Below are 56,533 nucleotides of genomic sequence, written 5' to 3' on the forward strand. Positions count from 1 at the left end.
ACGCCTTCGCCGCGGAGGCCGAAGGGCTCACCGTGCTCCGCGAGGCGGGCGGCGTCGCCACGCCCGAGATCATCCTCGCGGACCGCGACCTGCTCGTGCTGTCCGTGCTGCAGCCCCGGCCGGGCACCGAGGCCTTCTGGGAGCAGCTCGCGCATGCGCTCGCCCACCTGCACACCACCACGCGATACCCCCGATTCGGGTGGCACCGGGACAACTGGCTGGGCCGTCGTCGGCAGGTCAATACCTGGGATGAGGACGGGTTCGAGTTCTTCGCCCAGCACCGTCTGCTGCGCTGGCTCGGCGAGCGTCGCGTCCAGGAGGCGCTCGACGCCGTGGACCGGGCGGCGCTGGAGCGGCTGTGCGAGCGGCTGCCCGAGCTGCTGCCGGTCAGGCCCGCGTGCCTGACGCACGGCGACCTGTGGGCGCTGAACGTCATGGCCACCCCCGACGGGCGGCCCGCGCTGATCGACCCGGCCGTGTCGTACACGTGGGCCGAGGTCGACCTGGCCCACCTGTGGACGACGGCGCCGCCCCCCGAGGCGCACGTGTTCTTCGAGGTGTACGCCGAGCTGACCGGGCTTGACCGCGACTGGCGCGAACGGATGCCGATCCTCCAGCTACGCCAGCACCTGGCCGTGATCGCCCAGTTCGAGCCCGACTGGGGCGCCGCCGACCTCGTGCGCGCCACGCTCGCCCCGTTCCGGCAGCGGCCCTGAGCTCAGCTCAGAGGATCACTGCCTTCGGACCGCTGTGGAGATGACCCGAACTGTGGCTCAAGGGTTGTCTGCTTCAGCCGCCCGGACATGGCTCAGCTGCGCTCTGGCCTCTGCGAGCGCCTCTGCCTCCCGAGTCCAGTCCCCGCCGTCGATGCTGAGCCCAACCATGTCGGCACCGGCCTCCGAGTAGGCGTGGAGGCGTTCCGCCACCTGCGCCGGGCTGCCGGTGACTGGCACGGCTTTCGCTTCCTCCGGCGCCATGCCGTGTACGTCCACCAGCACGCGGGTGAAGGATTCGATGGCAGCCGCATTGTCGACGAGGATCGCATGCCCTCCCACGGCGATCGACGGGACCGGTCGTCCGAGCTCATGGGCGATCTCGCGTAGTCGTATCACCTTCTCGCCCAGAGCCGCAGGGCTGATCAAGGAGGGTACCCAGCCGTCACCATGACGGACGGCGCGGCGCATCGCCGCCTCGGAGTTCCCGCCGATGAGGATGGGCGGGACCGGAGCGGCGGGGCCGAGGGTGACCTCCTCCTCGCCCAGCTTGGTTGCCTCACCACGAATAAGGCCAGGCAACGCTTGCAGCGCTTCATCGGCCCGGCGCCCCCGACCCTGAAGTGGCGCCCCGACCGCACGCCAGAACGGCGAGCCAGGGAAGCCTCCGATCCCGACGCCAAGGGTGACTCGGTTGCCTGACAGGTGCTGAAGTGTCTGTATCTGCGCAGCGATCCAAGCGGTTGGGCGCAGCGGGAGGCTGAGCACGCCGAACTCGAGTCCGATCCTGTCGGTCACGGTTGCGGCGGCTGCCAGAACAAGCATGGCGTCAAAGCTCGGCGTCCCATCTCCGACGATGAAATCGGCCATGCCGATCGAGTCATAGCCAAGGCCTTCAAGGCGTCGCGCCATCGCGATGTCAGGCACGCCGGCCTGTGTCATGGGCAAGGTGGTGCTGATCCGCATCATGATCCTCCTGGGCGTTCGGATCGGAATTGCAGACCACGCTAGGAGCTCAAGCAGGGTTGAGGTCAATGGCGCTGGTTGCCACATCCAGAGACCTGGAAGAACGCCAGAATCCTCGAATTGACCTCAGCCATAGTTGAGGTTCTACGGTCTTCATCAGCAAGCACCTCTCGAAAGGATCACTGTGATGACATCTGTTCCCGAGCGCTACCGGTACGCCGCTGTTCCGCACCTCATGGTGGACGGCGCCGCAGAGGCCATCCGGTTCTACGCTGAGGCATTCGGCGGCGAGGAGTTGTTCCGCATCGCCGACCCGGAAGGCCGGATCGCGCATGCCGAGGTCAGCATCAAAGGCTCGGTCATCATGGTTGGGGACGCGGATGGCCCTTTCAGCGCTCCCGATGCCGCGGGTGGCTCGGCAGTGGGTCTTCACGTCTATGTGGATGACGTGGACACGCTCAGCGCCCAGGCCGTACGCGCCGGCGCCGAGTTGCTCCAGCCTCCCACCGACATGTTTTACGGAGCGCGGTCGGCCATGCTGAGGGACCCATTCGGGCACCTGTGGGTCCTTCTAACCCACACCGAAGACCTCTCGCCGCAGGAGATCGCTCGCCGTGGAACCGAGCTGCTCAGGGGCGGCAGCCTGCTCCCCGGCTGAACTTCCTTGCTGGCAGGGAGCCGCCCATTCCGTTGGGCATGGGGTGACCCTGTCGCTCGAGTCCCATCGTCGGTTTGACGCCTTCCAGCCTGGGAAACGATCACAATTATCCTGGGAAGCGATCTTCCAACCCATCACTTCGTCCCAGGCCGGACACACTCGTGAGCACCCCTTCGTAAACCCTGGCCGGGAGGGACGCGGTCGAGGTCGGCAAGACCGAACTGCACGGATCTCTCGGCGAAGACCCGCTGGCGGCCGAACCCGCGGGCCCCTCGGAAGCGCCTGTCGGCTACGCCCGCGTCTCCACCCGCGGCCAACTCCTGGACCGCCAGATGACCGCCCTCACCGCGGCGGGCTGCATCCGCATCTTCGCCGACAAGGAGTCCGACAAGAACGCTGAGCGCGAGGAACTGTGGAAGGCGCTGGACTACCTCTGGCCCGGCGACACCCTCGTGGTGCCCTCGTTGGATCGACTGGGCCGCTCGCTGCAGGACCTTATCTCGATCGTAGCCGGCCTGCGCAAGCGCGGTGTCGGCTTCCGCTCACTACACGAGGCGGTGGACACCACCACCCCCGGCGGGCGGCTCGTCTTCCACGTCTTCGCCGCGTTGGCGGAGTTCACCCGCGAGCTCATCGTGGAGGGCACGCACGAGGGCCTGGCCGCCGCCCGCGCCCGCGGCCAGCGCCTGGGACGCCCGCCGGCGATGACGCCCGAGCAGATCCGTCACGCTCGCGACCTGCTTACCCGGGCCGGAAAACACCGTCTCCTCGATCGCCCGCCTGCTCGGCGTCAGCCGTTCCACGATCTACAAGTACGTTCCCGACCTCGCGACAGGCCGTCCTGCCGTCGAACCGCCAAGAGTGAGCGTCGAATTGCAACCAGGTAGCTGATATCCCAACTCAGGGCCTATTTGGCGGCTGGTGCCACGTTGGTTAGTTGCTCACCCAAGGTGAGAGGCGCATGGTCGCGAGTGCAAGTTTAATTCTGGACATGTATGATCCAGGATATGCGGATGAGTGAGGGTGTGGAATGGGCGCTGCACACGTGCCTGAACCTGGCATGGGTGGAGGAGGATCGCGCGGTGCCCACCTCGACGCTGGCCGCCTTCTACGAACTGCCGCCCGCCTACCTCAACAAGCAGTTGCAGGCGCTGGTGCGGGCGGGGATCCTCGCCTCCACGTCCGGGCCGCGGGGCGGCTTTCGGCTGGCGCGCGACCCCGGAAAGATCACGGTGCTGGATGTGGTGGCGGCGATCGAGGGCACGCGGGAGGCGTTCGAGTGCGCCGAGATCCTCCGGCGAGGCCCTGGGGGCGTACCCGGGATCGATTACCGGAAGACCTGCGTGATCTCCCAGACCATGCGCCAGGCGGAGCTGAACTGGCGGCGGGAGTTGGCCGGGCGGACCCTCGCCGATCTCAAATCGACGGTGGAGGAACGCTTCCCCGCCGTTCCCGGGCAGACCCGCCACGGGTTGACCAACACGCGCACCTGAAGACCGCCCTCTCCCCGGAGAGGGCTTTTCACAGGAGAAATTCTGGATGTTTCCTAGTCAGGTTAGGCATAAATCGCGGTCGCTCGACCGGACGTGGCCGGCGGTCCTGGCGGTGGCGCTCGGCATCTTCGCGCTGATGACGTCCGAACTGCTGCCCGTCGGCCTGCTCACACCGATCGGTTCGGACCTCTCAGTCTCCGACGGGGTGGCAGGGCTGATGCTGACCGTGCCCGGCCTGGTCGCCGCCGCGTCGGCCCCGGTCGTCACCGTTGTCGCCGCCAGGGTGGATCGGCGGGTCCTGCTGGCGGCACTGGTCGGCCTCATGGCGGCCGCCAACCTGGTCTGCGCCGCGGCACCGCACTTCGCGGTCCTGCTGGCGGCGCGCCTGGCCATCGGCGTGAGCGTCGGCGGCTTCTGGGCCATCGCGGGCGGTCTTGCGGTACGTCTGGTGCCCGCCCAGCACGTCCCCCGGGCCACAGCGATCGTGTTCGGCGGGGTCTCCACCGCCTCCGTCGCCGGTGTCCCGGCCGGAACGCTGATCGGCGACCTCGGCGGGTGGCGCACCGCGTTCGCCGTGGTCGGGATCCTCGGGCTCGTCGCGCTGGCCGCCCTGCTCCTCCTCGTGCCGCCGCTGCCGTCCCAGGGCGCGCTCTCCTTCCGGGAGCTGCCGGGGCTGCTGCGGCGCAACACCGGCGTGCGGATCGGCGTGCTCGTCACGTTCCTGCTGATCACCGGGCACTTCGCCGCGTACACCTTCGTCCGTCCGGTGCTGCGCGAGGCGGCCGGGGTGGACGACGCCCTCATCGGCGGCCTGCTGATGGCGTACGGCATCGCGGGCCTCGTGGGCAACTTCGCGGCCGGCTCGCGGGTGGCGGCGCACCTGCGCGGCACCCTCCTGGCGATCTGCGCCGGCCTCGCGGCCGTGACGGCGCTGTTCGCCCTGCTCGGCACCGATCCCGTGACCGCGTCCGCGCTGCTGGTGGCCTGGGGGCTGGTCTACGGCGGGGTGTCGGTGAGTCTGCAGACCTGGATGATGAAGGCGGCCCCTGGCGCGGGTGAGGCCGCCTCGTCCCTGTTCGTCGCCGCTTTCAACCTGTCCATCGCCTTGGGCGCCCTCGTCGGCGGCGCCACGGTCGACGGCCTCGCCGCCACCGGCGTCCTGTGGGTCGCCGGTTCCCTCGCGCTGGTCGCCGCCGCGACCGTCGCCACGTCCCGCAAGTCCCTCTGAGCACCCGAAAAGAGAGGTATCACCATGACGCACAGTATCGTCAACCCCTCCGAACTGCACGACCCGGTCGCCTTCGGCTACAGCCACGTCGTCCGCGCACCGGGAGGTCTGGTGTTCATCGCCGGCCAGTACGCCTCCGACGAGCAGGGGCACCTCACCTCTCCCGACTTCGGCGAGCAGGTCGAACGGTCCCTGACCAACCTGGGCACCGCCCTGGCCGCCATAGACCTCGGTTTCGCCGACGTCGTCCAGATCCGCACCCACATTGTCGATCACGACGCGGACAAACTGGCCGTGCTCCTGGAGCACATCGGCCGCATCTGGGGTTCCCACCCGCCCGCGCAGACCCTCACTGGCGTGGCCGCGCTCGCCCTCCCCGGGATGCTCTTCGAGATCGACGCCATCGCGGTCGCCCCGCCCCTCCAGCCCTGACACGATGAACCCGCCGCGCCGCCCCGGGGATCCCCGGGGCGGCGCGAGCACCCACGGCCTCACATCGGCACCGCGGTGCGTGCGGCAGCACGTCGCAATCGGCAGCACCGTCTGCGCGGAGCCGCCCTAGTTTCCACCCGGCCGAGGGGGTGCTGCTGTTCGAAGATCCCAGCGATCACCTCCAAGATTCCCGCGCTGGAGCGGCCAGCGTTCACCACGGTGGCCGCCGCCCGGCGACACCCTCACGGTGTTGGAGCTGTTCCGGCTCTGCCGCGACGTGGTCGACATCCACGCCGTCCGCGACTGGTTGTCAGGCCGCGGCGTGGTGCTGCGGGTCATGTCCGGTCCCCTGTCCAACTTCCACGACCTCGCAGCCAACGACGCGATGACCGCGCTGCTCATCAACGTCATCACCGCCGTCGGGCAGTTCCAGTGCGATCTGCAGAACGAGCTGACCGCCGAGGGGATCGCTGCGGCGGAAGCTGAAGGCCGCTACCGAGGCCGGCCTCCCGCGCTGACCGGTACCCGGCTCGCGGAGTTCCAGTTCTCCACGACCTGCAGGCCCTCGTGGATCTCCCGACGCAGCCCCTCGGAGGCGACGTATTGGCGTCCTGCTCGCCGGGTAGCCCCGGTGCAGCAATGCACCGGGGCTACCCGGCGAGCGGAGGGCCTAGAGGCTGACCCGGCCTCGCCGAGCCGTGCCATCACACCCCGTCCACAGCGCTGCCGCCGCCGCTGAGCACCAGCCGCTTGCCCACATCCAGCCGCACCTCCCCGTACGGCAGCACGTGCTGCCAGAACAACGGGGTCAACCCCCGTCGATCGGCCGGCGCGAGCAGATCCAACCACTCCTGATCAGCGAAAACGTCTTGCAGCATGAGGGTGTTGACGTAGACCAGGGCCGCTTGCAAGATCCGGAGACACAGCACGCTCATCTCCAGTTCCTCGCGCCGGTTGGTGGCGATGTCGCCGCCCTTGCCGTAGAAGATGACCGAATTTGCTCCGTTGGAGGCCTCCACCACGTTGAGCCCTTCCTGGATCTCGCGCTGGAGTTCCCGCAGGCGCAGGTAACGGGCGACGAAGATGGTCTTCTGCGCGCGGCCAACCTCCAGCATGGCCTGGTAGGTCGGGTGGGAGGCGGACTCGGTGAACCGGCGCAAGATCGCCTCGGTGGAGGCGGTGCCCTGCTTGATCGCGGTCGCATATTTGATCATCTGGTCGTAGTTCTGCTCGATCAGCTCCCACTTGATCGGCCGGGTCATCGCCGGCGTCAGCCGCGGGTACAGCTCGCTCTCGCCGCTCTCGACGCGGTACAGCTTGACCTTGTTGATCTGCTTGATGCGTGGCAGCAGGTCGAAGCCCAGCAGCCGGGTCACGCCGAACCCGATCTCCGTCTGGCCATGGGAGTCCACATAGTTGCCCTCGACCTTCATCGTGGTGCCATGCCGGACCGCGCCCTCGATCATCGCGTGCACCTCCGAGGCCGAGGCGCGCAAGGTCTGGGAGTGCACCACCATGGACCCGCGCTCGATGTGCCAGTAGATGAGGATGCCGCGGCCGCCGTAGCGCGAGTGCCACTCGGTGAAAATGTTCTGGTCGTAGGCGCGCACGTGCGTGGAGTCGGAGGCGACGGTGGTCGTCCCCTCGCCCCACAGCTCCACCTCCCGGGCGCTGAAGGTGGCGTCAGCGATGGCGATCGCGATATCGGTGGCGATCTGCGGGGTCAGATAGCGGCGCCGCACGTAGCGGATGTCGTCCTCGCTGTGAGCGTGGCCACCGGAGGCGACCGCCCGGATCCCGGTGTTGGTGCCGTACCCGAAGATCGCCAGCATCAGCCGTTCCGCCAGAACCTCAGGCTTGAGGCTGGAACCGCCCGCCACCGAGGTGACGGCCTTCAGGCAGCCGGTGCGCAGCACCGCCTCCTTGAGCATGTCGATCAGCGGAACCGACCCCCACCGCCGGCTCACCTCCTTCTTGATCTTGCGCAGGTTCCGCGGCTCCTCCGCCGGGCCGATCTTCGTCAGCTTGATCGCCCCGGACTTACGCTCGGAAATAGCCACCCAGTCCAGCTTCGGCAGCGCGGTGTCAAGCGCCTCCAGCTCGGCGCGCATCTCGGCCTTCAACTCGGCGATGAACTCCCGGGGGTCCAGCGGTTTGCGCAGCTCGGCGTAGTTCTCCACGCGGCGGGCGGCGAAATCCTTGGGCAGGTCCTCCTCCGGGTCGCGGAAGGAGTGGGCGCCGACCACCCAGATCTCTTTGCACCGCAGCGCGTCGCGCAGCGCCTGGAAGGTGACGATCTCATACACCATCCGCACCACCCACCGACGCCCGCGCTTGTCGTTCTTGAACACCAGGTCCTCCCACTCACCAGCGGTGCCGCGGTGCTCGGGCGCCACCTCGCCGCGCGGGTAGTAGGTGGTGTTACCGGCCTTGGCGTAGCGGCGGATCAACTTCATTGCCTCGATCACCGGCTGGAAGGCGGTGTTGTTGCTCTTGAACTCCAGGGTGTCCAGCAGCGCGATCAGGCCACGCCGGTAGTGGTTGGTGTAGGAGGCGCGCAACGTGGTCTGCACCGTGGTCTGGTAGGCCGGGCCCTTGGTCTTGAACTCATGCACCAGCTCCCGCAGCGTCTGCTCGCCGCCGCTGACGGCCGGGAAGATGACCGCGCGAACCGGATCGTCAGGCTGGCCGAGCGCGGCGTCGGCGACCTTGAACAGGATGTTCTCCTTCCCGGTCACCCGCTTGAACGCGTTGATCAGCTCCTTGGTCACCTTGCTGTCGGCCCGCGCCTTGATCCGATGCACGGTGGCGATCAGCAGTTCCACCAGCGTGTCGGTGATTTCCCGCTCCCGCTCGTGGATCAGCGCCGCCAGCAGCAAGACGGTCAGCTCGCGCCGGTGCGTGCGCATGTGCGAGGACGCCTCCACCGCCGCCCGGGCACGCCAGGACGCCATCACCTTCGGCGCCACATCGGCGAACAACCCGGGCGGCAGCACGATCGCGCGCACCGCCGCCAGTTTGCGGATCTCGGTCATCATCGACTCCAGGCTCACGTTGCCCGGCGCGGACTTGATGAACGCCAGCACATCGAAGTCGTCGTCCTCGGGCGTCTCGCCTGTGGGCTCCTGGTCAGCGCCGGCCGCTTCGGTCACCGCGCGGCTGACATCGTCCAGGCCGACCAGCGCGCCGATGCGCTGCGTGCTCTCGGGACTCAGCCGGGAGGTGATCCGCATCGACCAGGTCACTTCGGCGTTGTGCAGGGCCGAAGCCACGATCCGGGAGATCCGACCCGGCGTCGGCGGTTCGATCCGCTCCTCGCGTAGATGCTTGAGCAGTTCCTCCCGGACCCGCTCGGGCCGCCGCTCGGCGTGCGCAACGTGCTCGGCCAGCCACACCGCCAGCTTCGTCGCATCCGCCGTGGTGCAGGTACGAAAGCCCAGATGCGTACGAATCTGGCTGCGGTGGTACTCAATCGTGGAGCCGGACCACTCATAGAAGCCGAACTCCGACGCAGGCACCTGGACCTGCTTGGCCACGTGCTCGACCACGTCGTCCGGCAGCTCCGAGCGACCACGCGGGAACCGGCCATGCTGCGTATAGAACTTCAGCAAGATCGCGAAGCCAAGTCGAGTAGCGTCGCGCTTTCCGGCGATGAGGCTGCGCTCTTCGTCCAGGATCGTCCAGTACTCGACCAGCTCGTCGATGTGTATCGGGGGGTGTTCCATGGCCGCCAGCATTGACCAGGCACGTCACAACAAGATCAACGCCGTTTGGGGCTCACGACAAGCTTCTTACCGGCACCCCTCCTTCCGGCCTAGCGTACGAACGTACTAGTTCGTACATTTGATGGAACTGGAGGAGAGTGAGAGCGGATGAGCTCCTATCTGATCGGCCTGATCGGCGCCGGGATCGGCCCGTCGTTCAGCCCCGCGCTGCACGAGCGCGAAGCCGACGCGCACGGCGTGCGCTATGTCTACCGGCTGCTCGACATCGGCGAGCTGGGGCTGGGGGCCGACGCCGTGGGTGAGCTGGTCCGTACGGCGCGGCGGCTCGGGTACGACGGCCTCAACATCACCCACCCGTGCAAGCAGACCGTGATCCCTTTCCTGGACGAGCTGTCTCCGGACGCGGCGATGCTCGGCGCGGTCAACACCGTCGTGTTCGAGGGGCGGCGGGCCGTGGGGCACAACACCGACTGGGCCGGGTTCGCGGAGTCGTTCGCCCGGGGGCTGCCCGACGCGCCGACCCGGCGGGTGGTGCAGCTGGGCGCGGGCGGGGCGGGGGCCGCGGTGGCGCACGCCCTGCTGACACTCGGCGCCGATCAGGTCGTACTGGTCGACGCCGCCGAAAGCCGGGCGGCCTCGCTCGCCGCCGACCTGGCCGGCCGGTTCGGGCCGGACCGGATCCGCACCGCGGCCCAGGCCGAGCTGGGCGGGCTGCTCGCGACGGCGGACGGGCTGGTGCACGCGACCCCCACCGGGATGGCGCAGCACCCCGGGCTGCCGCTCCCCGCTGAACTGCTGCGGCCGGAGCTGTGGGTGGCCGACATCGTCTACCGGCCCCTGGAGACCGAGCTGCTGCGCAGGGCCAGGGCGCTCGGCTGCCGGACCATGCACGGCGGCGGCATGGTGGTCTTCCAGGCCGCGCACGCTTTCCGCCTGTTCACGGGCCGCGAGCCCGACGCCGAACGGATGCTCACACACCTCACCGACCTGATCGACGCCTGACCGGGAGGTCCCCTCATGCGCAAGTCCATCGCCACCGTCTCGGTCAGCGGGACGCTGGCGGAGAAGCTGGCCGCCATCTCCGCCGCGGGCTTCGACGGCGTGGAGATCTTCGAGAACGACCTCCTCGTCTCCCCGCTGAGCCCGGAGGAGGTGCGCGCCAGGGCCGCGGATCTGGGTCTCGGTATCGACCTGTACCAGCCGTTCCGCGACTTCGAGGCGGTGCCCGGCGACGTACTGGCCCGCAACCTGCGCCGGGCCGAGCGCAAGTTCGAGCTGATGGAACGCCTCGGCGCCACCACGCTGCTGGTCTGCTCCAGCGTGTCGCCCGACGCGGCCGACGACGACGAGCTGGCCGCCGAGCAGCTGCGCCTGCTCGCCGAACGCGCCGCCGGACACGGCATCAGGATCGCCTACGAGGCGCTGGCCTGGGGCCGGCACGTCAACGAATATCTGCACGCCTGGCGGATCGTACGCATGGCCGGCCACTCGAATCTCGGCGCCTGCCTCGACAGCTTCCACATCCTGTCGCGCGGCTCCGACCCGATCGGCATCGAGGCGATCCCGGGCGACCGGGTGTTCTTCCTGCAGCTGGCCGACGCGCCGCTGCTGGCGATGGACGTGCTGCAGTGGAGCAGGCACTACCGGTGCTTCCCCGGCCAGGGCACTTTCGACCTGGCCGGACTGGTGTGTCATGTGCTGGACGCCGGGTACGCCGGGCCGCTGTCGCTGGAGGTGTTCAACGACGGCTTCCGGCAGGCCGACGCCGGCCGGACGGCCCTGGACGCCATGCGGTCGCTCATCGCCCTGGAGGAGGCCACGGCCCTGCGACGCGGCGTGACCCCGCCGATCCCGTCCACGGTCAGCCCAGCTCCCGTCAGCCTGGCTCCGGTCGTCCCGTCTCCGCTAGTCCCGCCTCCGGTCATCCCGTCCGGCTTCGCGTTCGCCGAGTTGTCTGTCCCTCCCGCCGACCTGTATGGGGGATCCGCCGCCCTGTATGGGGGATCCGGCGAGCTGTCTGGGGCGTCCGGCGAGCTGGCCGGACCGGGGGAGTCGCGTGGGCAGTCCGGTCATGCGTACGAGGTGGGCGGGCTGCTGGCGGCTCTCGGGTTCGTCCGCACCGGAACACATGCCCACAAGCCGGTCGAACTCTGGGAACAGGGAGAGGCCCGGATCCTGCTCAACGCCACCGGCGACGGACCCGCGCTCGCGGCGATCGGGCTGGAGAGCCCGGACCCCGCTGGTTCCGTGCGGCGCGCCGAGTCGCTGCTGTCACCGGTCCTGCCCCGCCACCGCGCCCCTCGGGACGCCAGGCTGGACGCGATCGCCGCACCGGACGGGACCGAGCTCTTCTTCTGCCGCACCGGACACCCCGACCATTCCAGCTGGACCGACGACTTCGAGCCCCGCGCGGAGGGTGAACCGGCGGCCGGAGGCATCACCCACATCGACCACGTGGCGCTCACCCAGCCCAGGCACCACTTCGACGAGGCCGCACTGTTCTACCGCACCGTCCTCGGCCTGCGCCCCCAGGAGAGCCTGGAGGTCCCCGACCCCTACGGCCTGCTGCGCAGCAAGGCGATGTCCACGGCGGACGGCGCCGTACGGATGGTGCTCAACATCAACCAGGTCGGCGCCCAGCACATCCCCTGGCAGCACATCGCCCTGGCCTGCGACGACATCGTGGCCACCGCCCGCAGGCTGCGCGCCCTACACCCCGACCTGCTGCTCGCCGTCCCCGCCAACTACTACGACGACCTCGCCGCCCGCTACGACGTGCCACCCGAGCTGCGGGAGCTCGGCCTGCTGTACGACAGGGACGAGCAGGGGGAGTTCCTCCACCTGTACACGATCACGGCCGGGCGGGTGTTCTTCGAGCTCGTCCAGCGCGTCGGCGGCTATCAGGGGTACGGCGCCGCCAACGCGCCCGTCCGCCTGGCCGCCCAGCACGCCCGGGAAGGACACGCCTCGCAAGGAGAGCCGTCATCTAGGATGAACGCGACCCCCGTCGGCCCGACCGTGGAGCCCCATGACCTCGCAGCCACTCGCTCGCGCCGCCGGTGAACGTCAGCGTGACGCCGACCGGACCAAGGCGGAGATCCTTCAGGTCGCGCAGCGGGAGTTCGCGCGGCACGGGTACGCCGGCGCCAGGGTGGACGAGATCGCCGAGCGGACGCGCACCACCAAGCGCATGATCTACTACTATTTCGGCGGCAAGGAGCAGCTCTACATCGCGGTCCTGGAGAAGGCGTACACCGAGGTGCGGGCCGCCGAGCGGACCGTCGACGTGGCGCACCTGGCGCCGGTGGAGGCCATCCGCACGCTGGCGGAGCTGACGTTCGACCACCACGACGCGCACCGTGACTTCATCAAACTGGTCGGCATCGAGAACATCCACGAGGCCGAGCACATCCGCAAGTCCGAGGTGCTGGCCAATCTGGGCGCGCCCGTGCTCGACATCATCTCCCGCATCCTCGACGCGGGGCAGGAGTCCGGCGACTTCGTCACCGAGGCCGATGCCATAGACGTGCACATGATGATCAGCGCGTTCTGCTTCTTCCGGGTCGCCAACCAGCACACGTTCGGGGCGTTGTTCGGCCGCGACATGACCGCGCCGGAGCACCGCGCCCGGCTGCGCACGATGGTCGGCGAGCTGACCGTCGCCTACCTCCGGGGCGCCGGCGCCCCCGCTTAGTGCCGCCCACCCGTGTAGCGCCAGCGCCCCGTGTAGGGCCGCCCACCTGCGGCCGGACGGCCGCACCTGATCCCGGCAGCTTGGGAGAGGGTTTGTTTGCCCTATAATGTACGAACCAGTGAGTTATTCATAGAGCTATTCTCGCCCGGGCTGGAGCTCCCGTCTTCAGGCGAGATGGTTGAGGTCCGCGTGTGAGAGCCCTCTGGGGTGTGAGCGCGCGGCGATCGGAACTGCTTGCGATGTCTCAATCACGCTTACGCGGCATGGGCTGCTGCGTAAGCAGCGCGGGAATCCTCACCTCTTCAGGACGAGGAGCACGTCAAGGGGAGATGTTCAGCACCTGGGTACGGGTGTCCGGGATGGCGATCGGCACACAGCTCGGATTCGCCATCGCCGGGCTCGCATCCACGCTCGCCTCGGCGGTGGCCGATACGGGCCCGGACAACTGGCTGGGCGTCTCACAACTCACCGCGGTGCTGTGCCTGATCAACGTTGCCGCTGTGGCACTCCGCGAGAGACGTACCGAATCCCCATTACCGGATCGGCGTCAAGCCCGCCACAGCGAGGGCGACGTGAGTGGCGGACGCAGCGAGGGTGGCGGTTAGTTCCGCCTCTACGCCATTGAGTACGCGCGGCGCGGCGCCCTGCGCGGTGAGCACTTCCACGGCCACGACGTTTGGGCGGGTGGGCAGCACCCGACGGCGTACTACACGTGGCTGGCCGTCTGCGACCGGCACACCGTCATGGTCGACACCGGCATCAGCCGCGCCCGCGCCGCCCGAATCGACGGTCTCGACTACCTGGCCGCACCCGCGGAGACGACGGCCGAGTTGGGCGTGCGCGCCGACGCGGTCGGCCATGTGGTGCTCATGCACCTGCACACGACCACGCCGGTACGGCTCGCGGGTTCGGCGCCGTCCGGTACGTTTCTGCAGCGCGCCGAGCTCGACTGAGCGGCCGGGTCGCCGTGAGCCCAGGCGGAGGAACCTGCGCGATCATCCGCGGGAGCACCCGCATGGCTCACAGGCCGAGGTAGATGCGTCGGACCTGGGGATCGACCCGTAGGGCGGCCGAGGTGCCGGTGGCCGCGATCTCCCCGTTCTCCATGACCAGGCAGGCGGAGGTGACATCGAAGGTGAGCTTGGCGTTCTGCTCGACCAGCAGGATGCTCAGCCCGTCGGCGTTCAGCCTCTTCAGCCCGGTCACGATCTCCTCGACCAGGATCGGCGACAGTCCCATAGACGGCTCGTCGAGCAGCATCACCCGGGGTCGGCACATGAGCGCGCGGCCGATCGCCAGCATCTGCTGCTGACCCCCGGACAGCGCCCCGGCCAGGCGGTGCCGCATCTCGCCGAGCACCGGGAACAGGTCGTAGACCTCACCGATCGGCGTCCGCTTCCAGTTGCCGGTGTATGCGCCCAGCAGCAGGTTCTTCTCCACGGAGAGCCCCGGGAACACGTGCCGCCCCTCGGGGACATACCCGATGCCGTGGCGGACCAGGGTGTGCGCGGGCGCCCGCAGCAGGTCGTGCGCGCCGAAGGCGATGCGCCTGGCCTGCCGGGGCGCCAGGCCCATGACGGCCTTGAGCGTGGAGGTCTTGCCAGCCCCGTTGGCGCCGATGATGCCCAGCGACTGACCCGGCTCCACCGTGAAGCTCACGTCGCGGGCGGCCCGCACCCCGCCGTAGTGCACCGACAGTCCTTCGACGATCAGCGTGCTCATCTGGTGGCCTCCTCGGCAGCGGACCCGGCATCAGACTCGGCGGCGGACTCGGCATCGGAGCCGGCGGCGGACTCGGCGGCGGTCCGGGACGGCGCGGACATCGAGTCGCCCAGGTAGGCCGCGACCACGTCCGGCTGGACGGCGACGTCCGCGGGCGCGCCGTCGGCGATGACCTTTCCGCCGGACAGTACGGTGACCCGGTCGCACAGCGACATGACCAGGCCCATGTTGTGCTCGATCACCACGACCGTCACGCCGGAGTCCCGGATCGAGCGGACGATCTCGGCGAGCTGCCGTACCTCCTCGCCGTTGAGCCCGGCCGCCGGCTCGTCGAGCAGCAGCAGCGCGGGCGTCATCGCCATCGCGCGGGCCATCTCGATCCGCCGCTGGATCCCATACGGCAGGGCGCGCGGCGCCGCGTCGGCGAAGTCCCGCAGCCCGAACCGGTCGATCAGCTCATCGGCCCGCACCCGCAGCGCCCGCTCGAACCCGAGCACGCTCCAGGGCAGCACGAGGTATCGCCAGACCCAGCGCGTCCGCGTGCGATCCAGGCCGACCAGGATGTTCTCCCGGACGGTGAGGTCGCCGAACAGCCGCAGGTTCTGGAACGTGCGGGCCACCCCCAGCTGCGACAGCCGGTACGGAGCCGCGCCGGTGACCTCCCGCTCCCGGAAGAGGACCCGGCCGGAGGTCGGCGTGTAGAAGCCGCTCACGACGTTGAACAGCGTCGTCTTGCCCGACCCGTTGGGCCCCACGACGCCGCGGATCTCGCCGGCCGTGATCGTGAGCGACACCTGGTCGAGCGCGGTCAGCCCCTTGAACCGCATGGTCACCCCGTCGACCTCCAGCAGATCCGCGCCCGAGCCCGCGTCCGCGCCTACTCGGTCATCGGTCCGTTCGTGCGCCTGCTCGTCCGCCCGGCCGTCCCCCAAGCCATCCGCGCGGTCGTACGGCTGGAAGGCGCCCAGTGCGGCTCTCGCCCCGGCGGCCCGGCGGCGCCGGAGCCGGGCGGGCAGTCCGGCCAGCCCGGTGGGGGCGAAGACCACCACGAGGACGACCACGCTGCCGTACCCGAGCTGGGCGTAGGCCGACACGTCCAGCAGCGCCTCCCGGACCAGCGACAGCGCCACCGCCCCGACGACGCAGCCGAGGATGCTCCGCCGCCCGCCGATGATCACCATGGCCAGCAGGAGGAACATGTTGGCGATGCTGAACGTCTCCGGCGCCACGAAGCGGATGAGCCCGGCGTACAGCACCCCGGCGATCCCGCCGTACAGGCCGGACAGCACGAAGGCGGTCATGCGCAGCAGCGGGATCTCCGCGCCGAGCGCGCCGGCGGCCAGGTCGTCGTCGCGCATGGCGCGCAGCCGGCGGCCGAGCGGCGAGTGGGTCACGAACAGCGCGAACGCCAGCGCGAGCGCGAACACCACCAGTTCGACGTAGTAGAAGAGGTACTCACTGGACAGGTCCACCCCGAACAGCGGTGGCACCGGGATGTCGCTGATGCCCTCGGCCCGCCCGGCGATGGTCGCGTTGGTGATCCAGTTGACGAAGGCCAGCGCCAGCCCGAGCGTGACGATGCCCAGATAGTGCGACTGCATCCGCAGCGCGGGCAGGCCCACCAGCAGCCCGACGAGGACGGCGGCCAGCAGGGCCAGCGCGGCGGCGGTCCAGAAGCCGAGCCCGGCCCGGGTGGTGAGGATGGCGACGGCGTAGGCGCCGACGCCGAAGAAGGCGATCTGCGCCAGGTTGATCTGCCCGGCCACGCCCATGGCCAGCCCGAGCCCGATGCCGAGGACCGCGAAGATGATCGCCACGTCGACGACGTGGATCGCGTAGCCGCCCAGCCCGTACGGCAGCAGCCAGGCCGCCACGGCGGCGGCGATGAGAGGGATCAGCCGTTTCACGCTCGGTTCACCGTCGTCTCTCCGAAGATGCCGGTGGGGCGGACCATCACGATGGCGGCGAAGACCAGGAACGTCACCAGCTCGGAGTACTCCTGGAAATGGCCGGCCGCGAAGGAGTCGAGCAGCCCGAACGCCATGCCGCCGGCGATCGCGCCCCGCATGCTGCCGAAGCCGCCGAAGATCGCGGCGGCGAAGCCCTTGATGCCCAGCGAGCCGCCCATCGTGGGGTTGACGTAGAGCATCGGCCCGATGAGGCCGCCGGCCAGCGCCGCCAGGCCCGCGCCGATGGCGAAGGCCACGGCGTTGCTGCGGCCGACGTGGATGCCGACGGCGGTGGCCGCCTCGTGGTCCATCGCGACCGCCTGCATGGCCGCGCCGCGCTTGGTGCGCTGCAGGAACAGCCCCAGCAGGACCGTGGCCGCCGCCGCCACGGCGATGACCAGCAGGCTGTAGGTCGGGATCTTGATCCCGGCGACGTCCAGCGGCGCGGTCGCCACCGGCGACGGAACGGCATGGCCGGTCGCGCCGAACACCCGGATCGCCCCGGCTTCCAGCACGGTACCGAAGCCGATCGTGCCGATCAGCATGAGGTCGAAGTCCTTGTTCTCCAGCGGGCGCAGCACCCGCTCGATGACCAGGCCGATCAGCGCGGTCACGGCGATGGCCACCGCGACCGCGACGGGGAAGGGCAGCTTGGCGAACATGTACAGGTTGGACGCGGCGTAGGCGCCGATCATCACCACGTTGCCGTGGGCGAAGTTCACCAGGCCCATGGTGCGGTAGACGATCGAGAAGCCCATGGCGACCAGCGCGTACACCGCGCCGAACGTGACGCCGCCGATGAGGGTCTGCAGAAAGACCTGCACGGTGCTCCTAGCCGGCCGACTCGGCGACGATCTTCCCGGCCTTGATGAGGCCGATCTGGGTCGCGTGGATGCCCACCCCGGAATCGTCGTAGGCGAAGTCGCCGAGCAGGCCGTCGTGCTTGACCGCGCGGATCGCGTCGGCGAGCGGCCGGCCGCCGGCGCCCTTGGTCTGCTTGAGCGCCTCGATGAGGATCTTGGCTCCGTCATAGGCCTTGGCACCGTGCAGTTCGGCGGCCTCGCCGAAGGCGGCCTGGTAGGCGGCCGAGAAGGTCTTGCTCGCCTGGCTCGCGTCGTTGCTGAGGTAGGGCGAGCTGATGACCGAGCCCTCGGCGTTGTCCGCTCCCGCGGTGGTCACGTACACGTCGGTGCCCATGGGGGCGCCGCCCGCCAGGACCGCCTTCAGCCCCAGCTCGCGGGCCTGTTTGGCGATCAGCCCGGACTCGACCTCCTCGGCGCCGACGAACAGTACGTCGGGGTTCTTCTGCCGGATGGCGGTGAGGGAGGCGCTGAAGTCCTTCTGGTCGGGGGTGACGGCCTCGTCGGCGATGGGGGTGACGTTCCTGCTCTTGAGCGCGGCCAGGAACGCGTCGTGCTCGCCCGCGCCGTACGTGCCGTTGTTGCTGATCAGCGCGATCTTCTTGTAGCCCTTGCCGTCGACCAGGTACTTCGCCAAGGTCTCGTCGTAGGTCACGCTGGTCGGCGCGTTGAGGAACAGGAACGGGCTCTTGAGCGCGGCGAGCTTGGGCGACTGTCCCGAGGTGATGTTGGGGATCCCGGCGTCCTTGAGGATGGGCGCCATGGCCAGGGTGACGGCGCTCTCGGCGGTGCCCAGCATGGCGACGTAGCCCTCACCGGCGATCTTCCTGGCCAGGTTCGTGCCGACCGTGGGGTCGCCCTGGTCGTCGAACAGGTCGAGCTGGATCTGCCGCCCGTTGACGCCGCCGGCCTTGTTGGCCTCGTCGACGGCCAGCTTGACGCCCTTGTTCTCCCATTTGCCGAGCGAGCTGAGCTGGCCGCTCTGGGCGTTGATGTTGGCGACCTTGATGGGTCCGGTGGCGTCGGCCTGCTTGCCGGACTGCTGTCCGGGGGCGGAGCAGGCGGTCAGGGTGACGATGAGCGATACGGCGGCGATGGGGAATCTCGCGGGAAACACGGTTCACCTCGTTTGGGGGAGTTCGACATGGCCGTGTAATGCACGAACTAGTACGTTAGTTATACGGCCGGGTGTGACCAGAGGAAATATCGAACGCGCAACGGTTTCAGGCGGGGAAGACGCCCTGGTAGATGTCCTTGATGTTCCAGTGGCCGGGGGCCGGGACCGGCTCGTTGACCATGGGCACGTCGATCACTGCGGGCCGCCGGTCCGCCACCGCCTTGCGCAGTGCCGTACGGAGATCGCCGGGCGCGGCGACCGTGTGCCCATCGGCGCCGCAGGCCCGCGCCAGGGCGGCGAAGTCCGGGCTGTAGGGCCGTCCGGCGGGATCGGTGAAGTCGCAGCCGTGGCTGCGGCCGAAGTGGGCGGACTGCAGGTCGGAGATCGTGCCGTGCGACCGGTTGTTCATCACCACGAAGATCACCGGTGCGCCCAGCTCGACGGCCAGTGGCACGGCGGGGAGCTGGGCGCCCATGCCGCCGTCGCCGATCAGCGCGACGACGGTTCTGTCCGGCTCGGCGAGCTGTGCGCCGACGGCGGCGGCGGGGCCGAAGCCCATGGTGGACGCGCCGCCGGGGGTGATGAACCGGCCCTCGGGCGGCAGTTCGTAGCACTGCGCCACGCCGTTCTTGTTCCAGCCGACGTCGGTGACCAGGATCGTGTCCGGCGGGACCGAGTCGCGCAGGTCGGCCAGGATGCGCTCGGGCCGCAGGGGGAAGTCGTCGCTGCTCCCGCGTTCCCTGCTCGCGCCGAACAGCTCCGACCTGGCCGCGCGGATCCGCTCCCGCAGCGCGGGACGGCTTACCCCCGGGTGTGCCACGGCCGCCGCGGCGATGGCCCTGATCGCCAGAGCGGCATCGGCGACCGCGCCGATCTCCGCCGGGTAGTTGCGGCCGATCTCGGCCGGGTCGAGGTCGATCTGGAGCAGCCTGCCCTTGTCACCGAGCGTCCAGGTGAAGCGCGGGTCCCAGGAGCTCGAGTCGGTCTCGGCGAAGCGGGTGCCCAGCGCCAGCACCACGTCGGCCTCCCGGGCGTAGTCGTTGGTGAGCTCCAGCCCCCAGAACCCGGTCATGCCGAGGACCAGGGGGTGCGCGTCGGGCGCGGTCCCCTTGGCCATCAGCGAGTGGGCGATGGGGATGTCGAACTGCTCGGCCAGGCGGAGCAGCGCGTCGGCGGCCTCGCGCAGGCCGCCGCCCGCGTAGATCAACGGCCGCTCGGCCCCGGCGAGCGCGGCCGCGATCCGCTCGGCGACGTCCGCCGGCAGACCGGGCGGCTCGGCGCCGCTGATGGCCGGGTACGGTTCGGCGGGCCTGGAGAAGACGTCCATGGGCACGTTGACCAGCACCGCGCCCGGCCGGCCCGTCGTCGCCGTCCAGAAGGCGCGCTCCACGGCCCGGCCGAGGTCCTGGGCGCGGTGCACGTTCCACGCCCGCTTGACGAACGGCCTGAAGACGGCCGCCTGGTCGGCGTCGGCGTGCAGGTTGATCTCCTGGTGCGGGTGCCGCCCGTGGTAGTAGGAGGGGACGTCGCCGGAGATCACCACCATCGGCACCGAGTCGAGCGCCGCGGTCAGCACGCCGGTGGTGGCGTTGGTCAGGCCGGGGCCGACGTGGACGAGCAGCACGCCGGGTTTGCCCGACACGCGGGCGTAGCCGTCGGCGGCGTGCGCGGCGGCCTGCTCGTGCCGGGCGATGACGAACCGGATCCGGCTGTCGGCGAGCGCGTCCAGCACGGCGATGTTGGTGTGGCCGCAGGTGCCGAAGACGTGCGTGACGCCGAGGTCCTCCAACTGCCTGACAAGCGCGTGCGCGGAGGTGGCGGTCTCAGGGCGGGTGGTCACTGTTCTCCCCAGATGCTCAGGCCCCGCAGCAGGAGGGTCTTGGTCACGGTGAAGTCCTCGATCATCCAGCGCGGCGACTCGCGGCCGATGCCGGAGTCCTTGACGCCGCCGAAGGGGACGTGGTCGAGGCGGAAGTTCGACGACCCGTTGACCACCAGCCCGCCGACCTCCAGCTCCCGCCAGGCTTGGACGATCCGCCGCACGTCATGCGTGAACAGACCGGCCTGTAAGCCGTACCGGCTGCTGTTGCACGCCTCGATGACCTCGTCGAAGCCGTTGTAGGGCAGCACGGCGACGAGCGCGCCGAACACCTCCTCGCGCACCAGCCGGGCATCGGCGGGCGGCGCGGCGACCACGGTCGGCTCCATGACCGCCCCCGACCGGGCGCCGCCGGTCGTGATCGCGGCGCCCTGGCCGGCCGCCTCGCCGGCCCAGCGGACCACCCGCTCGGCGGCGTCCTCGTCCACCATCGAGCCGACGTCGGTCGCCGGGTCCAGCGGGTCGCCCACGACCAGGGACTTCACCTCGGCGGTCAGCGCGGCCACGAACTCCTCGAACCTGCCGCGCTGGACGTATACCCGCTGCACCGAGATGCAGCTCTGGCCCGAGTTGCTGTAGCCGGTGCGCGCGCAGACCCGCGCCGCCTCGGCCACGTCGGCGTCCTCGCACACGATCGTGGCGGCGTTGCCGCCGAGCTCCAGCAGCACCCGCTTGGGCCCGGCGGCGCGCGCGACGGCGGCGCCGGCGCTCACGCCGCCGGTGAAGCTGACCACGGCGATCTCGGGCGCGGCGCACAGCCGCGCGCCCACGTCGGCTCCGCCGTGCAGCACCTGTACGGCCTCGACCGGCATCCCGGCGTCGAGCAGGATCCGCACCAGCTCCGTCGAGACCGCGGGCGCCTGCGGCGGCGGTTTGACGATCGTGGTGTTGCCCGCGGCGAAGGAGGCCCCGAGCTTGTGCGCCAGCAGGTTCGCCGGGGCGTTGAACGGGGTGATCGCCAGCACGGGACCGGCGGGGGCGCGGCAGGTCAGCGCGGTGTTGCCCACGCCGCGCGCCCAGCCGGCCACCGGCAGCACCTCCCCGCCCAGCGCCCTGGCCTCGGCCGCCGAGACCGACAGCGTGTCGGCCACCCGCAGCACCTCGCCGCGCCCGTCCTTGACCGGCTTGCCGAGCTCGACGGCCAGCAGCCGGGCCAGCTCCTCGCCGCGGGCCGTGACCTCGGCCGCGGCGCGCTCCAGGATCGCGGCCCTGGTCGCCGGGGCCAGCCGCGCCACCGCCCCGGCGGCCGGCCCGGCGTAGGCCAGGGCCCGCGTGATGTCGTCGGGGGTCGCCGTACGGGCCCGGCTGACCGGCCGGCGCAGATAGGGGCCGGTCCGCTCGGCAGCCGGGCCGTCGGTCAGCCACGTCCCGGCGACCAGGCAGCCCGCTTGGTAGATCGCATCCATCTCTACTCCACTAGGTGGTGCATCAGAACCGCACTGTGGACTTGCTCAAAGTATGAGCACATCCCAGTCCGCGCAAGAGGAACCGCGTAGTGGAACGTCTGGACCGTATAATGGACCGAGTGTTAGCGTACGGACCGCATGAGAGGGTGAGCAGGAGTTCACCTTCGACCGACAAGTGAGGACCCGTGCCCGCGAACTTCCCGGCAGAATCCGGCGAGGCCGGTGGCGTGCGCAGCGTTCAGCGAGCGTTCGACATCCTGTCCCTGCTCGGCGAGGATCGGCGGATCCTGACGATCCGCGAGGTCGTCGACGAGACCGGCCTGGCGAAGACGACGGCGCTGCGCCTGCTGCAGACTCTTGAGCACATGGGCCTGCTGTGGGCCGCGCCCAAGGGCTACACCGCAGGGCCCGCCCTGTGGCGGTGGGCGCACCTGGCCCGTAGCGCGTGGGAGCTGCCGCCGGAGACCGTCAAGCTCATGCGCGACCTGGCGGCCCGGCAGCGGGAGACCGTCAACCTCTACGTCGCCAGGGACGTTCACCGGATCTGCATCGCCCAGCAGGAGAGCCCGCAGCCGCTGCGCCACGTGGTGCGGGTCGGCGACGAGCTGCCCATGTGGGCGGGCGCCTCCTCGAAGGTCCTGCTCAGGGACGCGCCGGCGCGCCTCCTGTCGCGGATCGCCCGCTCCTCCCCGTACGGCGAGGCGCACCTGGAGACGCTGCGGCAGTGGATCGACCAGGCGGCCGGCGACGGCCACGCGGTCAGCCACGGCGAGCGCGAACCCGGCCTGTCGGCCGTCGCCGTGCCCGTCACCGGCGCCACGAAAGCGATCGTGGCGGCGCTCACCCTCAGCGGACCGACCGTGCGCTTCACGGACGAGCGCGTGGCGGAGTTCGTCGCGGACCTGAGCGAGGTGGCGGGGCGGATGTCGGAGCGCGGGTTCGACCACCCACTGACTTGACATGGGGAGCCTCAGCGATGGGAGAGCGTGAATGCAGCAGTTGCCACTGGACGGGGTCAAGGTCGTCGATCTGACCAGCGTGCTCGCCGGACCCTATTGCAGCTACCAGCTGATGCTGTTCGGCGCCGAGGTCGTCAAGGTCGAGCTGCCCGGCAGCGGCGACCTGGCCAGGCGCCTCGGCCCTGACGACGAGCTCAACCGGGACCGGATCGGCGCCTCCTTCCTGGCCCAGAACGCGGGCAAGAAGTCGGTGGAGCTCGACCTGAAGAGCCCGGCGGGGCGGGTGGCCTTCGAGGCGATGGTCACCGGCGCCGACGTCCTGCTGGAGAACTTCCGGGCCGGGGTGCTGGCCAGGCTCGGCTACGACCGCGACCGGCTGCGTGAGCTCAACCCGCGGCTGATCTACTGCGCGATCTCCGGCTTCGGCCAGAGCGGCCCGATGAGCGGGGCCCCCGCCTACGACCAGATCATCCAGGGCCTGTCGGGCATGATGAGCGTCACCGGCACCCCCGACACCGTGCCGATGCGCGTCGGCTTCCCGGTCTGCGACACGATCGGCGGGCTGATGGCCGCCATGGCGATCTGCGCCGCGCTCGCCGGACGGCACCGCACCGGCCGCGGTAGCTTCCTCGATCTGTCCATGCTGGAGGCGTCGATCTCGGCAATGGGCTGGACTGTGTCCAACTACCTGGTCAGCGGCGTCGAGCCGGAGCCGATGGGTGACCAGAACGCCACCGCCGCGCCGTCCGGCACATTCGAGACGGCCGACGGGCCGCTCAACGTCGCGGCCAACCAGCAGACGCAGTTCGAGACGCTCTGCCGCCTGATCGGCCGCCCCGAGCTGCCGGCCGACCCGCGCTTCGCCCTCCCCGAGGGGCGCAAGGCCCACCGGAAGGCACTGAACGCCGAGCTCAACGCCGCGCTGCGGGCCAGGACAGCGCTGGAGTGGGAGGAGCTGCTGTCCGGCAACGGCGTGCCCGCGGCCCGCATCCTCACCGTCCCGCAGGCGCTGGCACTCGACCAGCTGCGCCATCGCGGCTTCCTCACCGAGCTGAGCTTCCCCGACGGGACCGACCGCCGCCTGACCGTGACCGGCAACGGCGTGCTCGTGGACGACGAACCGCTGCGCCCCCCGGCCTCCCCACCGCGGCTCGGCGCGCACAACGAGGAGTACGCCCATGAGTGAGGCGGCCGACTGGTGGGGCACCGCAGTCTCCAGGATCGAACCGGACGTCATCGAGCTACGCGGCAGGCCGGTCCAGGAGCTGATCGGCCGGGTGGGGTTCGCGGAGATGGTCTGGCTCATGCTCCGCGGCGACCTGCCCGACCCGCGGCGGGCGGCGCTGCTGGAGGCCGCGCTCGTCTCCTCGGTCGACCACGGCCCGCACGCGCCGTCCATCGCCGTCGCGCGGATGGCGATCACCTGCGGCGTCGGGCTGAACAACGCCGTCGCCACCGGCGTCAACCTGCTGGGCGACGTCCACGGCGGGGCGGGGGAGCAGTGCGTGGAGCTGCTGGAGGAGGCGCTGGCCTGCGGCGACACCGCGGCCACGGTCGCCCGCTGGCGGGCCCGTGACAAATACCTGCCCGGATTCGGGCACCGCTTCCACTCCCGCGACCCGCGCCGTGACCCGCTGCTCGGCCTGGTGGAGCGGGCCGTGGCGGACGGGGTCGTGCCGGGCGGCCACCTGCGGGTGGCCAAGGAGGTCGAGGCGCTGATCAGCCCGGTCCCGATGAACATCGACGGCGCGACCGCCGTCGTCTACGCCGAGCTCGGCTTCCCCGCGCCGCTGGCCAGGGGGCTGTTCGTGCTCGGCCGCAGCGTCGGCATCCTGGCGCACGCCTGGGAGGAGTCGGGGCAGGGGCGGCGCAACAAGGGCCCCCTGCCCCCCTCGATCCGGCCGACGTATCTCGGTCCGCAGACTCCGGGTCCGCAGACTGCGGGTCGGTAGGCGAACAGGTCAGTAGACGACGATCTTCCCGGTGTTCTGCGGGAAGATCGCGTCGTTGTAGAAGTACTCGCCGGGCGTGGCGAACGTGTGCGTGAACGACTGCCCCGGCATCAGCACACCACTGTCGAACTCGTACTCGAAGAACGACACGGCGGCGTGCGCGAAGGCGTTGTCCGCCGGATTGACGAACGTGACGGTCGTCCCCTTGGGCACCCGCAGGTGCTGCGGCGACATGGCGTCCTGGGCGACGGTGTTCTCGGCCGGGCCCGGGCGCTGGTTCGCCGCGTCCCAGACGCGGCCCAGCGTGACCGTCGTGCCGGCGGCGACGGCGGCGGCCCTGATGTCGTTGCGCTTCTTGGGCGGGGCCGGGGCCGGAGCGGGTGCCACTTTGCCGCCGAGCTTGAACGCCCACAGGTGGTCACCACGCGGGATGTCCGGGTACGGCAGCCCGTTTCCGCCCGCCAGGACCGCGATGTACTGCTCGCCGTCGATCTCGTAGCTGATCGGGCTGGTGTGCACCCCGGCGCCGCACTGGAAGCTCCACAGGATCTTCCCGTCGGTGTCGTCCATCGCGTGCAGCACCCCGTCGGGGCCGCCCTGGAACATGACCCGCCCCGCCGTGGTGAGGATGCCGTTGCCGTGCGCGAGAGACCACTCCCTGTCGAGGGTCCACACCGGCTTGTTGGTACGGGGATCGACGGCCGCGATGCCCCCGGCGAAGTACTCGCCCAGCGGGCGCGAGGTGTTGACCCGGCCCTCCCTGCTGTTGGAGAAGCCGGAGTTGATCAGCCCATAGCCGACGTAGATCCAGCCCGTGTGGGGGTTGAACGACAGGTGCGCCCAGTCGGCGCCGCCGCCCGCGCCGGGGAAGATGATCGTCGCCCGGTCCCAGTGCGGCGTGTAGAGGCCGCCCCAGGCGTAGAACGGCACCGGCCTGGTCGCCTTGCCGAACTCCGGCGCCTGGGTGATGAACGGCGCGCCGCCGGGGAACGGCTGCGTCGGCGCGGTCTTCTGGCGTAAGTCCTGGGGCACGGGCCGCTCCGTGACTCCATGGACCGGCTCACCGGTGGCCCGGTCAAGGAAGTAGAACATCCCGGCCTTGCTGCCGTAGACGACGACCTTGCGCACGCCGCGGCCGACCCGTACGTCCACCAGCACCGGCGCCATGACGTTGTCCAGGTCCCAGATGTCGTGGTGCACCGACTGGAAGTGCCACTCGCGCTTGCCCGTCTTGGCGTCGATGGCCACGATCGAGTTGGCGAACAGGTTGTCGCCGCCCCTGCCCGAACCGTCCAGCCGGGGGTAGGAGCCGCCGAACGTCCAGTAGACCAGCCCGAGATCAGGGTCGATCGCGGGGTGGATCCACGGCACCGCGCCGCCGGTCTTCCAGGACTCGCCCTCCCAGGTGTCGTTGCCGAACTGGCCCTCGCCGGGGCACGCCCAGAACGTCCACGCCACCTCGCCGGTGGCCGCCTTCAGGGCGTAGGCGCGGCCACGGGCACCGCCGGTGCTGCCCTGCATGCCGACGTAGATCAGGCCGTCCCAGTAGACGACCGCGCCGGCCAGGGTGCCGGTCAGGCCGCCGCACTGCCCGTTCTGGGGGTCGCAGCCGCCGGTGTCGCCGCCGCCCTCGTCCTCGGTGATGAGCTGCCGCTGCCACACCACCTGGCCGGTGTCCTTGGCCAGGGCGTACACGATGTTGGCGCCGGAGGTGGAGAAGACCAGGCCCTCGCCGAGCGCGACCCCGCGCATGTTGGTCTGCTTGGTGCCGAGGTTCGTCTTCCACTTCAGCGCCCCCGTCCTGCCGTCCACGGCGAAGACGTTCTGCTGGGTCGTCTGGACGTACAGGATGCCGTTCTCCGCGACGCAGGTGCTCTGCTGGGGCGCGGCGATGCTGCCGCCTTCCAGGTTCAGGTGCCAGGCGCCGCCGAGGCGGTCCAGGTTGCGCGCGGTGATCTTCTTGAGCGGCGAGTGGTTGTGGTTGCCGAGGTTGCCGCAGACCTTGGGGAAGTCCTTGCCGACCGCGCCCAAGGCGGCGGACTGCGCCGGAACGTCCTGCTCAGGAACGGCGGCGTCCGGACGAGCGGGTACGGCGGCCAGTGTCGCGGCCGCGCCGAGGAGGAAGTTGCGTCGTTCCACTGGCACCACGCCTTCTTGCGGTCCACTAGATGGACCTATAGATCCGCTTAACGGACGCACAATAGGCCGGTGCAGCGGTGAAGACAAGACCTTGCCGGGCTTCGGTGCGCTGGCTACGCTGTGGAACGATCGATCCACCTGGTGGACTTCGGAGGTGCCCGTGAGACCCCCTACGCTCGTGACCGCCGCCCTTCTGCTGGCGGTCGCCCTGCCCGCCTCAGCCGCCTCCAACGATCCCGCGCAGGCCGGCGGCGTGTGCCGGGGCACCGACGCCCGCTGCTACCACGACTGGGGCAACTTCGACCCGGCCAAGGGCTACCGCCTGCTCGTCTACACGCGTACGGCCGGCCCGCGCCACGCCCACCTGGGCACCGTGCTCGGGCCGGGGCTCAACCCGCCGCTCAACGACGACAACGTGGCCGTGAAAGCCGTGCTCAAGCTGGGTCAGGACAACGGCTTCGCGGTCGACTACACCGAGGACGTCACCCAGCTCGCCTCGGCGCAGAGCCTGCTGAAGTACAACGCGGTGATGTTCCTGAGCACGACCAGGGACGCGCTCGACGACGCGGCGCAGACCGCGCTGCGCCAGTACGTCAGGGCGGGCGGCGGTTTCGTCGGCGTGCACAACGCCTTCGGCACCGAGTACAACTGGCCCTGGTACGAAGGGCTGCTCGGCGAGGCCAACTTCTACGACCACGGCCCCGTCCAGCCCGCCACCGTGCGTACGGTCGACCGGCGCGACGCCTCCACCGCGGGGCTGCCGCCCGCCTGGACGTTCAGCGACGAGTGGTACAACCTGGTCCCGGCCCCCACCCGCGTCCGCGTCCTGGCCCAGGTCGACGAGAGCACCATGCTGAAGGGCACCCGCGGCAACCTCGGCCATCCCGGGCACGGCAGGGACCACCCGGTCTCCTGGTGCCAGTACTACGACGGCGGCAGGTCGTGGGTCACCACGCTCGGCCACGAGGTGCAGGCGTGGACCGGCGACCAGCGCTTCCTCGGCCACCTGACCGGCGGCCTCCGGTCGGCGATGGGCATGGCGCCCTTCTGCCGCTGATCACTTCTGTCGCCGAACGCTTCTTGTCGCTGATCACTTCCGGGCGGTGTGGTGCAGGCCGCGCATGGCCAGCACGTAGCCGTGCACGCCGAACCCCACCACGATGCTCCGCGCGACCGGCGAGATGTAGGAGTGGTGCCGGAACGGCTCGCGCGCGTGCACGTTGGAGATGTGCAGCTCCACCACCGGCAGCTCCACGCCCTCGATGGCGTCGTGCAGGGCCACCGAGGTGTGCGTGTAGGCGCCGGGATTGAACACCGCGCCCACGCACTGCCCGGCCTTGACCTCCGCCCCGGCCTCGTGGATCCAGTCGATCAGCTGCCCCTCGTGGTTGGACTGCCGGAAGCGGAGGTCGAGGCCGAGCCCGGCGGCCTCCTCGCGGCACATCTCCTCGACGTCGGCCAGCGTCGTCGTGCCGTACACCTCCGGCTTGCGGGTGCCGAGCAGGTTGAGGTTGGGGCCGTTGAGAACGTACACGGATGTCACACATGCCTCACTTCGTGATCGTCGCCGCTACACCCGGTGGCGGGCCAGGTGCTCCAGGACCGACTGGTTGGCCTCCCAGCCGTCGGGGAACTTCACCGGCACGCCCAGCCGTACCGGCTCCGCCGACGGATGGGCGTCGAGCAGCTCGGCGATGCCCGCCCTGGCCACCACCACGCACGCGTGCCGGTGCCGCGAGGCCAGCACGCACAGCCGCCCCGACTCCAGGTGGAACGCGGTGGCGTCGCGGCGGCCCGACAGCGGGTGCAGCACGATCGTCACGTCGTACTCGCGGCCCTGCAGCCGGTTGGCGGTGTCGACCGTGATCTCCGGCGGCAGCCCCGCGGCCCTGATCGCCGCCACCTGGTCGCGGTGGGCCGCGCCGACCGCGATCCGGTCGGCGGTCACCGGCCGTTCGCCCTGTTCGGAGCCCGCCACCGCGCCGCGCTGCAGCAGCCGCTCGGCCAGCAGCGCCACCGCCTGCACGGCCTCGCCGTCGGTGCGCACGGTGTGGCGGTTGGGCAGCTCCAGCAGCGCCCAGCCGGAGCGGGCCGCCTCCTCCAGCGCCCGGTCGTGCACGGTTCCCATGCCGCCGGTGGCCAGCTCCAGCCGCCGCTCACCGGCCCCGGTGCCCGACCGGAACCCGGTGAACGGGTAGAACGCCTTCGACACCACCGGCGCGGCCGAGGCGGGCAGCCGCCACGACACCGGCAGCCGGTGCACCGGCAGGTCGGGATTGTGGCGCAGCAGCACCGAGACCGCGCTCTGCAGCGGGTCCCACGACAGGCCGGACCAGCGATCGCCGTCCACGATCGAGAACGGGTCGAGCTGGCCGGGATCGCCCACGAACAGCGCCCGCTCGAACAGCCCGGCGATGCGCAGCAGCTTGTCCGAGCGCATCTGGTATGCCTCGTCCACGATCGCCCACGGCCAGGTACGGCCGGAGATCCACGCCCACTTGTCCGACGTGGCGATCGTGATGTCGGGGTCGCCGAGATCCTGGATCCGCGTACCGACCGTGACACCGGTCAGCTCCAGCAGCCGCAGCGGCGGCACGTAGCCGCTCGCCGACAGACGGCCGACCGTCAGCCGCGGGTGCCGCTCCGAGATCCGGGTCACCAGGTCGTCGACCTGCTCGTTGGTCTGCGCGACGATCATCAGCGGCTCGCCGGTCTCGGCCAGGTGGGCGGCGGCCCGGACGACCAGCGTGGACTTGCCCGCCCCCGGCGGTGAGTCGACCACCACGCCGCGGTTCCTCGGCAGGTCGGCGAGCACGTTCCTGATGACCTGCTCGGGACTGATGGCCTGCTCCGGGCTGGCGTCCTCGCCGGTCACGACCACTCCTCGCGGGCGTCCTCGTCGGTGGGGCGGTATTCGCGCGGCGGGCCGCCGTGCGTCCACGGCGTGGCCTCCGCGTCGGGCAGGCTCGGCGCGCCCTGGAAGTCGTCGGTGAGCGAGGTGTAGCAGACCCGCTCTCCCACCTCGGGCACCGCGCCCGGAGTGGGCGTCTTGCCGCGGCCCATGCCCTTGGTGATCTTCAGGGTGACCAGGCCGTCGCTCGCCTCGACCAGCTGGGCGCCCTGGCCGCGCCGCTGCGGGGTGCCCAGCGTGGTGCCGGGTGCCAGGCGTACGGGATCGTCGGTCTTGACCACCACGAGCGGGCGCAGCTTGCGCGAGCGGCCCTCGCCCTCGAAGTTCTCCGGCTCGGTCTCCACGACCTCGCCCGCGAACGCCTCGCCGGTCAGCCGGTATTCGGCCATGACGAGCGGGTCGTCGTAGGCGCGCTGCACCTCGTAGGCGGCTTGGGCGCGCTCCATGCGCGCCAGCCGCGCGGCGGCGGCGATCGCGCCGTCATGCCGGGCCTGCGGCGGCGCGCCGTCCTCGATCTGCGCGGCCAGGCCGCTGAAGGAGGCGCGGTCCTGCTCCCACCGCTGCGCCACACTGTTGCCCTCGGGCAGGCCGGCGAGCAGATCGATCGCCTGCCACATGAGCCGCCAGGTGGGTTCGAGCTGGGAACGCAGGGCCTCGGTGACGCGTTCGGCCGAGCCCTTCTCGATCGCCGGCGCCAGCACCTCGGCGTCGAACCCCGGATCGGTGACCGGTCCCGCGGGCGGCCAGATCAGCGGATCCTCCGCGTCGTCACTGGGCCCGTCGGTGATCCAGGCGAGCAGCGCGGCCAGGTTCGCGTCCTCCAGGCCGCTCTGCCCGCTCGCCCAGTGCCTGCCCAGCTCGTCGGTCGCGGCGATGGTCAGCGACGACCCCGGATATCCGGCCCGCTCGGCGAACCAGGTCAGCCACCTGCCCAGCAGCGGCACCCCCGTGGGCACCGGGTAGGGCCCGTCGGCCCGGCGAAATCGGGTGGAGCGGCCGAGCAGCCGGGTGAACGCCACCCCCGCCTGGTTCGGCACGATCAACTGCGGCGCGTCGAGCGCCCGCTCGTACGGGTCGGCGTTCTTGCGCTCCACCGTCTCCGTCTCGCGCAGAAAGCCCTGGATGTACGGCAACAGCAGCCCGGCCAGCTCGGCGGCCCAGGCGAAGCGCAGATCACGGTTACGCGGCTGGGTGACCACCAGCAGGCGGGGCTCGGCCCGGTCGGTGCCGAGCATGGCGGCCAGCGGCGCGGCGGCCTCACCGGAGAGCTTGAGCGGGATGAACACCATCGGCCGCGCCGACAGATGGCAGTGCCGGACGGTCGCGATGGGCTGCGCGATGCCCTCGTCGAGGGCCCGCAGCCGGGCGAGCGAGGTGAGCAGGCTCACGTCAGGCACTCTCTGCGCAGGCGTTCGGCGTTGCGCAGGAGCCGGGCGATCTCCTCCTGGCCCGGCGCCGGGTCGCGGGTGCCGTCGGCCAGCCCGAGCGCCTCGCCGACGGAGGCCACGCCGCCCAGCTCGTCGCGTACGTTACGGCCGAGCAGGTCGGAAGCACCCTCCTGCCGGGCCTCGTCGCGGCAGAAGAAGCACAGGTCGCAGGTCGACAGGCAGTCGGGCGCGTAGCGGGCGTCGGAGCGGCGCAGCGCGTCGGCCAGCTCGGCGGCGGACCGGGTCGGCAGCCCGTCCTCACCCGGCTGGAGGTCGAACGTGACCTCGTCGGGCAGGACGTCGAGCAGCCGGTCGAGCCCCGTCATCCGGTCGAGCTGGCGTTCCAGCACGGCCAGCTGCTTGCGCACGTCCACCAGCGTCGCGACGGGCCGGTTGGCGAAGTTCTCCGGGCAGACCAGCACGACCTCGTGCGAGACCCGCAGCGGGTCGTGTCCCAGCTCGTCGAGCAGTCTGCGCAGTGCCAGCACGTACACCGCCGCCTGCCGGGCCGCCGCGGCCACCGCGGCCGGGTCCGCCTGCCCGTCGATCACCGCGAACGACTTGATCTCCACGATGTGGAAGCGCCCGCCGAGCTGGAAGGCCACCACGTCCGGCTCCAGGTAGGCGGCGTGCCCGGCGATCTCCAGGGCGAGCAGCGGATGGTCGTAGACCGTCCCCGCGTCGTGCCCTTCGGCCACCGCCCGGTCGAACAGCGCCCGGGTGTGGGCGTGGCGCAGGTGCGCGCCGACGTTCTCCACGTCGTGGTAGGCCACCTCGGCGATCGGCAGGCCGAGCTGCTCCCGCAGCATGCGCAGCAGCTCCGCGCAGCCGTCGGCCTTCACCAGCGCCTCGAACACGTTCCCGCGGGTGATCGCGAACGGCGACTGGCCGAACGGCGCGGGGAAGCCCAGATGCCGGGCCGCGGCGTCCTTGTCGATCCCGGCGCCGTCCATGAGCGCCCGGCGTGAGCAGCCGGGGTTCGCCGCGAGCGCGGCGATGGCGCGGGCGTCGTGCGGCTTCGGTGGCGTCGTGCCTCGCAGCGCGTCAAGCCGGTTCATCGGCTGCCTCTCGTCTCGCTGTTGCGCGCTCTCACCCAGTGATCCTTTTCTTCGCGACAGTGCTCAGCGTAGCGGCGCCGAACAGCCGCGCTGTGTCACCGAGCTGCGTCGCCGCACGTTCGGCCAGCTCAGCGCGGTCCTGCGTGTCGCGCTCGACGTGCACCGCGAGCTCTGCCCTGGCCGCTTCGATGACCCGATCGGGGTCGGGCGGCCCCAGATCGCCGTCGGCGGCGCCGGGGATGTTGCGCGCCATCCTGGTCAGCAGCCGTGCCCCTCCGGGCTCAATGAGGGCGTCGGTCACCTGCTCGGCCACCGCTATGGCGCAGGTGAGGAAGTCGACGCGGGGGCTGAGCGGGCCGACCATCCGGCGCGCCTGCGGCCACGTACTGGCCGCCAGCAGGCCACGGGCGGGGGAGAGGCGGTCGGTCAGGGCCGCGCACAGGTAGTACGGGCGGCCGTACGGGGAGGACTTGAACGAGCGTTCCTCGTCCCGGCGCAGGCTGGTGAGCTGATTGCTCCTCAGCGTGCCGCCGCAGAACGCCGCGCCCACGGCGACGATCAGCCGTGGCTGGGCACAGGCGCCCAGCAGGAGGAGACCCTGATGCACCTGCTCGCGCACGGTCACCAGCCGCGGCGCCGGGGGCTCGGGTTCGCTGTCTTTCTGATCATCCGCCGGGGCCGTGCTCACCAGGGCGTCCCAGGTGCGTTCGGCGCCGCGCAGCTCGGCGCGCAGGGTCCTGGCGGTGGCCGTGTCCTTGACCCGCATGGCTCTGCGCACACCGGCTCGGAGCTCGTCGATCCGCCTCTCGAGATCGTCCAGCCGGTCACTCATGGCGCGAGCGTAGCAAGAGTTCCAGTATTTCCCAGTATTTTCAGGACATCGAGACGTTCGCGTGATCTACATTGTAAAGGGCGCGGGCCTGGTTCCCCGCCAAGCAGGGCTCACCTCACGCCGTACCGACGATGGCGCACGCACGGCACGGGGGACGTGCGCAGATGCACTGCATGATCGCGTCGAGAACGTCCTGGTCGTGATACAGGCACCGATCATTGCAGGTGTGGCGCGGAACGAACCCCGCCTGGATCTCGTCGGGCCACGGCTCTTCGCCTTCGCGGCAGCGGACGAACTGTTCGGGGTCCTCCGAGTGCAGGCCGTGCATGCGTTCCCGGGCCTGGGTCTCCAGGGTTCGCGTCTCCGCCACCATGGCCTTGAGTTCGGCGGCGAGGTCGGAGTACCTGTCATCGCCGGTTCGTACGTGCGCGGCCCGCAGCGCCATCACCGCATTGCCCAGGAATCGGCCGGCGTCCTGGAGGTCTGTGGTGTGGTGCAGTTGGATGCCGGTCACGCTGCGGACCCATACGGCGTCGTTGTTCATCTGAATGGTGGCGCGGAGACCCGGTCCTTCAGGGCCGGGAGAAAGCGCCACCCCTCCTCTCGAAAACAGTATGGAAAGAGTCGATCACGTTCGGTAATGTGTGCGGTGGGTGGGGCCGCTGTGACAGGAGGTGCGCGATGGCGATCCGCCGCTCTGCCACCAAACGCCACGGCCTGCCCACGATCGTGCAACTGCGGCTCACGCCTACTCCGGCTCAGGCTGAGTCGCTGGCGGCGGCGGTGCTGTTGTGCAATGAGGCGGCCACCGTCGTCTCTCGGCTGGCGTGGCAGCATCGCGGCTTCGCTGTGGTGGAGTTGCATCGGCTGGCCTATTACGAGGTGCGCGGGCAGGTGGCCGGGCTGGGTGCGCAAGCGGCCGTGCGGGCGATCGCCCGGGTCGCCGGCGCCTACGCCAACCGGCGTTCCAGCAAGAAACGCGCTCACATCATCCGGCCGCAGGGCGCTGTCCCCTACGACGCCAGGCTGATGAGCTTCCATCGGGATGCCCGCACGGTGTCGCTGTGGACCCCCACTGGCCGCGTCACCGTCCCCTACGCGGGTCGGCCGGAAGACCTCAAAGCCGTGGACGTGCTGCCGGTGGGGGAGGCCGATCTGATCTGCCGGCGCGGCGTGTGGCTGCTGCACCTCACCCTCACCCTGCCCCGACCGGCAGTGCGTGAGCCGGTCGGCGGCTTTGTGGGGGTGGATCAAGGGGTGGCGAACCTGGCGGTCGCCTGCGACGGCGTGGTGCTGCCCGGCCCGGCTTTGCCGGGGCCGGTCGGCGGTAACGGCCATGTCCGCACGCTGCGGGAGCGGCGCCATCGCCAGCGCCGCCGGTTGCAGAAGAAGGGGACGTCGGCGGCGCGGCGGGTGCTGCGCCGTCTGTCGGGGCGTGAGCATCGGATGATGGCCGACCTCAACCACCAGATGAGCAAATATGTGGTGCGTGAAGCCGAACGCAGCGGTCGTGGTGTCGCCCTGGAGGATCTGCAGGGTATCCGCGGGCGGGTAAGGGCTCATCGGTTCCAGCGGCGTACCCTGCACGGCTGGGCGTTCGCCCAGCAGATCGCCTTCACCCGCTACAAGGCCGCGCGAGCCGGGGTCGCCTTCGTGCTGGTCGACCCTGCGTACACCTCGCAGGCATGTCCGGAGTGCGGGCACATCAGCACGGCGAACAGGCCGGCGCGGGGCCGGTTCGTCTGCGAAAGGTGCGGCCTCGCTGGGCACGCCGACCACATCGCAGCCCGTAACATCGCCGCACGCGGCGCAGCGGGCTGGGCTGCCATCAACTAGCCACACGCTACCGGCCTCCCTTCACCCAGACGGGACCGCGAGAGCAAACCACCAGCTTCAAACGGTGGTAGTTGATTGATCAATCCTTCGGAGGCGCACACCCCCGTTTGGGAATTTCTCTATGTCGGAGGACATGTCAGAGGTTTGTGCGGCAACACCTGAGGATAACCATATATTTGCACACTGTTCGGGCTGAGTGCGCTGGGTTGACCGTTGGCGGAGCGATGAGGCGGTCGAACAGCCTGAGCGGAGGATTGCCGAAATGGCCTGGAGTCCCGGCACGGAAGGGGCATTGGCCAATCGGATCGCACTCTGCCGCAGTAAACGACTTATGGCGATAAATAGGGAAAAATATTACGCGACGATGGGCGCCAGCAGAGTGCCGTGATCGCGCGGTGGCCACCGCGCGATCCGTGTTCCTCCCCCACGATGGATCGATGCGCGGTGGCCATTCTCGTTCTCAGGCGCCGCTTGACCAGGAAGATCACTCCCAGGGCCCGTCGCACGCGTCATGCGGTGGCGGTCAGCTCGTCACGGCGCACTGTCCGCGCTCCTTCCTGACTGGTCCTTCGGCATTCGGGCGTACGTCGAAGTCGAAGATCGCGGTGGGCAGGTAGAGCGAGCAGCAGGCGTTGGGAATGTCGACGATCCCGCTGATTCGCCCTTCGATCGGAGCCGAGCCGAGGATCAGGTAGGCCTGTTCGCCGGTGTAGCCCCACCTCTTGAGATATTCGACGGCATTGAGACATGCCCTGCGGTAGGCCACCGTCGCGTCGAGGTAGTAGTTGGTGCCGGTGTCGTGGTCCACCGAGACCCCGATGAACGACATGAACTCGGAATAGCGCGGCTCGACGTTTCCCGGCAGGAAGACCGGGTTGGTGGAGACACCGTACTTCTCCATGCCGCCCTTGATGAGGTCGACGTGGAGGTCGATGAAACCGCCCATCTCGATCGCGCCGCAGAAGGTAATCTCGCCGTCGCCCTGGCTGAAGTGCAGGTCACCTCCGGAAAGTTTCGCATCCTTCACGTGGACCGGGTAGAAGACCCGGGCTCCGCGGGTGAAGTTCTTGATGTCTTGATTGCCGCCGTTCTCCCTTGCCGGCACGGTACGGGCGCCCTCCTCGGCGATCCGCCGCGCCGCCTCGCCGCTTGCCGTACCGGTGATGGCGTTGTCGGTCAGCGGTGGCAGGCCGAGCGGCGGGACCCGTTGCGGATCGGTGTCGATGAGCGCCTGCTCCCTGCGGTTCCAGGAGGCGAGCAACTCGGCTGACGGCGCGGTGCCGAACAGCCCTGGGTGGGTGATGCCGGTGAACCGGACACCTGGCAGGTGACGGGATGTGGCCGCCTGGCCGTGGAAGTCCCAGATCGCCTTGTACGCGTCGGGGAAGTAGTCGGTCAGGAATCCGCCGCCGTTCGCCTTGGCGAACACGCCGGTGTAACCCCATCCCTGGCCTGGTGCCTGCCCGATCTGCTGGGGTACCGCGCCGAGGTCGAGGATGTCGACGACCAGGAGATCGCCCGGCTCGGCTCCCTCCACCCCGATGGGCCCGCTCAGCACGTGCGCGACGGTCAGGTCGACGTCCCGCACGTCGTTCGCGGAATCGTTGTTGCCTATCTGGGCGTCGGTCCATTCCCGGCAGTCCATTCGGAACTCATCTCCGGGGCGGACCATCTCGACTACCGGAACATCCGGGTGCCATCGATTGTGTCCCGGGATTTTCTGGTCGCGCATGGACATCGATTGATCGACGCTGAATACGACTTTCGGCATGATGAATGCCTTTCTTGAATACGGATGCCGTCAGGCATGAAACGCATCGACCACCTCCTTACAGGCGTCGCGGGTCTTCTCGTCAGGTCCACCGGGGGCGATGCGTCCGGTCACCGGCGCCCATCGCATCGGCCGGTGCCGCCGCCGTGGGTTCACGTCCACGGGTCAACGGCCACAGCCCGATGAAGACCACCACGCCGAACACGGCGAGGATGAAGGCGATGAGGTTGGTGTTCCGCCAGTAGCCCGTCAGGATCATGAACGCGGGGATCGCCGCCGTGACCCACCCCTGGATCGCCGTCACCCAGCCCGTGTACCTGGTGATCTGCTCGTGTTTCAAACCCAGTAGCACGAAGAAGAGGAACCACAGGAAACCCCAGTAGAGCCAGATGACCCCGAACGCCGGATCGCCCAGGAGCCGGAAATTCGCGTACGAGTATCCGAGCGCCATGATGGCCACGAACAGCGAGAAGTAGCCGACTCCCGTGGAGTCGAAACCGCCCAGCAGGTTGATCCCGACGTACAGGTAGGTGAAACCGAACAGGTAGATCCCGGACGCGCCGAGGACCTGGGCCGGGTTCCCGGGATTGAGGATGATCAGCACAGTGGGCGTGATCACCTGCAGGGCGCCGACGAAGAGATTGAAGATGGCCGCCGCGCGTGGATCGATCTTCTTCAGCAGCATCATCCCGTTGATGAAGAGCACCGCGCCGACGTAGAGAAGTCCGACGGCTCCCATGAGCGACGCACCTCCTGGTGTTGTCGTGTGGCGGCATCACTCACGCCGGGCGGCCTGTCACCGCCTCCGGACCGGCGGAGCCGCGTGTGTGAACGGTTCACACGCACGCGCCGCGTTGTTGGTGTTGATCAAGATGTTTGTGTTGCTCAAGGCTTTCTATTGCTCAAGGCTTTCTGCTGCTCAAGGCCGAGGCAGGCGTGGCAGCGCCGGGTGCGGCGGCGGTTCGCGCCGCTTGGCAGGCACGCTCGTGACCACCTCGGGTGCTTCCTGGCTCTGCTCCTCGCGGGTGAGCGCGGCACTGACTACTGAAGGCACCCGGCCGAGGTAGGGCGAGGAGAAGACTCGACGGGATGGGCGGTGGCACGCGGGGCATTCACAGGCCGCCGCGGCGGTCCCGATCGGTAGACGCACCTCGAATCGTCCGCAGTCGGGGCAGCGATATTCATACGTCGCCATAGGCATTCCTCCGCAGAGATCCAACTCGATCTTCTCCGGCCTTCGGCACCGCAGAGCCATCGCCGGCCTGCGGCGATCTATTTCAGATAACCTCCGCCGCCAACCCCATGTCAAGGTCGTCGAACGCGGTGGCAATTTCCCGGAAAACCAGCCCTGCGCGGAAAAGGGAGTAAGAGTAGCGGAAGGGTGCCCGTGAAGGAGATAAACGTGGTCAGACTTTTAACGTCGGCGCGCGCATAATTGCCTGATCGGCTGGGAGAATTTGCCGGACATTTGATGGATTTCACGATTTTGACCAACAACGAAGACACTGCCATCGACGGCTGCGGGCAGGTCGCGGGCGCGTCCGATGTCAACGCGCGGCTACGGGAGGCCGGGGACGGCGAGTGCCCAGCCGCGGTCCTCGGTGAGGAAGCGGTCCAGGCGGAGCCCGCACTCGGCCAGGGCCGCGCGCAGGTCGTCGTCCGTCAGCCGCCGGGACGTGAACGACTGGGTCCACACCCGATCCCGGTGCGTGTAGCGCATCGTCGCGTTGAACTGGTCCGGCCCGGTCGCCTCCAGGGCTACCAGCGTGACCGTCATGTCGCCGTCCGTCCTGCCCTGGCCGGGCCGCCGGGCGTCGTGCGTCTCGGGCGGCGTCCACTCGATCAGCACGGCTCCGCCGGGCGCCACGTGCCGGGCGCAGGCCGACAGCAACGCCCGCCGGCCGTCCTCGTCGGAGGTGTTCACCAGGTACGAACCCAGCATGACCGCGTCGAAGCGCCGCTCCAGCCGCAGATCCTCCACCCGGGCTCGTACGGTCCGCGCGCCTCGCACGTGGGCCAGCATCTCGGCCGACTCGTCCACGGCCACCACCTCGAAGCCGTGCTCCAGCAGGGCGTGCGTCACCCGGCCGACGCCCGCGCCCAGCTCCAGGACGGAGCCGCCCGGCGACACCACCCCCGCGAGCAGCTCCGCCTCGCCGCGGGGCTTCAGCAGGGTGTAGTACTCGACGGGGGAGCCGTCGGGAGTGATCGAGCCGGGGCCGGTGCCGGAGCGGGGGATGATCGTCATGCCTTCGAATCTAACTCCGGGCGAGCGCACATGGGATCCCGTTCTCGCGGGGACGAAGCTGCTGTGTCCCCTCAGGTGCGTCATCTGATCGGCGCGGTGGCCGGGTCGGCCGCGCTGCCCCTCGTCTACTACCTGACCGAGGCGGGCGCCAGGGCCCTGCGAGCGGCGTACGCCGCCTTCCGGCCCGCGCCCGCCGGGCTCGGCTACCTGGCGGCCGTGGCGGCCATCGTGGTGCTGCTCGCCGCCTGGTCGTGGCTGTCGCCGCTGGCCGCGCTGGCCTGCGGGCTGCCGCTGACCGCCGCCGCCGCGCTGTTCGCGTTAGACCTCGACGTCGCGATGGACCTGGCGGGCCGGCTGCCGAGCTTCGCGGTGCCCACCGGCCAGCCGGTGGGCACCCTGGCCGGTGAGCCGCCGGGCGCGCTGGCCGGGGTGACGGGCCTGTACGCCGTCATCGGCGTCCTGCTGGTGCTGTCGGCGCTGCTGCCGCGCAGACGGCGATCTATCCTGGGCGAATGAGCGGACGGGACCCGGATCGGCGCAAGGCGCTGCTGGACGCGGCGGACCGGGTCATCCTGCGCGAGGGCCCCGAGGCGTCCATGGCCGCGATCGCCGCCGAGGCCGGGATCACCAAGCCGATCCTCTACCGCCACTTCGGCGACAAGAGCGGCCTCTATGAGGCCCTGGCCGACCGCCACGTCCGCACGGTCATCGCCCAGCTGCGGCCTGGGTTCGCCGGGGCTGCGTCCGACCTGCGGCCGGGGTTCGCCGAATCAGCGTCCGACGTGCGGCCGGGATTTGCCGGGCCCGCGACCGATCTGCGACCGGGGTTCGCCGAAGCAGCCTCCGATCTGCGCGGCCGGGCCAGGACGACGATCACCGTCTACCTGGATCTGATCTCGGCCAACCGCAACCTCTACCGTTTCCTGTTCCACCGGGCCAGCGCCGAGGACACCCGGATGCGCTCCCACATGACCGCGCTCGTGCGCGGCCTGGGCGAGGAGCTGGGCGGGGTGCTGGCCGCCCAGCGGGTGGTGCCGGAGCCCGTACGCGCCCAGGTGCTCGGTCACGCGTTCGTCGGCATGGTGCAGACCACCGGCGACTGGTGGCTGGAGCATCCGGAGGTGGATCGGGCGGAGGTCGTCGAAGGACTGGTGGACGTGATCGTCGCGGCCGTCAGTCACCGAAGCGGGAGAGTTTCCCATGCCGCCGGGCGTAGTTGAGCGCCCATCCGAACACCCCCAGCGCGACGGCCAGATAGACGGCGTTGAGCCCTGCCGCCCACGCCATCCGGTCCCACGGCACCGCACCGCCCGACATGACCGTACGCATCCCCTCGAAGACGTGCGAGGCGGGCAGGAACCACGCCACGGTCCGCACCGGCGCGGGCAGCACCGACAGGGGATAGAAGATTCCGGCCAGCGGTTGTACGAAGAAGACCACCGACCAGGCGATGACCTGCGCGTTCTCGCCGAACCTGAGCACCGCCGAGATCCCGATCAGCCCGAGCGACCAGCCGAGCAGGAGCAGGATGCCCATGAACGGCACCAGCCCCACGCCCAGGCTCGTCACCCCGAACCCATAGAGCACCAGCGCGAGACCCGCCATCACGGCGACGGCGAAGACCACCTTGCCCAGCGAGAACAGCATCAGCCCGATCAGGTATTCGACGCTGGACAGCGGACTGACCTGCACGTTGAGCAGGTTGCGCGACCAGACGTCCTCCAGGAAGGCCATCGAGATCTCGTTGCTGGCCTTCTGCAGCACCTGCCAGAGCAGCACCGCGCCGATCAGGAACGCCACCACGAAGGGCACCTGCTGCGTGCGCAGGAACAGCGTGAGGAACCCCCACAGCAGCAGCTCGACAGTGGGCCAGAACAGGATCTCGAACATCCGGACCGGGCTGCGCCGCAGCGCGGCGAAGTCACGCCGGATCACCCCGGAGATCCGGCTGCGCCGGGCGGCGAGGCCGAGCGGCGGCAGAGTGAGCGGGGGCGAGGTCAACGTCTTCATCCGCGGGCCACCTTCAGGAACACCTCTTCCAGGTCGTCGACCCCGTAGTGGCTGGCCAGCTCCTCGGCGCTGCCCGTGGCCACGATCCGCCCGTCGGACATGAAGTGGATCCGGTCGCACATCCGCTCGACCTCGCGCATGTTGTGCGAGGTGATCAGCATGGCGTTGCCGCTCTCCTCGGCCAGGCGCGACAGCAGGCCGCGGATCCGGTCGCCCGCGTCGGGGTCGAGGTTGGCGGTGGGCTCGTCCAGCACCAGCAGTTGGGGCGCGTTGAGCAGGGCCTTGGCCAGCTGCACCCGGGTGCGCTGGCCGGAGGACAGGTCCATCATCCGGCGCCCGCGCAGCGGCCCCAGCTCGAACAGCTCGATCATCTCGCCGACCCGTGCGGCCGGCCGCCGCAGCGCGTAGAGGCGGGCGAACGCGTCGAGCACCTCGTGCACCAGCAGCGGCCCTGGCAGGTCCACGTAGCTGGCGGCGAAGTTGACCCGGCTCAGCACCTCGGTCCGGTGCCGCGCGAGGTCCTGGCCGAACAGGTTGACGCTGCCCGCGTCGGGGGTGATCAGGCCGAGCAGCATATGGAGGGTCGTCGACTTGCCCGCGCCGTTGAGGCCGAGCAGCCCGATCACCTCTCCCTCGGCGACGGTGAGGCTCAGATCGCGGACCGCCGTCACGGACCCGAACCGCTTGACCAGATGAGTCGCCTCCAGGATGGTCACCCGACAAGAGTGCGGTCCGTACGCGATCAACGGCAACGGGTTTTCAGCGGAGCGGGTTCTCAGCCGAGCAGCCGCAGCAGGTCCCACTCGTTCTCGCACACCCGGCGCCCGATCGCGGCCAGCTCGACCGAACGCGCGCCGCCGCGCAGGTGGCGCATCGTCTGCATCACGCAGATGATGCCCCACTTGAGCACGCCGAACGTCTCCCACCAGCGCAGCGCGTCCCGGTCGACGGGCTGCCCGCCGGCCTTCTCGTACGCGCTCACCAGGTCGTCATAGCCGCCGAAACCGCCCACTGGCAGCGGCGAGCCGAACCGCCACGCCTTCACGCACAGCCAGCCGAGGTCCTCGACCGGGTCGCCCGCGTGGGCCAGCTCCCAGTCGAGCACCGCCCGGATCCCCTCGGGCCCGACGATCAGGTTGCCGTTGCGGAAGTCGCCGTGCACCACGGTCCGCCGCGCCGCCGCCGGCCGGGTCGCCGCCAGCCGCCGGAAGGCCAGCTCGAACACCGGATGCGGCTCACCGATCTGATCGAGCACGTTCCGCCACTGCCGCAGCGGATCCTCGGCCACGAGAACAGGCACGGGAACAGGGGGGAGCGCCGACAGCGGCATCCGGTGGATCGCCGCGAGCGCCTCGCCGCACTGGCCGGCCAGCCGCGGCCGGGCCCCCGCGTACGCCTCGTCACGCAGGATCCTGCGCGGGATCGTCTCGCCCGCCACCCGCGTCATGAGGATGTACGGCTCACCGGCCGCCACGATCCGCGGCACCGGCACCCCGGCCTCGTCGGCGGCCCGCATCAGCGTGGCCTCGCTCGCCAGGCTGCCACCGGCCTCCAGGGCGGCGCCGGGGGAGTCGAGGCGCAGGATCAGTTCGTGCCGTTCGTCCCCGTCGAGCACGTCGAGCGCCCACGTCTCACGCGAGGCCCCGCCGGGAAGCCGCGCGCTGAAGGGCACCGACGCGCCGGGCCCGAAGACCTCGCGGACGATCGAGGGGACGATCGAGTGGACCGGCTCCGTCATCGCAGCCCGAACTCCCAGTTCCCGCCCGCCGCGTAGGCGCCGAGTATCCGCCGTCCCACGGAGTCGATGTGCACCTCGTCGGGGCCGTCGTAGATCCGCCCGGCCCTGGCGTGCCGGTACATCCGGTCCAGCGGGGTGTCCGGAGTCAGCCCCGCCGCGCCGTACACCTGGATGGCCCGGTCGATCACGTTGTGCAGCATGCGCGAGCCCACCACCTTGATCGCGCCGATCTCGACCCGGGCTTCGGAGCCGGCGTCGATGGCCCGCGCGGCGTCGAGCGTGAGCAGCCGCGCGGCCTGGATCTCGGTGTAGGAGTCGAACACGTGCTGCCGCATGAGCTGCTTGGCGGCCAGCGGCTCGCCGAACGCGCTCCGCTCGCGCAGCCGGCGGCACATCAGGTCGAAGGCCCGCTGCGCCTGGCCGAGCCAGCGCATGCAGTGGAAGATCCGTCCGGGTCCCAGGCGCCGCTGCGCGATCACGAACCCGTCGCCGCGCTCCCCCAGGAGGTTCGAGGCGGGCACCCGGACGTTGTCGTAGCGGACCTCGCAGTGCGCGCCGTCCAGCCCCAGGACCGGCGTCTCGCGGATGATGTCGTAGCCCGGCGTGTCGGTCGGCACGAGGATCATGGAGAAGGACCGGTGCGGCGCCGCGCCGTCCTCCGTCCGGCACATCACGGTGGTGTACGCGGCCCGGGAGGCGCCGGTCGTGAACCACTTGTGCCCGTTGATCACCCATTCGTCCCCGTCGAGGACCGCGGCCGTCCTGAGCTGGGTCGGGTCGCTGCTCGACACGGACGGCTCGGTCATCGCGAAGCTCGGCGAGATGTCGCCGCGCACCAGCGGGTCGAGGTAGCGTTCCCGCTGCTCGGCCGAGGCGTGCTCGTGCAGCATCAGCGAGTCCTGCAGCGTGTACGTCCCCAGTGCGATCTGCCCGAACTCACTTCGCCCCTGCACCTCGTTGACGTAGACGTAGTCGAGGAAGGGCAGCCCGCCCCCGCCCAGCTCACGCGGGTGACCAAGGGCCCACAGACCCTCCTTCTTGGCCTCCGCCCGCAGCTCGTCGAGCGCCGCCCCGGCGGCCGGCCCGCCCTGGTGGAGCACGTTCTCGGCGGGCTCGACCCGCTCGGTCATGAAGGTGTGTACGGCATCGCGGATGGGGCGGACGCTGTCAGGGACGGCGAAGCTCATGACAGGATCTCAACCGATAATCGTTGCCCGGTCAACGGATAAGGAGTCCCTTATGGCGGCCCCGCACGACGTTCCCTCGGCGGCCCACCTGGTGGCGGCCGTGCGCGACTTCCTGGCCGACGACGTGCTGCCCGCGGTCGAGGGGCGGGTGCGATTCCACACGCGGGTGGCGATCAACGTGCTCGGCATGGTCGAGCGGGAGATCGAGCTCGGCCCCGGCCACGCGGAGGAGCACGGGCGGCGGCTGGCCGGGCTGGGCGTGGCCGACGACGCGGAGCTGGCGGCGGCGGTGCGTGAGGGCCGCTTCGACGACTCGGCCCTGGTCGAGGCGCTCAGGGATGCCGTACGGGCCAAGCTGGAAGTGGCCAACCCCGGATATCTCGGCGACGGCTAGCCGACCTTGACCGGCTGACGGCCGGTTCCCGGTTGGGAACCGACCGTCAACCGGCCGGGAAGGCGATCAGTGCGACGACGCCAGGTCCAGGTCCTTGACCTTGGGGTCGCCCTCGTCGGCGAAGTAGTCCTCGCGCGAGGTCGCGTCCGGCCCGTCGGCCACCTTCATGGCCCGGAACACCAGCGTGCCCAGAGCCGCCACGATCAGGTTCACGGCCAGCGCCAGGAAGCCCGCGTAGATCGTCATCTTGGTGTCGATCCCGAGGTTGGCCAGCCCGAACGCCGACCCGCCGAAGTGGGCCTTGCCGTTGGCCGGGTTCGGGATCATGTACAGCATCCAGATGCCCGCGCCCATCCCGGCGATCCAGCCGGCGATCAGGCCGCCCTTGTGGAACCAGCGGGTGTAGAGGCCCAGCCCCACCGACGGCAGCGTCTGCAGGATGATCACGCCGCCGATGAGCTGCAGGTCGATGGAGAACTGCGGGTCGAGCAGCAGGATGCACAGCACCGCGCCCACCTTGACCACCAGGGAGACCAGCTTGGAGACCTTGGCCTCCTGCGCGTCCGTGGCGTCCTTGCGCAGGTATTCGCGGTAGATGTTGCGGGTGAACAGGTTCGCCGCCGCGATCGACATGATTGCGGCGGGGACGAGCGCGCCGATGCCGATGGCCGCGTAGGCCACGCCCGCGAACCAGTCGGGGAACATCTGGTCGAACAGCGCCGGGATGATCGTGTTGTTGTCCACCTTGCCGCTGGCGCCCACGACCCCCTTGGTGCCCGCCGCGATCGCCATGAAGCCGAGCAGCGCGATCAGGCCGAGCAGGAAGCTGTAGGCGGGCAGCGCCGCCATGTTCCGCTTGATGACGCCGCGGTTCTTGGAGGCCAGCACGCCGGTGAGGCTGTGCGGGTAGAGGAAGAGCGCCAGCGCCGAGCCGAAGGCCAGCGTGATGTACTGGAGCTGGTTGTTGGCGTTGAGGGTGATCCCGTCGCCGGGCGCCGGGCTCGCGTCGAACTTGGCCTTGGCCGCGTCGAAGATCGACCCCCAGCCGCCCAGCTTGGCCGGGATGTAGATGACCGCCGCCAGGATCACGATGTAGATCAGCGTGTCCTTGACGAAGGCGATCAGCGCCGGCGCCCGCAGCCCCGACTGGTAGGTGTAGGCCGCCAGGATGGCGAAGGCGATGATGATCGGCAGGTGCCCGGTGATGCCCATCGTCTTCAGCACGGCCTCGATGCCGACGAGCTGCAGGGCGATGTACGGCATAGTCGCCACCAGGCCGGTGATCGCGATGATCAGCGCCAGCGTCGGCGACCCGAACCGGGCCCGGACGAAGTCGGCCGGGGTGACGAACCCGTGCACGTGCGAGACCGACCACATCCGGGCCAGCACCAGGAACACCAGCGGGTAGACCACTACCGTGTACGGCAGGGCGTAGAAGCCCAGCGCTCCGGCCCCGAACACCAGCGCGGGCACGGCCACGAAGGTGTAGGCGGTGTAGAGGTCGCCGCCGACCAGGAACCAGGTGATCCAGGAGCCGAAGTTCCGGCCGCCCAGCCCCCACTCGTGCAGGCTCTCGATGTTCTCGGGCCGCCGCCATTTGGCCGCCACGAAGCCCATGACGCTCACCGCGAGGAACAGAACCGCGAAGACGACCAGCTCGGTCACATTGGCGTTCACTTGGTCATCCTGTACACGATCGTGGTGCAGCCGACGCCGACGATGATGAAGGCGATCTGCAGCCAGTAGAACAGCGGGAAGCCGAGCAGCCGGGGCTCGTCGGCGTTGAACAGGAAGGTCAGCAGCGGCAGCACGATGGGCAGCACCAGCAGCCAGTTCCAAGGGCTGCGGTCACTGCGTGCCCGCTGGGATTCCCCGGTTGTCATCGACCCCTCCGAAGCATGGATCAGGAGCCGGTCTACGCTCTTGACCGGCTCCTGACATCTCGTCAATGGGAGGAGATTAGCTTTTCCAGGGGATTAATCCCAATGTCGGCAGGGTTACGGTTTGGCCTAAATGTCACGTCGAGCCGGCCAGGTCGAGGTCCTTGATGCGCGGGTCCCCCTCGTCGGCCGTGTAGTGCTCGGGGGCGGTGCCGTCGGGGCCGTCGGCGACCTTGAGCGCCCGGAACAGCAGCGTGCCGAGCAGCGCCACGATCAGGTTGACGGCCAGCGCCAGGAAGCCCGCGTAGATCGTCATCTTGGTGTCGAGGCCCAGCTTGGACAGCGCGAACGCCGACCCGCCGAAGTGCTCGTGCTTGGTGGCCGGGTTGGCGACGTTGTAGAGCATGAGGATGCCGGATCCCATCCCGGCGACCCAGCCCGCGATCAGCCCGCCCTTGTGGAACCAGCGGGTGAACAGGCCGATGGCCACCGACGGCAGCGTCTGCAGGATGATCACGCCGCCGATGAGCTGCAGGTCGATGGAGAACTGCGGGTCGATGAACAGAATGAACAGCACCGCGCCGACCTTCACCACCAGCGAGGTGACCTTGCTGACCCCGGCCTCCTGGGCGTCGGTGGGATCGCGGTTGATGTACTCGCGGTAGATGTTGCGGGTGAACAGGTTGGCCGCCGCGATCGACATGATGGCCGCCGGGACGAGCGCGCCGATGCCGACGGCCGCGAACGCGACGCCCGCGAACCAGTCGGGGAACATCTGGTCGAACAGCTGCGGCACGACGGTGTTGACGTCGGTGCCGATCGGCTTGATCTTCGCCGAGATCGCCATGTACCCGAGCAGCGCGATGAGCGCCAGCAGCAGGCTGTAGGCGGGCAGCGCCGACATGTTCCGCTTGATCACGTCGCGGTTGCGCGAGGCCAGCACGCCGGTGACGCTGTGCGGGTAGAGGAACAGCGCCAGCGCCGAGCCCAGCGCCAGCGTGACGTACTGGAGCTGGTTGTTGGCGTTGAGCAGGGTCCCGTCGCCGGGCGCCGGGGTCGCGGCGAACTTGGCCGTGGCGTCGCCGAAGATCTGGCTCCAGCCGCCCAGCCGGGCCGGGATGTAGATGATCGCGACGAGGATCACCAGGTAGATGAGGATGTCCTTGACGAAGGCGATGAGCGCGGGCGCCCGCAGCCCCGACTGGTAGGTGTAGGCCGCCAGGATCACGAACGCGATGATCAGCGGCAGGTCGGTGAGGAACCCGCTGCCGGACACGCCCATCGTCTTCAGCACGGCCTCGATGCCGACCAACTGCAGCGCGATGTACGGCATGGTCGCCACGATCCCGGTGATGGCCACCAGCAGCGCCAGCGTCGGCGAGCCGAACCGTACCCGCACGAAGTCGGCCGGCGTGACCAGGCTGTGCACGTGCGACACCGACCACAGCCGGATCATGATGAGGAACACGATCGGGTAGGTGATCACCGTGTACGGCACCGCGAAGAACCCCGCGGCGCCCGCCCCGAACAGCAGCGCGGGCACGGCCACGAAGGTGTAGGCGGTGTAGAGGTCACCGCCGATGAGGAACCAGGTGATCCACGCCCCGAAGTTGCGCCCGCCCAGCCCCCACTCGTTGAGGCTGGCCAGGTCGGTGGGCCGGCGCCACCGGGCGGCGACGAAGCCCATGCCGCTGACCACCAGGAACAGGACGGTGAAGACGATGATCTCGGTCAGGTGCTCGCTCACCGCTGCCTCCGCTTGGTCATCTGGTAGACCAGCGTGGTCGTGATCACGCCGAGGGCGATGAAGGCGATCTGCAGCCAGTAGAACAGCGGGAAGCCCAGCAGCCGGGGCTCGTCGGAGTTGTACAGGAACGTCAGCAGGGGGATGGCGATGGGGAGGAGCAGCAGCCAGTTCCAGGGGCTGCGGTCACTCTTGTCATCGGGCAAGGCGGTCTCCTAGGGGAGATGCGGCTCTTGCCCTCGCAGACTAGTGAGGTGATTATTTCGGTCAGGTCACCGATCGACGAGTGGTCGGCTCCCCGCGACGAACGGTCGGTTCGACGATGAGGTCCGGCCGCTCAGACGGTCCGCTCGGCGGCGGTCCTCGGCTCGTGCCGTACGTCACCGGGCTGCCCGACCGGCCGGGTCCAGGCGGCGAACTCCACCAGCACTCCGTCGGGGTCCTTGAAGTAGATCGACCGGACGAACACGCCCTCGTGCATCTCCGGCGCCACCCCGAACTCGCTGTCGTCGTGGTTGAGCAGCACGCCCACGTCGATGCCCTTGGCCAGCAGCCGTTCGCGGTATTCCTCGATCCGCTCGGGCGGCACGTCGAAGGCGATGTGGTTCATCGACCCGACGGCCGACAGCAGCTCGCCCCGATCGGGCAGGTGACGCGGCGCCGACACGCCGGGCACGCCCTCGGGCGCGTCGGGGAACCAGAAGAAGGCCAGCGCGTTGCCGCCGCCGCAGTCGAAGAAGAAGTGCTGCCCCCAGCCCATCGGCAGCTCGATCGTCTTGATCAGCGGCATGCCGAGCACGCCGGAGTAGAAGTCCACGGTCTGCTTCATGTCCGAGCAGACCAGGGCGACGTGGTTGACCCCGCGTAACTCGAATTCGCTGTTCATAGTAACTATCTACTTATCACAGGGGTCCCGTGGAAAACATGACAGGAGATGTCCTCTTTCCGGGTGAGCATGGCCCCATGATTGCTCTGGTGGCGGGCGCGACCCGCGGTACGGGACGAGGAATAGCGGTTCAGCTGGGCGCGGCCGGCGCGACCGTCTACTGCACCGGCAGATCGACGCGGGAGGGCCGCTCGGAGTTGAACCGGCCCGAGACCATCGAGGAGACGGCCGAGCTGGTCACGCGGGCGGGCGGCACCGGCATCGCGGTGCGGGTGGACCACCTGGACCCGGCGCAGGTCCAGGCGCTGGCCGAGCGGATCGAGCGTGCGCATGGGCGGCTCGACGTGCTGGTCAACGACGTGTGGGGCGGCGAGCCGCTGTACGAGTGGGACACGCCGGTGTGGAAGCACGATCTGGACAACGGGCTGCGCCTGCTCAGGCTGGCGATCGACACCCACCTGATCACCAGCCACCATCTGTTGCCGCTGCTGATCCGCCACCCGGGCGGACTGGTGGTCGAGGTGACCGACGGCACCACGGGCTACAACGACACCCACTACCGGGTCTCGCCGTACTACGACCTGGCCAAGGTGTCGGTGAACCGGCTGGCCTTCAGCCAGGCGCACGACCTGGAGCCGTACGGCGGCACGGCGGTGGCGCTCACCCCGGGGTTCCTGCGCTCGGAGGCCATGCTGGAGCTGTTCGGCGTCACCGAGGAGACCTGGCGCGAGGCGGCGCCCGACCCCGCGTGGGCGGTGTCGGAGACCCCGGCCTACGTGGGCCGCGCGGTCGCCGCCCTGGCCACCGACCCGGACAAGCGGCGCTGGTCGGGCCGGTCGGTCTCCAGCGGCGAGCTGGCCCAGGTGTACGGGTTCACGGACGTGGACGGCAGCAGGCCGGACGTGTGGCGCTTCATCACCGAGGTCCGGGAAGCCGGTAAGGAGGCCGACCCCGCGGACTACCGGTAGAGAGTCGCCCGCCGGTAAGGAGGCGGCCCCGGAGGACTACCGGTAGAGAGCCGCCCGCCGGTAAGGGCTACCGGTAGAGGGCCGCCAGCCGGGCCGACGCCCCGGCGACCAGGGCGCGCAGTTCCGGTGGTTCGAGCACCTCCGCCTCCGGCCCGAAGCGCAGCACCTGGCCGTAGGCCACCTGGACCGACTCCACCCCCAGCCGGACCGTCCCGTCGGGCTGGAGCGAGGCCAGTGCGTCGGGCAGGGCCGCCGGGTCGGCGATGTGGCGCAGCAGGCGCACGCCCGCCTCGCTCAGCCGCAGCGTGATCGTCTCGCGCAGCAGCGAGCGGGTGAACGCCGCCGACTGCCCCGCCCAGAAGGCCGCCAGGTCGAAGCCCGGGTCACGCTCGAAAACCCGGGCCAGCACGCCGATCTCCTCGAACCGGTCCACCCGGTAGATCAGGAACCGCTCCCCGCTCCTGGCCGCCAGATACCACGCGCCGGCCTTGAGCACGAGCCCGTACGGCTCCACCGTCCGCTCCGCGCCCTTGTAGACGGCCGTCACGGCGAGGTCCCGCCAGACGGCCCTGGCCAGCGGCGCGAGCGCGGCCGGGGGCGGGGAGTCGCCGGCGAACCAGCCGGGCGCGTCCAGGTGGAAGCGCTGCGCGGCCGTCGCGGGCGCGTCGCGTACGCCGGGTGACAGCGCCGCGGCGGCCTTCAGCCGGGCCGTCGCGGCCACCTCCTCCAGCCCCATCTCGCGCAGCGCCGCGGGCACCCCCGACAGGAACAGCGCCTCCGCCTCGGCCCGGTCGAGCCCGGTCAGCCGGGTACGGTAACCGTCCAGCAGCCGGTAGCCGCCGCCGCGCCCTCGATCGGCGTAGACCGGCACCCCCGACTCCGACAGCGCGAGCACGTCGCGGTGGATGGTCCGCTCGGACACCTCCAGCTCCCCGGCCAGCTCCGCGGCCGTCATCCCGCCGCGCCCCTGCAGCAGCAGGAGCAGCGACATCAACCGCGCGGCGCGCACAGCGGCAGGATCATGGCCGAGGGATGCTCGGGGGAGTGGAACACCTCGACGTCGGCGGGCACCATCTCCCCGCCCAGCCCGAGCGACTGGCCGGTGCCCGGATTGCGGGCGATCGTCGGGTAGGCCCCGGCGGCGACGTGCACCCGGATCCGGTGGTCGCGGGCGAACCGGTGCCCGACCGGCCACAGGTCCACCAGCACCCGCCGGATGTCATCGGCCGCCGAGTCGGGACCCAGCCGCCGCACACCCTCGCACACGTTGAGCGAGCGGCCGTCCGGATGCACGTCGCAGACGCGCACGACCACGTCCACGTACGGCGTGCTCGACCTGACGAACAGTTCGGCGCCGACCGGCCCGATCAGCTCCACGTCCGACTCCAGCGCGGCGGAGCTGTAGACGAGCACGTCGCGCCGTGCCTCCAGCCGCCGCTGGTCCCTCGGCCGGGAGTCGGCCAGCAGCACCGGGCCGCCGAGCACCGGCGTCGGATGATCCGGGTGGTAACGGAAGCGGTCGGGCTCGTCCTCCCGCGGAAGTTCGGTGCCGAGCCCGAAGCCGTGCTGCAGGTGCCAGCGCTCCGGCCGCATCTCAGGCACCGGCCAGTCGGGGTAGTCGCGCCACTCCTCGGCCCCCGTCACGTACAGCCGCACCGGATCGGGGCGCAGCCCGGACGGGTCGTCCAGCAGGTGCGTGCGGAACCAGGCCAGCGCGTCGGCCATGGCGGGCCGCCCGTGCCGGCGGTCCACGTGGTACCAGGGCCCGATCGTCAGGTAGGGCCGCCGCCCGGCCGCCCGCATCGCCTGGTAGTCCTTGAGCTGCCACGGCAGGAACACGTCGTACCAGCCGCCCAGCATGGTGACGGCCGCCTCCACCTCGCCGACCTGCGGGGAGAAGTCGCGCTTGTCCCAGTACGGCACCGCCGGGTCGGCATGGTGCTCCAGGAGGTTCTGGAAGAAGGGCAGTGGCCGCCCGGCCGAGACCTGGTCCAGCTCGGCCACCGGCCGCCCGGACAGGACCGCCCGGCGGGTGAGCCGGGGCGCCGTCAGCATCGCCGTACCTCCGAAGGGGCGGGACATGGCGTCGGTCAGCGTGGTCCAGCTCAGCGCGGACTCCAGCGCGAACGCCCCGCCCACGTAGGCGGCGTCCCTGAACTGCGAGGCGGTGATCTGCGTGGCCATGGCCTTCAGCTCCGGCCCGGCCTCGGCCGCGATGGCCCACTGCGCGTAGCCGAGATAGGAGGGGCCGAACATCGCGAACGACCCGCCGTACCACGGCTGGGCGCGCATCCAGGCGACGGTGGCCAGGCCGTCGTCGTGCTCGTCGCCGAGGGGGTCCAGGGTGCCGCCCGAGCCGAAACCGCCCCGGCAGCTCTGGATCACCACCTGGAAGCCGCGCCGGGCGAAGCCCCGGCCGCACATCCAGCCGAACAGGCCGCGCCGGCCGTAGGGGGAGCGGATCAAAATCACCGGCGCCCGGTCCCCTCTGACCGGCGCGTAATGGTCGGCCAGGAGGGTCACGCCGTCGGGCATCGGAATGGGAAGGTCACGCCGGACCCGCACACGTCGCATTACCTACCAGTAACAGATGTCCCCGGGGTCCGGTAGCCCGGGGGCACCCCAACGGCCGGGCGGTCAGTCGAAGTGCTGGTAGCGGGGCCAGGCCACGCTCCACGGCTGCTTGAGCCCCCGGCACAGGAAGATGCCCATGCCCTGCAGTTCGTTGTTGACGCCGACGCCGTTGTCGACGCGGTCCTTCTGCTCGCAGCTTTTGTACTGGAAGTCCATGCCGCGCGGGCCGATGTTCACCATGACCGCGACGGTGGCGTTCTCGGGCGGTGGACCGTACTCGTGGAGCTGGTTCTGGCCGCTGTAGACGCGCGGGATCCCGGCGCGCACGAGCGCGCCGTGCTCGCCGTAGCTGCCGGTCATGACGATGGCCCGTGCCTGGTCCTCCGGCGGCAGCGCGCGCAGCACGTTCTGGACCTTGGCCGCGAACTGGGGCCAGCCGATGGACTCGCGCACGACCTCGTCGATCGCCGGCACCGGGGTGGCGGCCAGACTGGCGACCGGGATGAGCGGCAACGCGATCACGGCCGAGACCAGGCCGTTGACCACGAGGGACCCGGTGGCCAGGCGTACCTTGCCCAGACCCGCCGCCTCCACGCTCACGCAGCCCGCCGCGAACAGCAGCAGGATCAGGCCGGCCGTGTAGTCGAAGCGCCCGCCGCTGATCAGCGTCGCCACGGCCGCGGCGGGATAGGCGACGGCCAGCGCCCGCACCCGCCGGTCGCGCCACAGGCGCACCCAGCCGAACGCGCCGATGATCGTCACGACCGGCCCGAACAGCGTGAGCTGCATGGGCACGAACAGCGCCCGCAACTCGCCACCCCGCTCCGAGCTCAGCGCCGCCGCCATCTTGAGCTGCGGCCAGTCGTGCGTGGCCTGATAGAGCAGGTTCGGTACGGCCAGCGCCGCCGCGATCAGCGCGCCACCCCACAGCCAGGGGCTGGCCAGGACCCGGCGCGGCCCCACGGCCACCAAGCCCACCGCGAGGCCCAGCAGCAGCATGACGATCAGGTGCTTGTTGTAGGTCGCCAGCCCGGCGATCACGCCGACGGCCGGCCACCACCGTGGCTGCTCGCGCATCAGCGCCTTGGTCATGAACAGGATGGCCGCCGCCCAGAACGGCAGGTCGAAGCTGAGCGTCAGCAGCGTGTGCCCGGCGATGAAGGTGTAGGCGCCGGTCGCCGTGCCGAGCGCGGCCAGGATCTGCGCGACGCCACGGCCGCCCAGTTCGCGGGTGATGAGCGTGACGAGCACGACGAGGACCGCCGCGGCCAGCGCGGGCAGCACCCTGATCCCGAAGAGCGTGTCGCCGAACACGGCGATCGACAGCTTGGCCGCCATCGGCGCGAACGCGGGCTGATCGACGTACCCCCAGGCGGGGTGCTCGGACAGCACACGGAAGTACATCTCATCGCGGTGATAGCCGTAGCTCCCGCTGAGCAGCAGCAGCACCGCGAACAACAAGATCGAGATCAACGTGACCGAGCGCCACGCTAGTAACGGGGGGCGTTCCATGATTGCTAAAGTTAGCCGTTCGTCAGAACTCCCGTCAGGAGTTGCGCACCCCTATTTGCCGGGCGTTTCGCCCATCTGGGGGCCACCCGGTGCGGGCGCGTTGCGTGATCATCGCGAGCCGGTTACGCTTGCCACATGCGAATCTCGTTGCAGCTTCAGTGGTGGCGCCGCTAGTAGGCGGCGCGTGATTCGCATTCCTCAACGGACGGCCGCCCCGGAAGGCGGCCTTTCTCGTGTCCGCCCCCGGGGCATCAGTGTCGGTGTTCGATCATCGGTTTTCGACAAGGGGCAGCAGTGGAGACGAGCGGATATACCACCGCCGGGGGCATCGGAGTCGAGCGCGAGGTACGCCAGGTGCCTGAGGAGGCGCTCGAAGAGATCGTGACGGCGCTCGGAGAGAGACGCGGCGGCGCCTTCTCCTCCGGGATGGACTACCCGGGCCGCTACAGCCGATGGGCCTTCGGCTACGTCGACCCCTGCCTGGAGCTGGTCGCCAGGGGCCGCCACATCTCCGCCAGGGCGCTCAACGCCCGCGGCAGGGTCGTGCTGCCCGCCGTGGTCTCCTGCCTGCTGGCCGCCGGCAAGCCCGTCGAGGAGCCGACCGCCGACCATGTCGAGGTCTACGTGCCCGAGTCGGGCGACCTGCTCACCGAGGAGATGCGCAGCCGCCGGCCCACGGTGTTCACCGCGATCCGCGAGGTCATTGCCGCCTTCCGGGGCGACGACCCGCACCTGGGCCTCTACGGCTCCTTCGGCTACGACCTGGCCTTCCAGTTCGAGCCGATCAGGCAGGAGCTCGTCCGCCCCGACGACCAGCGTGACCTGGTGCTGCACCTGCCCGACAGGCTCGTGGTGATCGACCGCCAGCGCGAGACCAGCGTCGAATACCGCTACGAGTTCACCGTCGACGGCGCCACCACCCGTGGCCTGGAGCGCACCGGCGAGTCCGTGCCCCTCACCGAGCCCGCCGAGGTGCCCGCCGACCCCAAGCGGGGCACATACGCCAAGGTCGTGGCCGCCGCCAAGGAGAAGTTCAAGCGCGGCGACCTGTTCGAGGTCGTGCCCGGCCAGGTCTTCCACGCCCCCTGCACCGACCCGTCGGCCTTCTTCCGCGGCCTGCGGCACAGCAACCCGGCGCCCTACGAGTTCATCATCAGCCTGGGCGAGGGCGAGCACCTCGTCGGCGCCTCGCCCGAGATGTACGTCCGGGTGAGCGGCGACCGCGTCGAGACCTGCCCCATCTCCGGCACGATCGCCCGCGGCAGCAACCCGATCGAGGACGCCGAGGCCATCCGCACCCTCCTGACCAGCGTCAAGGAGGAGTCGGAGCTGACCATGTGCACCGACGTCGACCGCAACGACAAGTCGCGCATCTGCGTGCCCGGCTCCGTCAAGGTCATCGGCCGCCGCCAGATCGAGCTCTACTCCCGGCTGATCCACACCGTCGACCACATCGAGGGCCGGCTGCGGCCGGAGTTCGACGCCCTCGACGCCTTCCTGACCCACATGTGGGCCGTCACGGTCACCGGCGCGCCCAAGACCTGGGCCATGCAGTTCATCGAGGACCACGAGGCCACCACCCGCAGGTGGTACGGCGGCGCCATCGGCTTCATCGGCTTCGACGGCTCCATGAACACCGGCCTGACCCTGCGCACCGCCCAGATCAAGAACGGCCTGGCGACCGTCAGGGCCGGCGCCACGCTGCTGTTCGACTCCGACCCCGAGGCCGAGGAGCGCGAGACCGAGCTCAAGGCCAGCGCCCTGCTCGGCGCCCTGGCCGCGGTCAACCAGCCGCACGCCAAGCCGGTCGTCCCGGTCCGCGAGCAGCCCGGCCAGGGCATGAAGGTGCTGCTCGTCGACCACGAGGACTCCTTCGTCAACACCCTGGCCGACTACTTCCGCCAGGAGGGCGCCGACGTCGTCACGCTGCGCCACGGCTTCCCCTCGGCCATGCTCGACGACATCGCGCCCGACCTCGTCGTCCTGTCGCCGGGCCCCGGCTGGCCGTCCGACTTCGGCATGTCGGCGCTCATCGATGAGATCTACGCCCGTGACCTGCCGGTCTTCGGTGTCTGCCTCGGCCTGCAGGCGATGGTCGAGCACGCGGGCGGCTCGCTGGAACTGCTCGACTACCCCGAGCACGGCAAGCGCGGCCAGGTCACCCGGCTGGGCGGCGGCGACGCGCTGCTCGACGGGCTGCCCGAGGAGTTCGTCGCGGCCCGCTACCACTCCCTGCACGCCAAGCGGGCCGGCGTGGTCGGCTTCACCCCGACCGCGCTGACGCCCGACGGCAACGTCATGGCGATCGAGGACACCGAGAAGCGCCGCTTCGCCGTGCAGTTCCACCCGGAGTCCATCCTCACCGCCGAGGGCGGCGCGGGCGCGCGCGTCATCGCCAACGTGCTCCGGCTCGCCCGCCGGTGAGGCCGGGTCCGAGGGCGGTTTCACACGTGCGGGCCGGAGCGTTCGCACGTGGGAACCGGAGCGCGCTTTCACACGTGAGGATCTAGCGCGTCTTTCGGGTAGGTAAAACCGCCGCGGGAGCGTGCGGAGGCCACCTAGAGTCTCCGCATGCTCCCCGTAGATCTTCCCGATACGGTGCGTGACGCCCTCCTCGCCCCGCTCGTCGACCACCACTGTCACGGGGTGCGCCGCGACGACCTGT

General features: G+C 70.1%; 53 protein-coding genes and 2 pseudogenes (2 of these 55 only partly in view). 24 read left to right on the forward strand and 31 right to left on the reverse strand.

Annotated features, from left to right (window positions below; translation table 11 throughout):
- Positions 1 to 716, forward strand: partial view of a fructosamine kinase family protein gene (locus AB0J16_RS23390; RefSeq protein ID WP_358542862.1) — the 3' portion only. 169 nt of this gene lie to the left of the window's left edge; only the last 716 of its 885 coding nucleotides appear in the window; its start codon lies off the left edge, out of view; its stop codon occupies positions 714 to 716.
- A 57-nt stretch (positions 717 to 773) separates the two neighbouring features.
- Here AB0J16_RS23390 and AB0J16_RS23395 read toward each other — a convergent pair whose 3' ends face one another.
- The gene (locus AB0J16_RS23395) at positions 774 to 1,682 is read right to left on the reverse strand and encodes an LLM class flavin-dependent oxidoreductase (RefSeq protein WP_358542865.1); all 909 of its coding nucleotides are present in this window, start codon (positions 1,680 to 1,682) and stop codon (positions 774 to 776) included.
- 184 nt (positions 1,683 to 1,866) lie between these two features.
- On the opposite strand from AB0J16_RS23395, the gene AB0J16_RS23400 reads away from it, so the two are divergent.
- From AB0J16_RS23400 to AB0J16_RS23430, 7 genes and pseudogenes are all read left to right on the forward strand, one after another.
- The gene (locus AB0J16_RS23400; RefSeq protein ID WP_358542867.1) at positions 1,867 to 2,337 is read left to right on the forward strand and encodes a VOC family protein; all 471 of its coding nucleotides are present in this window, start codon (positions 1,867 to 1,869) and stop codon (positions 2,335 to 2,337) included.
- A 332-nt stretch (positions 2,338 to 2,669) separates the two neighbouring features.
- Positions 2,670 to 2,960 (forward strand): annotated as a pseudogene (locus AB0J16_RS23405) (recombinase family protein); the annotation flags it as partial.
- A gap of 157 nt (positions 2,961 to 3,117) precedes the next feature.
- Positions 3,118 to 3,228 (forward strand): hypothetical protein, encoded by a 111-nt coding sequence (locus AB0J16_RS23410; protein ID WP_358448574.1) that lies wholly within the window; start codon positions 3,118 to 3,120, stop codon positions 3,226 to 3,228.
- Between the two features lie 122 nt (positions 3,229 to 3,350).
- The gene (locus AB0J16_RS23415; protein ID WP_358448563.1) at positions 3,351 to 3,830 is read left to right on the forward strand and encodes an Rrf2 family transcriptional regulator; all 480 of its coding nucleotides are present in this window, start codon (positions 3,351 to 3,353) and stop codon (positions 3,828 to 3,830) included.
- A 46-nt stretch (positions 3,831 to 3,876) separates the two neighbouring features.
- The gene (locus tag AB0J16_RS23420) at positions 3,877 to 5,058 is read left to right on the forward strand and encodes an MFS transporter (RefSeq protein WP_358542870.1); all 1,182 of its coding nucleotides are present in this window, start codon (positions 3,877 to 3,879) and stop codon (positions 5,056 to 5,058) included.
- Between the two features lie 24 nt (positions 5,059 to 5,082).
- Positions 5,083 to 5,490 carry a RidA family protein gene (locus tag AB0J16_RS23425; protein ID WP_358448566.1) on the forward strand — a complete coding sequence of 136 codons (408 nt, stop codon included), beginning with the start codon at positions 5,083 to 5,085 and terminating at the stop codon, positions 5,488 to 5,490.
- Positions 5,491 to 5,731: 241 nt separating this feature from the next.
- Positions 5,732 to 6,229 (forward strand): annotated as a pseudogene (locus AB0J16_RS23430) (recombinase family protein); the annotation flags it as partial.
- Here AB0J16_RS23430 and AB0J16_RS23435 read toward each other — a convergent pair.
- Positions 6,195 to 9,215: a Tn3 family transposase gene (locus AB0J16_RS23435; RefSeq protein ID WP_358542872.1), complete on the reverse strand. Its 3,021-nt coding sequence runs from the start codon at positions 9,213 to 9,215 to the stop codon at positions 6,195 to 6,197. The pseudogene AB0J16_RS23430 and the gene AB0J16_RS23435 sit on opposite strands and share 35 nt — an antisense overlap.
- 147 nt (positions 9,216 to 9,362) lie before the next feature.
- Between AB0J16_RS23435 and AB0J16_RS23440 the strand changes: the two genes are divergently transcribed.
- The 5 genes from AB0J16_RS23440 to AB0J16_RS23460 all read left to right on the forward strand — a co-directional run bounded on the left by AB0J16_RS23440 (position 9,363) and on the right by AB0J16_RS23460 (position 13,862).
- Complete coding sequence (locus AB0J16_RS23440) at positions 9,363 to 10,217, forward strand: shikimate dehydrogenase (RefSeq protein WP_358542874.1); 855 nt, start codon at positions 9,363 to 9,365, stop codon at positions 10,215 to 10,217.
- 15 nt (positions 10,218 to 10,232) lie between these two features.
- Positions 10,233 to 12,278, forward strand: coding sequence for a TIM barrel protein (locus AB0J16_RS23445; protein ID WP_358542877.1), 2,046 nt, complete (start codon positions 10,233 to 10,235; stop codon positions 12,276 to 12,278).
- Complete coding sequence (locus AB0J16_RS23450) at positions 12,244 to 12,909, forward strand: TetR/AcrR family transcriptional regulator (protein ID WP_357953133.1); 666 nt, start codon at positions 12,244 to 12,246, stop codon at positions 12,907 to 12,909. The genes AB0J16_RS23445 and AB0J16_RS23450 overlap by 35 nt, the downstream gene beginning before the upstream one ends.
- A gap of 329 nt (positions 12,910 to 13,238) precedes the next feature.
- A complete protein-coding gene (locus AB0J16_RS23455; protein ID WP_358542880.1) occupies positions 13,239 to 13,514 on the forward strand; it encodes a hypothetical protein in 276 nt (91 codons plus the stop codon).
- Between the two features lie 138 nt (positions 13,515 to 13,652).
- Complete coding sequence (locus AB0J16_RS23460; protein WP_358542882.1) at positions 13,653 to 13,862, forward strand: hypothetical protein; 210 nt, start codon at positions 13,653 to 13,655, stop codon at positions 13,860 to 13,862.
- Between the two features lie 67 nt (positions 13,863 to 13,929).
- Here AB0J16_RS23460 and AB0J16_RS23465 read toward each other — a convergent pair whose 3' ends face one another.
- From AB0J16_RS23465 to AB0J16_RS23490, 6 genes are all read right to left on the reverse strand, one after another.
- Complete coding sequence (locus AB0J16_RS23465) at positions 13,930 to 14,631, reverse strand: ABC transporter ATP-binding protein (RefSeq protein ID WP_358542884.1); 702 nt, start codon at positions 14,629 to 14,631, stop codon at positions 13,930 to 13,932.
- Complete coding sequence (locus AB0J16_RS23470; RefSeq protein ID WP_358542886.1) at positions 14,628 to 16,538, reverse strand: branched-chain amino acid ABC transporter ATP-binding protein/permease; 1,911 nt, start codon at positions 16,536 to 16,538, stop codon at positions 14,628 to 14,630. The genes AB0J16_RS23465 and AB0J16_RS23470 overlap by 4 nt, the downstream gene beginning before the upstream one ends.
- The gene (locus AB0J16_RS23475) at positions 16,535 to 17,404 is read right to left on the reverse strand and encodes a branched-chain amino acid ABC transporter permease (protein WP_358542888.1); all 870 of its coding nucleotides are present in this window, start codon (positions 17,402 to 17,404) and stop codon (positions 16,535 to 16,537) included. Before AB0J16_RS23475 ends, AB0J16_RS23470 begins: the two co-directional genes overlap by 4 nt.
- Before the next feature lie 7 nt (positions 17,405 to 17,411).
- The gene (locus AB0J16_RS23480; protein WP_358542890.1) at positions 17,412 to 18,557 is read right to left on the reverse strand and encodes an ABC transporter substrate-binding protein; all 1,146 of its coding nucleotides are present in this window, start codon (positions 18,555 to 18,557) and stop codon (positions 17,412 to 17,414) included.
- A gap of 106 nt (positions 18,558 to 18,663) precedes the next feature.
- Complete coding sequence (locus AB0J16_RS23485) at positions 18,664 to 20,397, reverse strand: thiamine pyrophosphate-binding protein (RefSeq protein WP_358542892.1); 1,734 nt, start codon at positions 20,395 to 20,397, stop codon at positions 18,664 to 18,666.
- The gene (locus AB0J16_RS23490) at positions 20,394 to 21,842 is read right to left on the reverse strand and encodes an aldehyde dehydrogenase family protein (RefSeq protein WP_358542895.1); all 1,449 of its coding nucleotides are present in this window, start codon (positions 21,840 to 21,842) and stop codon (positions 20,394 to 20,396) included. Before AB0J16_RS23490 ends, AB0J16_RS23485 begins: the two co-directional genes overlap by 4 nt.
- Before the next feature lie 185 nt (positions 21,843 to 22,027).
- Between AB0J16_RS23490 and AB0J16_RS23495 the strand changes: the two genes are divergently transcribed.
- From AB0J16_RS23495 to AB0J16_RS23505, 3 genes are read left to right on the forward strand one after another with little or no spacing between them, the layout of a single operon-like run.
- Complete coding sequence (locus AB0J16_RS23495; protein ID WP_358542897.1) at positions 22,028 to 22,801, forward strand: IclR family transcriptional regulator; 774 nt, start codon at positions 22,028 to 22,030, stop codon at positions 22,799 to 22,801.
- 31 nt (positions 22,802 to 22,832) lie between these two features.
- The gene (locus tag AB0J16_RS23500) at positions 22,833 to 23,987 is read left to right on the forward strand and encodes a CoA transferase (RefSeq protein ID WP_358542899.1); all 1,155 of its coding nucleotides are present in this window, start codon (positions 22,833 to 22,835) and stop codon (positions 23,985 to 23,987) included.
- Complete coding sequence (locus AB0J16_RS23505; protein ID WP_358542901.1) at positions 23,980 to 24,753, forward strand: citryl-CoA lyase; 774 nt, start codon at positions 23,980 to 23,982, stop codon at positions 24,751 to 24,753. Before AB0J16_RS23500 ends, AB0J16_RS23505 begins: the two co-directional genes overlap by 8 nt.
- A 9-nt stretch (positions 24,754 to 24,762) precedes the next feature.
- On the opposite strand, the gene AB0J16_RS23510 is transcribed toward AB0J16_RS23505, so the two are convergent.
- Positions 24,763 to 26,898, reverse strand: coding sequence for a PQQ-binding-like beta-propeller repeat protein (locus tag AB0J16_RS23510; RefSeq protein WP_358542903.1), 2,136 nt, complete (start codon positions 26,896 to 26,898; stop codon positions 24,763 to 24,765).
- Between the two features lie 172 nt (positions 26,899 to 27,070).
- Between AB0J16_RS23510 and AB0J16_RS23515 the strand changes: the two genes are divergently transcribed.
- Positions 27,071 to 27,949 (forward strand): ThuA domain-containing protein, encoded by an 879-nt coding sequence (locus AB0J16_RS23515; protein ID WP_358542905.1) that lies wholly within the window; start codon positions 27,071 to 27,073, stop codon positions 27,947 to 27,949.
- 33 nt (positions 27,950 to 27,982) lie between these two features.
- Here AB0J16_RS23515 and aroQ read toward each other — a convergent pair whose 3' ends face one another.
- From aroQ to AB0J16_RS23545, 6 genes are all read right to left on the reverse strand, one after another.
- Complete coding sequence (aroQ, locus tag AB0J16_RS23520; RefSeq protein ID WP_358542907.1) at positions 27,983 to 28,435, reverse strand: type II 3-dehydroquinate dehydratase; 453 nt, start codon at positions 28,433 to 28,435, stop codon at positions 27,983 to 27,985.
- Between the two features lie 27 nt (positions 28,436 to 28,462).
- Complete coding sequence (locus tag AB0J16_RS23525; RefSeq protein ID WP_357953108.1) at positions 28,463 to 29,767, reverse strand: AAA family ATPase; 1,305 nt, start codon at positions 29,765 to 29,767, stop codon at positions 28,463 to 28,465.
- Positions 29,764 to 31,191, reverse strand: a complete 1,428-nt coding sequence (locus AB0J16_RS23530) for a hypothetical protein (protein WP_358542909.1) — start codon at positions 31,189 to 31,191, stop codon at positions 29,764 to 29,766. Before AB0J16_RS23530 ends, AB0J16_RS23525 begins: the two co-directional genes overlap by 4 nt.
- On the reverse strand, positions 31,188 to 32,288 hold the full coding sequence (locus AB0J16_RS23535; RefSeq protein ID WP_358542911.1) for a hypothetical protein: 1,101 nt from the start codon (positions 32,286 to 32,288) through the stop codon (positions 31,188 to 31,190). Before AB0J16_RS23535 ends, AB0J16_RS23530 begins: the two co-directional genes overlap by 4 nt.
- Before the next feature lie 31 nt (positions 32,289 to 32,319).
- Positions 32,320 to 33,120: a hypothetical protein gene (locus AB0J16_RS23540; RefSeq protein ID WP_358542914.1), complete on the reverse strand. Its 801-nt coding sequence runs from the start codon at positions 33,118 to 33,120 to the stop codon at positions 32,320 to 32,322.
- A 115-nt stretch (positions 33,121 to 33,235) separates the two neighbouring features.
- Entirely contained in the window at positions 33,236 to 33,664 is a 429-nt protein-coding gene (locus tag AB0J16_RS23545) for a hypothetical protein (RefSeq protein WP_358542916.1), read from the reverse strand.
- Between the two features lie 137 nt (positions 33,665 to 33,801).
- On the opposite strand from AB0J16_RS23545, the gene AB0J16_RS23550 reads away from it, so the two are divergent.
- Complete coding sequence (locus AB0J16_RS23550) at positions 33,802 to 34,956, forward strand: transposase (protein ID WP_358542919.1); 1,155 nt, start codon at positions 33,802 to 33,804, stop codon at positions 34,954 to 34,956.
- Between the two features lie 523 nt (positions 34,957 to 35,479).
- Here AB0J16_RS23550 and fmdA read toward each other — a convergent pair.
- The 4 genes from fmdA to AB0J16_RS23570 all read right to left on the reverse strand — a co-directional run bounded on the left by fmdA (position 35,480) and on the right by AB0J16_RS23570 (position 38,975).
- A complete protein-coding gene (gene fmdA, locus AB0J16_RS23555; RefSeq protein WP_358542921.1) occupies positions 35,480 to 36,727 on the reverse strand; it encodes a formamidase in 1,248 nt (415 codons plus the stop codon).
- 82 nt (positions 36,728 to 36,809) lie between these two features.
- The gene (locus AB0J16_RS23560; RefSeq protein WP_358542924.1) at positions 36,810 to 37,466 is read right to left on the reverse strand and encodes an AmiS/UreI family transporter; all 657 of its coding nucleotides are present in this window, start codon (positions 37,464 to 37,466) and stop codon (positions 36,810 to 36,812) included.
- 180 nt (positions 37,467 to 37,646) lie between these two features.
- Entirely contained in the window at positions 37,647 to 37,982 is a 336-nt protein-coding gene (locus AB0J16_RS23565; protein WP_358542926.1) for an FmdB family zinc ribbon protein, read from the reverse strand.
- Between the two features lie 303 nt (positions 37,983 to 38,285).
- Positions 38,286 to 38,975, reverse strand: coding sequence for a class I SAM-dependent methyltransferase (locus AB0J16_RS23570; protein ID WP_358542928.1), 690 nt, complete (start codon positions 38,973 to 38,975; stop codon positions 38,286 to 38,288).
- A gap of 63 nt (positions 38,976 to 39,038) precedes the next feature.
- Between AB0J16_RS23570 and AB0J16_RS23575 the strand changes: the two genes are divergently transcribed.
- Together AB0J16_RS23575 and AB0J16_RS23580 are read left to right on the forward strand one after the other, a co-directional pair.
- Complete coding sequence (locus AB0J16_RS23575) at positions 39,039 to 39,491, forward strand: hypothetical protein (protein WP_358542930.1); 453 nt, start codon at positions 39,039 to 39,041, stop codon at positions 39,489 to 39,491.
- Complete coding sequence (locus AB0J16_RS23580) at positions 39,488 to 40,195, forward strand: TetR/AcrR family transcriptional regulator (RefSeq protein ID WP_358542932.1); 708 nt, start codon at positions 39,488 to 39,490, stop codon at positions 40,193 to 40,195. Before AB0J16_RS23575 ends, AB0J16_RS23580 begins: the two co-directional genes overlap by 4 nt.
- Here the strand turns inward: AB0J16_RS23580 and AB0J16_RS23585 are convergent.
- The 4 genes from AB0J16_RS23585 to AB0J16_RS23600 are packed head-to-tail and all read right to left on the reverse strand — an operon-like array spanning position 40,149 to position 43,910.
- Entirely contained in the window at positions 40,149 to 40,985 is an 837-nt protein-coding gene (locus AB0J16_RS23585; protein WP_358542934.1) for an ABC transporter permease, read from the reverse strand. The genes AB0J16_RS23580 and AB0J16_RS23585 overlap by 47 nt on opposite strands.
- Complete coding sequence (locus AB0J16_RS23590; RefSeq protein WP_358542936.1) at positions 40,982 to 41,701, reverse strand: ABC transporter ATP-binding protein; 720 nt, start codon at positions 41,699 to 41,701, stop codon at positions 40,982 to 40,984. The genes AB0J16_RS23585 and AB0J16_RS23590 overlap by 4 nt, the downstream gene beginning before the upstream one ends.
- A gap of 59 nt (positions 41,702 to 41,760) precedes the next feature.
- Positions 41,761 to 42,723 carry a phosphotransferase family protein gene (locus AB0J16_RS23595; protein ID WP_358542939.1) on the reverse strand — a complete coding sequence of 321 codons (963 nt, stop codon included), beginning with the start codon at positions 42,721 to 42,723 and terminating at the stop codon, positions 41,761 to 41,763.
- On the reverse strand, positions 42,720 to 43,910 hold the full coding sequence (locus AB0J16_RS23600) for an acyl-CoA dehydrogenase family protein (protein WP_358542941.1): 1,191 nt from the start codon (positions 43,908 to 43,910) through the stop codon (positions 42,720 to 42,722). The genes AB0J16_RS23595 and AB0J16_RS23600 overlap by 4 nt, the downstream gene beginning before the upstream one ends.
- Before the next feature lie 52 nt (positions 43,911 to 43,962).
- On the opposite strand from AB0J16_RS23600, the gene AB0J16_RS23605 reads away from it, so the two are divergent.
- Entirely contained in the window at positions 43,963 to 44,304 is a 342-nt protein-coding gene (locus AB0J16_RS23605) for a DUF6285 domain-containing protein (RefSeq protein WP_358542943.1), read from the forward strand.
- Positions 44,305 to 44,370: 66 nt separating this feature from the next.
- Here the strand turns inward: AB0J16_RS23605 and mctP (AB0J16_RS23610) are convergent, their stop codons facing one another.
- The 5 genes from mctP (AB0J16_RS23610) to AB0J16_RS23630 form a co-directional block, all read right to left on the reverse strand.
- Positions 44,371 to 45,981 carry a monocarboxylate uptake permease MctP gene (gene mctP / locus AB0J16_RS23610; protein WP_358542945.1) on the reverse strand — a complete coding sequence of 537 codons (1,611 nt, stop codon included), beginning with the start codon at positions 45,979 to 45,981 and terminating at the stop codon, positions 44,371 to 44,373.
- On the reverse strand, positions 45,978 to 46,187 hold the full coding sequence (locus tag AB0J16_RS23615; protein ID WP_358542947.1) for a DUF3311 domain-containing protein: 210 nt from the start codon (positions 46,185 to 46,187) through the stop codon (positions 45,978 to 45,980). The genes mctP (AB0J16_RS23610) and AB0J16_RS23615 overlap by 4 nt, the downstream gene beginning before the upstream one ends.
- A 133-nt stretch (positions 46,188 to 46,320) precedes the next feature.
- A complete protein-coding gene (gene mctP / locus AB0J16_RS23620) occupies positions 46,321 to 47,931 on the reverse strand; it encodes a monocarboxylate uptake permease MctP (protein WP_358542949.1) in 1,611 nt (536 codons plus the stop codon).
- Positions 47,928 to 48,134: a DUF3311 domain-containing protein gene (locus tag AB0J16_RS23625; protein ID WP_358542951.1), complete on the reverse strand. Its 207-nt coding sequence runs from the start codon at positions 48,132 to 48,134 to the stop codon at positions 47,928 to 47,930. Before AB0J16_RS23625 ends, mctP (AB0J16_RS23620) begins: the two co-directional genes overlap by 4 nt.
- Positions 48,135 to 48,265: 131 nt before the next feature.
- Positions 48,266 to 48,814, reverse strand: a complete 549-nt coding sequence (locus AB0J16_RS23630; protein WP_358542953.1) for a VOC family protein — start codon at positions 48,812 to 48,814, stop codon at positions 48,266 to 48,268.
- A gap of 77 nt (positions 48,815 to 48,891) precedes the next feature.
- On the opposite strand from AB0J16_RS23630, the gene AB0J16_RS23635 reads away from it, so the two are divergent.
- Entirely contained in the window at positions 48,892 to 49,782 is an 891-nt protein-coding gene (locus AB0J16_RS23635; protein WP_358542955.1) for an SDR family oxidoreductase, read from the forward strand.
- 67 nt (positions 49,783 to 49,849) lie between these two features.
- On the opposite strand, the gene AB0J16_RS23640 is transcribed toward AB0J16_RS23635, so the two are convergent.
- From AB0J16_RS23640 to AB0J16_RS23650, 3 genes are all read right to left on the reverse strand, one after another.
- Entirely contained in the window at positions 49,850 to 50,791 is a 942-nt protein-coding gene (locus AB0J16_RS23640) for a WYL domain-containing protein (RefSeq protein ID WP_358542957.1), read from the reverse strand.
- Positions 50,773 to 52,317: a CocE/NonD family hydrolase gene (locus AB0J16_RS23645; RefSeq protein WP_358542959.1), complete on the reverse strand. Its 1,545-nt coding sequence runs from the start codon at positions 52,315 to 52,317 to the stop codon at positions 50,773 to 50,775. Before AB0J16_RS23645 ends, AB0J16_RS23640 begins: the two co-directional genes overlap by 19 nt.
- 102 nt (positions 52,318 to 52,419) lie before the next feature.
- On the reverse strand, positions 52,420 to 53,868 hold the full coding sequence (locus AB0J16_RS23650) for a glycosyltransferase family 39 protein (RefSeq protein ID WP_358542961.1): 1,449 nt from the start codon (positions 53,866 to 53,868) through the stop codon (positions 52,420 to 52,422).
- Positions 53,869 to 54,162: 294 nt separating this feature from the next.
- Here AB0J16_RS23650 and AB0J16_RS23655 point away from each other — a divergent pair, with 294 nt between their 5' ends.
- Both AB0J16_RS23655 and AB0J16_RS23660 read left to right on the forward strand, forming a co-directional pair.
- A complete protein-coding gene (locus AB0J16_RS23655; protein WP_358542964.1) occupies positions 54,163 to 56,292 on the forward strand; it encodes an anthranilate synthase component I in 2,130 nt (709 codons plus the stop codon).
- A 147-nt stretch (positions 56,293 to 56,439) separates the two neighbouring features.
- Positions 56,440 to 56,533: the 5' portion of an amidohydrolase family protein gene (locus tag AB0J16_RS23660; protein WP_358542966.1), read on the forward strand. The gene runs 1,055 nt beyond the window's last position; only the first 94 of its 1,149 coding nucleotides appear in the window; the start codon lies at positions 56,440 to 56,442; its stop codon lies beyond the right edge, outside the window.

Origin of the sequence: Nonomuraea sp. NPDC049750, assembly GCF_040659625.1 — a bacterium.
Lineage (GTDB): Bacteria > Actinomycetota > Actinomycetes > Streptosporangiales > Streptosporangiaceae > Nonomuraea.

Coding starts and splice junctions, on each gene's coding strand:
- AB0J16_RS23585 (WP_358542934.1), bottom strand. CDS start 40,985: ATGAAGACGTTGACCTCGCCCCCGCTCACTCTGCCGCCGCTCGGCCTC.
- AB0J16_RS23645 (WP_358542959.1), bottom strand. CDS start 52,317: ATGCCCGACGGCGTGACCCTCCTGGCCGACCATTACGCGCCGGTCAGA.
- AB0J16_RS23455 (WP_358542880.1), top strand. CDS start 13,239: ATGTTCAGCACCTGGGTACGGGTGTCCGGGATGGCGATCGGCACACAG.
- AB0J16_RS23600 (WP_358542941.1), bottom strand. CDS start 43,910: ATGAGCTTCGCCGTCCCTGACAGCGTCCGCCCCATCCGCGATGCCGTA.
- AB0J16_RS23545 (WP_358542916.1), bottom strand. CDS start 33,664: ATGAACAACGACGCCGTATGGGTCCGCAGCGTGACCGGCATCCAACTG.
- AB0J16_RS23570 (WP_358542928.1), bottom strand. CDS start 38,975: ATGACGATCATCCCCCGCTCCGGCACCGGCCCCGGCTCGATCACTCCC.
- AB0J16_RS23615 (WP_358542947.1), bottom strand. CDS start 46,187: ATGACAACCGGGGAATCCCAGCGGGCACGCAGTGACCGCAGCCCTTGG.
- AB0J16_RS23605 (WP_358542943.1), top strand. CDS start 43,963: ATGGCGGCCCCGCACGACGTTCCCTCGGCGGCCCACCTGGTGGCGGCC.
- AB0J16_RS23500 (WP_358542899.1), top strand. CDS start 22,833: ATGCAGCAGTTGCCACTGGACGGGGTCAAGGTCGTCGATCTGACCAGC.
- AB0J16_RS23445 (WP_358542877.1), top strand. CDS start 10,233: ATGCGCAAGTCCATCGCCACCGTCTCGGTCAGCGGGACGCTGGCGGAG.
- AB0J16_RS23580 (WP_358542932.1), top strand. CDS start 39,488: ATGAGCGGACGGGACCCGGATCGGCGCAAGGCGCTGCTGGACGCGGCG.
- AB0J16_RS23630 (WP_358542953.1), bottom strand. CDS start 48,814: ATGAACAGCGAATTCGAGTTACGCGGGGTCAACCACGTCGCCCTGGTC.
- AB0J16_RS23635 (WP_358542955.1), top strand. CDS start 48,892: ATGATTGCTCTGGTGGCGGGCGCGACCCGCGGTACGGGACGAGGAATA.
- AB0J16_RS23560 (WP_358542924.1), bottom strand. CDS start 37,466: ATGGGAGCCGTCGGACTTCTCTACGTCGGCGCGGTGCTCTTCATCAAC.
- AB0J16_RS23465 (WP_358542884.1), bottom strand. CDS start 14,631: ATGAGCACGCTGATCGTCGAAGGACTGTCGGTGCACTACGGCGGGGTG.
- AB0J16_RS23505 (WP_358542901.1), top strand. CDS start 23,980: ATGAGTGAGGCGGCCGACTGGTGGGGCACCGCAGTCTCCAGGATCGAA.
- AB0J16_RS23535 (WP_358542911.1), bottom strand. CDS start 32,288: ATGAACCGGCTTGACGCGCTGCGAGGCACGACGCCACCGAAGCCGCAC.
- AB0J16_RS23595 (WP_358542939.1), bottom strand. CDS start 42,723: ATGACGGAGCCGGTCCACTCGATCGTCCCCTCGATCGTCCGCGAGGTC.
- AB0J16_RS23400 (WP_358542867.1), top strand. CDS start 1,867: ATGACATCTGTTCCCGAGCGCTACCGGTACGCCGCTGTTCCGCACCTC.
- AB0J16_RS23540 (WP_358542914.1), bottom strand. CDS start 33,120: ATGAGTGACCGGCTGGACGATCTCGAGAGGCGGATCGACGAGCTCCGA.
- AB0J16_RS23415 (WP_358448563.1), top strand. CDS start 3,351: ATGAGTGAGGGTGTGGAATGGGCGCTGCACACGTGCCTGAACCTGGCA.
- fmdA (WP_358542921.1), bottom strand. CDS start 36,727: ATGCCGAAAGTCGTATTCAGCGTCGATCAATCGATGTCCATGCGCGAC.
- AB0J16_RS23420 (WP_358542870.1), top strand. CDS start 3,877: ATGTTTCCTAGTCAGGTTAGGCATAAATCGCGGTCGCTCGACCGGACG.
- AB0J16_RS23395 (WP_358542865.1), bottom strand. CDS start 1,682: ATGATGCGGATCAGCACCACCTTGCCCATGACACAGGCCGGCGTGCCT.
- AB0J16_RS23650 (WP_358542961.1), bottom strand. CDS start 53,868: ATGGAACGCCCCCCGTTACTAGCGTGGCGCTCGGTCACGTTGATCTCG.
- AB0J16_RS23490 (WP_358542895.1), bottom strand. CDS start 21,842: ATGGATGCGATCTACCAAGCGGGCTGCCTGGTCGCCGGGACGTGGCTG.
- AB0J16_RS23425 (WP_358448566.1), top strand. CDS start 5,083: ATGACGCACAGTATCGTCAACCCCTCCGAACTGCACGACCCGGTCGCC.
- AB0J16_RS23565 (WP_358542926.1), bottom strand. CDS start 37,982: ATGGCTCTGCGGTGCCGAAGGCCGGAGAAGATCGAGTTGGATCTCTGC.
- AB0J16_RS23460 (WP_358542882.1), top strand. CDS start 13,653: ATGGTCGACACCGGCATCAGCCGCGCCCGCGCCGCCCGAATCGACGGT.
- AB0J16_RS23435 (WP_358542872.1), bottom strand. CDS start 9,215: ATGGAACACCCCCCGATACACATCGACGAGCTGGTCGAGTACTGGACG.
- AB0J16_RS23550 (WP_358542919.1), top strand. CDS start 33,802: ATGGCGATCCGCCGCTCTGCCACCAAACGCCACGGCCTGCCCACGATC.
- AB0J16_RS23440 (WP_358542874.1), top strand. CDS start 9,363: ATGAGCTCCTATCTGATCGGCCTGATCGGCGCCGGGATCGGCCCGTCG.
- AB0J16_RS23450 (WP_357953133.1), top strand. CDS start 12,244: ATGACCTCGCAGCCACTCGCTCGCGCCGCCGGTGAACGTCAGCGTGAC.